Below are 57,671 nucleotides of genomic sequence, written 5' to 3' on the forward strand. Positions count from 1 at the left end.
TGCTGGCGCTGCCGGTGTCGCCGAACGCCGACAGCGGCGCGGGACCGGCCGACGCGCTCTCCGGGCTGGTGGTGCTGTACTGCGCCGTCCGGCTGCTGCGCGAGCGGCGGCGCCCGCTGTCGCGCACGGCGGCCGTGGCGCTCGGGCTGCCGGTGGCGGGGCTGGCCGTCGCCGCGATGGGCGCGTCCTCGCCGGCGGCCGGGCTCGCCGGTCTGGGCCGCTACCTGCAGATCTTCGTGCTCGTCCCGGCGGCCGTGCTGCTGCTCGTCCGGGACCGGCGCGACCTGCGGCTGCTGGCCTGGTCCCTGGTGGGCCTCGCCGCCTGGCAGGGCGCGCTCGGGGTGCACCAGTACCTGACCGGGACCGGCGCCTCCTACCAGGGCCGGGACATCCGGGCCGTCGGCACCTTCGGGGCATCGGACGTGATGGGGATGGCGACCGTGGTCTCCTTCGGGCTGGTGTGCGCGCTCGGGCTGGCGCTCGGGCGGACGCCGGTACGGCAGCGGGCGGTCGCCGCCGGGTGCGCGCTGGCGCTGCTCGTGCCGCTCGCCCTGTCCTTCAGCCGGGGCGCCTGGATCGCCACGGCCGTGACCTGCTCGGCGCAGCTGCTGCTGGCCGGGGCCCGGCGGGCGCTGACCGTGGGGGCGGCCGCGGCGGCCGCCGGCGTGATCCTGGTGGGCGGCTTCGGGGTCGGCTCCGCGCAGTTGCAGGAGCGGGTCGACAGCATCACGCAGGTCACCGACGCCCCCGACCAGTCCGTGACCGACCGGTACACCATGTGGGCGGCGGCCGTCGCCATGTGGCGGGAACGGCCGCTGACCGGCGTGGGGTTGAAGGGCTTCCCCGAGCACCGGGACGCGCACGCCTCGCTGGCCCTGTCGGCGGGCAGCGACACGGAGGGCGCGGGCGCCGCCTTCCGCAGGCAGCCGCTGCTGTCCCCGCACAACATGTACTTCCTCGTCCTCGCCGAACAGGGCCTGCTCGGCCTGCTCGCTCTGCTGGGCAGCTGGCTGACGCTGCTGGTGTGCGGGGTGCGGGGGCTGGCGCGGGCGCGGGGGGCGCAACACGGTGCGGGGTCCGGGCTGGACTGCGCGCTCGTCGGGTGCGGGCTGCTGGTGTGGCAGTTGACCGACTTCGCCTACGCCGACATCGGCGGGCCCTCGACCGTGCTGACCGCGGTGTGCTTCGGGGTGGTGGCCTGGTGGGCGCTGGTCGGTTCCCGCGAGGTGTCCGGCGTATGACCGTGACGCCCTCCCCGGGGCCCGGGACCTCCGACGGCACGGACGCGGTGACCGTTCCCGCGGCGCGGCCCCGGCCCGCGGGGCCCGGCGAACCGGCTCCCGTCTCCCGTCGCTTCCTGGCCAGGGCCACCGCCCTCACCGCCGCGCTGTCCGTCGCCGGGTCGGTGCTCGGGCTGGTCCGCGACCAGTCGCTGGCCCGCCTGTTCGGGGCCGGCAGCGGGACCGACGCCTTCCTGGTGGCGTGGACCGTGCCGGAGTTCGCGGCCACGCTGCTCATCGAGGACGGGCTCGCCTTCGTGCTGATCCCGGCGTTCAGCCTGGCCCTGTCCCGGCGGGCGCGGGGCGCTGCCGGGGACCCGGTCCGGGCCCTGGTCGCGGCCACCCTGCCGCGGCTGGCGCTCGCCTTCGCCGCCGTCTGCGCGCTGATCGTCGCCACCGCCCCCTGGCTGGTCGAGGCGCTGGCGCCGGGCCTGCCCGACCGCGCCCTCGCCGTGGACTGCACCCGGCTCACCGCGACCTGCGTGCTGAGCTTCGGGCTCGCCGGGTACTGCAGCGCGGTGCTGCGGGCGCACCGGCGGTTCGTGACGCCGGCCGCGATCTACGTGGCGTACAACCTGACCATCGTCTCTGCGATGGTCGCGCTGGGCGGCCACTGGGGCGTGCGGTCGGCCGCGGTGGGGGTCGCGGCGGGCGGCGCCGTGATGGTGGCGGTCCAACTGCCCGCCGTGGCCCGGCAGGTGCGGCGCAGGGCGGCACACCGGGAGGAGCCCGCCGAGAACCCGGAGCGGGCGGTGACCCTGACGCTGGTCGCCACCGTGCTGCTGTTCGCGCTGTGCCGGCAGTCCCAGGTCCTCGTCGAGCGCTTCCTCGCCTCCACCCTGCCCGCGGGGGCCATCTCGCACCTGAACTACGCGCAGAAGGTCGCCCAGATCCCGATGACGCTGTCGCTGATGGTGTGCACGGTCACCTTCCCGGTGGTCTCGCGGGCCCTGGCCGACGGCGACACCGAGCGGGCCCGCAACCGCGTGGAACGGGACCTGGCGCTCGCCGCGTGCATGGTCCTGCTCGGCGCGGCCACGGTGATCGCCTGCGCCCCGCAGATCATCGACATCCTCTTCCAGCGGGGCGCGTTCACCGCCCGGGACACGGCGGCCACCGCCGACGTCATGCGCGTGTACGCCCTCGGGCTGCTCGGCCAGACCCTGGTCGGCGTGCTGATCCGCTCCTACTTCTCGGCGGGCCGCCCCACCTGGTACCCGGTCTGCGCGATGACCGGCGGCATCGTCGTCACCTCGTGGCTCGGCGCCTGGGCGGTGGGCCCCTGGGGCGTGTCCGGGATCGCCGCGGCCAACGCGGCCGGCATCACCGTGACGGCCGCGCTGCTGCTGGCCGGCATGGGGACGACGTACCGGGGCGTCGCGCGCGGCATCCCGCTGCGCGGCGGGCAGGTGCTCGCCGAGATCGGCCGGCCCGTGCGCGCGGCCGCGGTCGCGACGGCGGCCGGCTGGTTCGCGGCGAGCCGGGTGGCGGCGCCGCTGCCCGGGCTCCTGGCCGGGGCGTCGACCGTGGCCGTCGTGTTCGTCCTGCTCGCTCTCGCCCTGGGCGCCCAGGGCCGCACCCCAGCACTCCGTTCCGTACGGGCCGCCGCCCGTGCCGTCACCCGAAGGCTCCCGTATGGCCGTTGACTCCACCGGCACCCGCAGCGCATCCCGCCCCGGGCCCGTTCCCTGGGTGGCGATGTACCACTCGGTGGGCGACTGCTCGGACGACCCCTACCGCGTCACGGTCACCCCCGAACGGTTCGAACGGCAGCTGGCCTGGCTGGCCCGGCGCGGCCTCCGGGGCGTGTCCGTGGCCGGTCTGCTGACCGCCCGCGCCCGCGGCGAGGGCCGTGGCCTGGTCGGGCTCACCTTCGACGACGGCTACGCCGACTTCGTCACCGAGGCACTGCCGGTGCTCGGCCGGCTGGGCTTCGGCGCCACCTTGTTCGTGCTGCCGGGCCGGCTCGGCGGCGACAACGCCTGGGACCCGCTCGGCCCCCGCAAGCCGCTGCTGACGGCCGACGGCATCCGGCGGGCGGCCGAGGCGGGTGTCGAGATCGGCTCCCACGGGCTGACGCACCTCGACCTGACCGAGGTGGACGACGTCACGCTGAAGGCGGAGACCGTCGAGAGCCGGACCGCGCTGGAGGACCTGCTCGGCACCCCCGTCGACGGCTTCTGCTACCCCTACGGCTCGGTCGACGCACGTGCCGTGGCCGCCGTGCGGGACGCCGGATACCGCTACGCCTGCGCCATCGACCCGGGCCCGCTCACCGGCCCGCTGGCCCTGCCCCGCGTCCACGTCGGGCAACGCGACGACTCCGTACGGCTCTTCCTCAAGCACCGGCTGCACCGGCTGCGCCGCCGTCCCGTCGAGGGGCTGTGACATGCGGGCCCTGCACGTCATCACCGGCCTCGGCGTGGGCGGAGCCGAGCAGCAACTGCGGCTGCTGCTGCGCCACTTGCCGGTGGACTGCGACGTCGTGACGCTGACCAACCCGGGCCCGGTCGCCGACGGGCTGGTCGCGGACGGCGTGCGGGTCACCCACCTCGGCATGGCCGGCAACCGGGACCTGGGCGCCCTGCCCCGCCTGGTCCGGCTGATCCGCCGGGGCCGCTACGACCTCGTGCACACCCACCTCTACCGGGCCTGCGTCTACGGGCGGCTGGCCGCGCGGCTCGCGGGGGTGCGGGCGGTCGTCGCCACCGAACACTCCCTCGGCGACTCGCAGATGGAGGGGCGCCGGCTCACCGCGGGCGTCCGTGCGCTGTACCTGGCCAGCGAGCGGCTCGGCCGGGCCACCGTCGCCGTCTCCCCCACGGTCGCCGACCGGCTCGCGCGCTGGGGGGTGCCCGCCCCGCGCATCGAGGTCGTCCCCAACGGCATCGACCTGGACCGCTTCCGCTTCGACCCGGTCCGGCGGCTGCGCACCCGGCAGCGGCTGGGCCTGCCCGAGGACGCCTACGTCGTCGGCGGCATCGGCCGGCTCACCGGCGGCAAGCGGTTCGACGTCCTCGTCCGCGCCCTCGCCCGGCTGCCCTCGGACTACTGGCTGCTGCTGGTCGGCGGCGGACCCGAGGAGCACGTGCTGCGACGCACCGCGCACGAGGCCGGGGTCGCCGACCGCGTCCTGTTCGCCGGCGAGCGCCCCTACGTCCCCGACGGCTCCGCCGGCCCCGACCTGCCGTCGCTCACCTTCGCGATGGACCTGCTCGCCTCGCCGTCCCCGGAGGAGGCCTTCGGCCTGGCCGTCGTGGAGGCCCTCGCCTCCGGGCTGCCCGTCCGCTACGCCTGCTGCCCGGCGGTCGAGGACCTCCCCGCGCGCACCGCGCCGGACGCGCGCCGGGTGCCGGGTGACGTCGGGGCGTTCGCCGCGGCCCTGGCCGCGGCCCGGGCCGAGGGGCCGCGTCCGCGCACGGCGTCCGAGGCCGCCCGCCACTACAGCATCACCCGCAGCGCCGCGCGGCTCATGGACGTCTACGCGGCGGCCCACTCCTCGTCCCCGTCACCTCACGGAGTCAGTTCCTCATGACCGACAACCCCAGCGGCGCCCGCCGCACGTCCCCCGCCCGCAGCCGGGTCCGGTCGCTGCCGGCCTGGTCCCTGCTGGCGGCCGGCGTCGTCGCCGGCGGCCTGATCGGCGGCACGTACGGCCTGGTCAGGACGCCGACGTACACGGCCACGAGCTATGTCGTCGCGGTGCCGACCGCGAAGTCCGACGCGGCGACCGCGCTCGGTTTCGCGCAGGCCTACGGCCGGGTGGCCACGCAGCTCGCGGTGCTCGGGGACGCCCAGGTGTGGGCGGGGGTGCCGGTGCGGACGCTGAAGTCGAGCGTGCAGGCGGCGACGTCGCCGGACGCGCCGATGGTGGCGATCACGGCGACCTCCTCGCGCCCCGACCTCGCCGCCGACATGGCCGACGCCGTCTCCCGGGCGCTGACCCGGCACGCCAACGACGCCAAGGCCGACACCGACGTCGAGCTGCGCCAGTTCGCCCGCGCCGTGCCGCCCACCGAGCCGTCCTCGGCGTCGGCGGCGGTGACGGGGCTGGTGGGCGCGAGCGCGGGCGGCCTGCTGGGCGGCCTGGCCCTGCTGGTGCGGCCCCGGCGGGCCACGGAGGCGCCCGGGCGGCCGGCCTCGGTGCCGGGCCCGGCCACCGCCGCCGATGTGCACGGACAGCTGTGAAGTACTCCGTGGAGGTCGTCACCGAGGAGAGCGCCTTCGGGCAACTGGCCCCGGAATGGGGGAGGCTGTACCGCAGGTGCGCGGCGGCGACCCCGTTCCAGAGCCACGCCTGGCTGCACTCGTGGTGGCTGTCCTACGGCCGGCCCGGCCGGCTGCGCCTGCTGCTGGTCCGCGACGGCCGCGACCTCGTCGCCGCCGCTCCGCTGATGCGGGTACGGCGACCGGTGCCGGCGCTGGTGCCGCTCGGGGGGGCGATCTCCGACTACGGGGACGTCCTGCTGGACGACGAGCGCGGCGAGGCGGCGGTGAGCGCGCTGACCGAAGGGCTCTACGCGGCGGCCCGCACCGCGCTGATCGACCTGCGCGAGGTGCGGCCCGGGGGCGCCGCCGAAGAGGTCTACGACCACTGGTGCGGCCCGCGGCGCCGGGTGAGCGACTCGCTGTGCCTGGAGCTGCCCGCCGTACCGATGGACGACCTGGTCGCCCGCCTGCCGTCGGCGAAGGCCCAGCGGGTGCGCGCCAAGCTGCGCAAGCTGGCCGCGCTCGGCGTGGAGCGGCACGTCGTCGCGCCGGACGAGGTGGACAAGGCGCTGCACCGGCTCGTCGAACTGCACCGGCTGCAGTGGGAGGGACGGAAGGTGACGGGCGAGCACCTGCGCCCCCGCTTCCGCGAGCACCTGGTGCGGTCGGTGGGGTCGATGGTGCGCTCCGGGGACGCGGTGGTCACCGAGTTCCGGCTGGCGGACGACGTGGTGGCCGTCGACCTGACCCTGCTGTCCCGGCGGCTGGCCGGCGGCTACCTCTACGGTGCCCATCCGTGCCTGCGCCAGCGCAAGGCGGACGTGGCGGTCATGCTGCTCGACGCGTGCGCCGAGCACGCCCGCGCGGGCGAACGCGAGACGCTGAGCCTGCTGCGCGGCGACGAGCCGTACAAGCACCACTGGCGGCCCCAGCCGGTGGGCAACCAGCGGCTGCTGCTGGCCCGGCGGCGCACCGCCCCGCTGCTGTCGGCGGCCCTGTGCGACGTGGCCGCCCGGCGGCGGGGCAAGGAACTGGTGCGACGGTGGAGGGAGCGCGGTGGCGACGGGCCGTGACCGACCCGCCGCCGGCCCGGGGTCACCGGGAGCGCGACCACCAGTCGAGGCGCACGCACAGCTTCCCGCCGAGCCAGTACTCGACCCAGTCGCCGAGGTCCAGCGGCGAACAGCCCGGCGCGGGAGTGGGCGTGGGCATGGGCACCGGTGTGGGCGTGGGCCTGGGCGTCGGGGTGGGGGTCGGCGTGGTGGGCGCGGGCGGCTCCTCGGTGCGGCCGAAGAGCACGGACCGGTAGACCTGCGACGACCGGGGGTTGTCGGCGCACTGCCAGACGCCGTGCGGGCAGTAGTCGGTCAGCGTGTTGTACAGCGGCTTGTGCGCGTCCATCCACGCGAGCATGCCCTGCATGTACGCGGAATTGTCGCCGTTGCGGAAGAGCCCCCATTCCGGATAGGAAACGGGCTTTCCGTGCGCCTTGGCGAAGTCCACCTGTTCCTGGAGCCCGTACGGCTCTTTCACCTGCTGCTCGAACGACAGTCCGCGCGGCTGGTCGTACGCGTCCATTCCGATGATGTCGACGGTGTCGTCACCGGGATAGCAGCGGGTCCAGGGAACGGCGTCCCGGCCGCGGCTCGGCGCGAAGTCGAAACGGAACTTCTGGCCCGGCACCGCGCGCATGGTGGTGACGATCCTGTTCCAGTACGCCTTCCAGGCCTCCGGGTCGGGACCGCAGCGATGGGTGTAGGTGGTGCCGTTCATCTCCCAGCCGAGCACGATGACGGTGTCCGGCACCTTCAGCGCCACCAGCCGCTCGGCGAGCGCGCGGAAGTGGTGGTCGAACTGGCCGGCGGTGCCCCGGCGCAGCAGCAGGCGCACCTCCTCGTCGGAGACGTTGTCCTCGTTGCGCTCCATCATCGGCACGTTGAGGACGAGCATCCGGTCGGCCCGCTGCCGGCGCCAGTCGGCCCACGGGTCGAGGAAGCCGTGCGCGCCCTCGATGTCGGACCAGCGCTCGCCCGGCAGGTAGGTGTGGCCGACGCGCAGCTCGGCGCCGCCCAGCCAGCGGCTGAGGTCGGCGATCCGGGCCACGCCGAGGGCACCGGAGTCGAGGAAGGCGCCGAAGGAGGAGGCGTACGTCTCGGACGGGACGGCGGGACCCGGCGGTTGCGGGGCGGCCGGCGTGGCGGGGGTGCTGGGCGTGGCCGGGACGGTCGGTGTCGTCGGTGTCGTCGGTGTGGCCGGGGCGGTCGGGGTGGCCTGGCCGGTCGTGGCGGTCGGAGCGGGAGGGTCGACGACCCGCGCCGTCCCCGCGGCGAATCCCGGACCCGCCGCCAGGGCGGCCGACGCGGCCGCCGTCACCGCGATGACCGCCGGCCGTCGCAGACGGGCCCGTCGCTGCTGTGCGGACATGCCTGCTCCTTTCTCTCCGATACCTGACACTCAGTCACATCAATATGAAGTCCGCCACCTCATTACGGCTTTCGAGTGCTCCGATCGCCCGCCCGAGTGAAACCACCGCGTGAAACCACCGAGTGAAACCACCCGAAGGAAAATGCCCGTGTCGCTGCTCGACACCCGTGTCCCCGCCGTTCTGCTGCGGATCGACCGGAATCCCTTTCACCACGGCACGCTGGGAGCCGTACGCTCGCTCGGCAGAGCGGGAGTCGAGGTCCACCTGGTCGCGGACGCCACCGGAAGTCCCGTACCGACATCCCGTTTCGTACGGCAGATGCATCCCCCGCCGCCGCCCGGCGCGTCCCTGGGTGAGATCGCCGTCGCGCTGCGCTGGGTCGCCGCCCGGGTCGCGCGTCCCGCCGTCCTGGTCCCGATGGACGACGCGAGCGCCCTCGCGGTGACCCGGATGCGCGCGGAGCTGGCCCCCGCCTACCTGCTGCCGCAGCAGCCGGACACCGTGCCCGAACGCGTCGCCGACAAGGCCGAACTGGCCGCGGTGTGCGCCTCGGTGGGCGTTCCGCACCCGCGGACGGTGATCCCGGAGAGCGCCGCGCACGCGATGAGCGCGGCCCGGGGGCTCGGCCTGCCGGTGGTGGCCAAGTGGAGCCGGCCCTGGCTGGTGCCCCCGGGCAGCGGGCTGCGCAGCACGGTCGTGCTGGGCTCGGCGCGGGAGGCGCGGGAGCTGTACCTGCGCACCGAGGAGGCGGGCAGCCGGCTGCTGCTCCAGGCGTTCCTGCCGCCGGGCGAGGACCGGGACTGGTTCTTCCACGGGTACGCCGACCGGTCCGGGGCCGTACGCGCCGGCGGCCCCGGCGTGAAGTCGCTGGCGTGGCCGCGCGGCGCCGGACTGACGGCGGTCGGCCGCTGGGCGCCCAACCCGAGGGTGCAGGTGCTCGCCGAGCGGCTGATCGGCGCACTGGGCTACCGCGGCATTCTCGACCTCGACTTCCGCCGCTGCGGTGTCACCGGGCACTACCACCTGCTCGACTTCAACCCGCGCCCCGGAGCGCAGTTCCGGCTCTTCACCGACACGGCCGGGCTGGACGTCGTACGCGCCCTGCACCTCGACCTGACCCACCGTCCGCTGCCGGACGGCTCCCCGCTGCCGGGGCGGGAGTTCGTGGTGGAGAACTACGCGCCGCTGACCGCGCTGCGCCCCTGCGCCGCCGGGCGCGAACTGGCCTGGCACGCCCCGGACGACCGCGGGCCCGGGCGGACGATGTGGAGCCTGTGGACGCGCCATGTGGCCCGCCGGCTGCTGGACCGCGTACGCGGGGTGCCACCGGCCGCACCCGCCGATACGTCCGCCGAGATGCCTGCCGACGCGCCCGCAGAGGTGCCCTCCGGCGTTTCCGCCGACGTTTCCGACCTTTCCGACGACGTTTCCGACGACGTTTCCGACGGCGTCTCTGACGACGTCTCTGACGATGAGAAAGCGAGCAGTTGCTGATGTACGACCTGCTGGTGGTGGGCGCCGGTCCCTACGGCCTGTCCATCGCGGCCCACGCCGCGGCCGCCGGGCTGCGGCTGCGCGTCCTGGGCCGGCCCATGGCGTCCTGGCGCGACCACATGCCGCGCGGCATGTTCCTCAAGTCGGAGCCGTGGGCGTCCAACCTCTCCGATCCGTCCGGCCGCCTGCGCCTGGACGCGTACTGCGCGGGCCAGGGGGTGGCGGCGCGGCACGGGGAGCCCATCCCGGTGGAGATGTTCGCCGCGTACGGCCTGTGGTTCGCCCGGCGCGCCGTGCCCGAGGTCGACGAACGCACGGTCACCCGGATGAGCGCCTGTCCCGGCGGCTTCGAGGCGGTCACCGGGGACGGACAGGTCCTGGCCGCCCGTACGGTCGCCCTGGCGGTCGGCGTGACGCCCTTCGCCGAGATCCCGCCGGCCCTGCGCGACCTCCCCCCGTCCCTCGTCTCGCACAGCGTCCACCACCACGACCTCTCCCGCTTCCGCGACCGGGACGTCACGGTCGTCGGCGGCGGCCAGGCGGCGCTGGAGACGGCGGCCCTGCTCGCGGAACAGGGCACCCGCGTACGGGTGTTGGCGCGCGCCGACCGGCTGTCCTGGAACGACGTGCCGCCGCCCTGGCGACGCCCCTGCTGGCAGTCGGCGCGCGCCCCGCACAGCGGGCTGGGCTGCGGCTGGCGCAACTGGTTCTACGCCGAACGCCCCGGGCTGCTGTACCGCCTCCCGGAGCCGACGCGCCTGCGCATCGCCGCGACGGCCCTGAGTCCGGCGGGCGCGTGGTGGGTGCGGGAGCGGGTGGAGCGCGGGGTGGAGGTGCTGCCGGGCCACGAGATCGCGGCGGCGCGGGCGGTGCGCGACGGGGGCGGGAGCGGGGGCGGGGTGCGGCTGGAGGTGGTGCACCGGGCCGGGGGCGTGCGCCGGACCCTGGAGACGGACCACGTCATCGCGGCCACGGGGTTCACGGCCACGCGGGACCGTCTGACCGTCCTCGCCCCCGATCTGCGTGCCGCGCTCACCACGACGGCCTGCGGCTCGCCCCGGGTGACCTCGGCCTTCGAGTCCTCACGACCCGGGCTCTTCCTCGCCGGCCTGATCACCGCACCGGACTTCGGCCCGGCGATGCGCTTCGTGCACGGAGCGGCGTACACGGCGGAGACGCTCGTACGGGGTGTACGGCACCGGCTGCACACCGGCGGGATGGGGGCGGCGATCCCGGCACCGGGGAGGGGCGGGCGCAAGGGGGCGCCGACGGGGACGCGCGGTTGACGTGCGGTGGACCGGGCCGCGGGGTGCCGGACGCTCCCTGTCCGGCACCCTGCGCGCTACCGGCGGGAAGCGGCTCGGCCCCGGCGGTACAGGACGACCCCGCCCACGATCATCGCGGCACTGGCCCCCGAGGTGGCCAGCATGGCCTGGGCACCGGTGTGGGGCAGCTGGGGCGGAGGCGTGTGGCCGCCGCCACCGCCGGGAGGCGGGGTGTGGTCCCCACCGGGAGGCGGGGTGTGGTCCCCACCGGGCGGGGGCGTGTGGTCCCCACCGGGCGGGGGCGTGTGGTCGCCGCCGCCGGGAGGCGGCGTGTGATCCCCACCGGGCGGGGTGCTTCCGCCACCGCCGGGGGGTGGGGTGTGGTCTCCACCGGGAGGCGTGCTCCCGCCACCGCCGGGAGGCGGCGTGTGGTCGCCGCCGCCGGGAGGCGGCGTGTGATCCCCGCCGGGCGGGGGCGTGTGGTCGCCGCCGCCGGGAGGCGGCGTGTGGTCGCCGCCGGGAGGCGTGTGGTCGCCGCTCGGAGGAGGCGTGTGGTCGCCGTATCCGCCGCCGCCGTAGCCGGAGTCGTCGTTGTCCGAGTCGTCGCCGTGGCCCGAGTCGTCGTCGCGCGGTGTGCCGTGCTTGCCGGCATGCGTGTCGCCGGCGCAGGAGTTGCCGAAGGCCGGGTTGAGGGCGGCGGCCACGTCGACGGAGTCACCGCAGGCGTTGAGCGGCACCTCGATCGGCGCCGAGACGCTGTTGCCGGCCGCGACGCCGGGCGAATCCTTGGTTGCCCCGCCCGCCTGCGTGTCGGCGAGGACAGGGCTGCTGCACAGGGACAGAATGCTTGTCGCGGCAGCGGCCGCGACCATTCCCCTGCTCAGGGTCTGTCGCAATCTCGTTGTCCTCCTGCTTGAAGAAGTGGGAAAAGCCGGCCTCGGAACGGAGTGAAGCGGTCCAAGGCCGGCCATGACACAGCCAGTACGGCTGCGGCGTTATGCGGTCAGTCGTTCTCGCACTGGTTGCCGAACGCCGGGTTCAGCGCGCCGATGACGTCGACCGTGTTGCCGCACACGTTGATGGGCACGTGGACCGGAATCTGGATCAGGTTGCCGGAGAGAACACCCGGGGAACCGATCGCGGCGCCCTGGGCACCCGCGTCCGCGAAGGCCGGAGCGGCCACGCCGAAGGCCATGATCACGCCCGCGACGACGGCGGCGGTCTTCTTCATGAGATTTCCCTTCTCTGCGGTCATGCCCCTTTGTCGGCCGATGACCGAGCGAGCACAGCCGGAACGGCTCGCGCCATGACCTGCAGGCTGTAAAACGACAGATAGCCGACGGAGAAACTACGGAACGCGTGGCGCGGCGAAATTCACTCCATTGCCCCGCGCCCTCACACTTTTCCCCGTCGATCGCAATGGAGAGTGGTGTGTTCAAAAACCCCGGGCGGCCCGCGGCGAGAACCGCGGGCCGCCCGGTCAGCCGGAGTCGACTTACTCCTCGCCGTTGGCCGAGAGAACCGAGAGGTCCTCCAGGACGTGCGAGAGCGCACCGTCCCGCTTGGACTGAGTGGAGTTGTCGTCGCACTGCTGGGTCAGCTGGTCCGACAGGATCGGCACGTCCTGGACGTTGACGATCTGCAGAACGCCGACGTTGGTGTCGCTCAGGCCGACGCACGGCTTGTTGAGCGTGCCCTGGACCAGCGAGAGCTGCGGGCTCATGTCACCCTTGGTCGCCGAATTGCCGAACGACGACGTGGCGCCGTTACCGTTTGCGACGGTCGGTCCGTTGTCGTTGCCGATGGCAAGCGCCGTCGGAGCTGCCGCCACCGACATTCCGACGACAGAAGCGGCGGCCGCCGCGGCGGCCATTGCCTTCTTGAGCACTTCGCGTTCCTTTCCTCGTAGCGACGCAATGCCCTACGGCCACATCAACCCGGCTCACGAGGAATGGTTGCGGGGATTCACTCCATTGGCCCTGTCTCAGTCGCTCGGGCCCGGCGAACACCGGCCTTCCGGCGGGCTCGCGGCCGCCGCCGGGTGTCGGCCGTCGGAGTGAATGGGAGAAACCCCTACGGGGCCGGAGAGTTGACCAGAACGCTCCGGTCCCCGGGGCTTCCTCAGAAAGGACTGGCCAGTGATCAAGAAGATTGTTGCCACCGCGGCCATCGCCGCGTCCGCCGTGGGTGCCTCCGCCGCCGCGGCTCCGCAGGCACTCGCGATCGGCAACGACAAGGGCCCGACCGCGGCGAACGGCAACGGCTCCTGGCAGAGCTACGGCAACTCCAGCACCTACGGGAACATGAGCCCGCAGATGGCGCTGATCCAGGGCTCCTTCAACAAGCCCTGCATCGCTGTCAGCGACCTGCCCGTCGGCGTGCTCCAGGTCGTCAACATCCAGGACGTGCCGATCCTGTCCGACCAGCAGACCCAGCAGTGCAACGAGAACTCGACCCAGGCCAAGCGGGACGGCGCGCTGGCGCACCTGCTGGAGGACGTGTCGATCCTGTCGACCAGCGAGGAGTCCTCGGGCCACTGACACCTGTCCTGGCCGAGGCCGGAGGGGCCGCCGACATCTCGGCGGCCCCTTCGGCGTGTCAGCGCTTGTACAGCTCCTCGATCTCGTCCGCGTACGCCGTGAACACCGCGTGCCGTTTGACCTTCAGGGACGGGGTCAGCATCCCGTTCTCCTCGGTGAAGTCCCCCTCGACCAGCGTGAACGCCCGGATGGACTCGGCGCGGGAGACGGCCTCGTTGGCGTAGTCGACGGCCTTCTGGACCTCGGCGCGCATCCGCGGGTCCCGGATCACCTCGGCCATCGGGGTGTCGGCGGGCAGCTTGCGGACCGCCAGCCAGTGGGCGACAGCGTCGGGGTCGAGGGCGATCAGGGCGGCGACGAAGGGCCGGTTGTCGCCGACGACGACGCACTGGCCGACGGGCGGGCGGCTGCGCATCCGGTCCTCCAGGACCGCCGGGGAGACGTTCTTGCCGCCGGAGGTGACGAGGATGTCCTTCTTGCGGCCGGTGATGCTGAGATAGCCGTCCTCGTCGAGGGCGCCGAGGTCGCCGGTGGCGAACCACCCGTCCCGCAGCACGGCGTCGCTGGCGGCCGGGTTGTTCCAGTACGACCCGAAGACGACCCCGCCCTTGACGAGCACCTCCCCGTCGTCGGCGATACGGACCGCGGTGCCCGGCACCGGGAGGCCGACGGTGCCGGGGCGGGGCCGGAGCGGGGGCACGATGGTGGCGGCGGCGCTGGTCTCGGTCAGGCCGTAGCCCTCGTAGACGATGATCCCGGCGGCGTAGAAGAACAGGTTGAGGTTGCGGTCGAGCGGGGAGCCGCCGCTGATGGCGTAGCGCATCCGGCCGCCGAGCTCCTTGCGGACGCGGCGGTAGACCAGCAGGTCGTACAGGGCCCAGGCGGCGTAGAGGCCGGGGCCGGGGCCCTTGCCGGTGCCGAGGAACTTGTTCAGGTACGCCTGCCCGAAGCGCACCCCGATGCGGTCCGCGCGGTCGAACGAGGCGCCGCGGCCGATCTTCTCGGCGGTCGCGCGGCCCGTGTCGTGGATCTTCTCGAAGAGGTAGGGGACGCCGACCAGGAAGGTCGGGCGGAACTCCTTGAGCGCGGGGCGGAGTTCGTCGGGCTTGATGCTCGGGCAGTGGCCGATCTCGATGCGGGCCATCAGACAGGCGATCTGCAGGGTGCGGCCGAGGATGTGGGCGAGCGGGAGGAAGAGCAGGGTCGAGGCGACCTGCCCGGTGACCTCCTTGAAGATGGGGTGCAGCAGCTCGACCGTGTTGGCGGCCTCGGCGTGCAGGTTGGCGTGGGTGAGGACACAGCCCTTGGGCCGGCCGGTGGTGCCGGAGGTGTAGCAGATGGTCGCGACGGTGCCGGGGGTGAGGGCGCTGCGACGCTTGGCGACCTCCTCGTCGGGCAGGTCGCGGCCGAGGAGGGTGAGGTCGGCGAGCGCGTCCGCGTCCAACTGCCAGACTCTGGGCGCGGGTTGGTGGCCGGCGGTGGCCGTCGTCACCGTGGCCGCGTGCTCGGCGGTCTCCACGACGACGTGCCGGGCGCCCGAGTCGCGGACGATCCACTCGACCTGGTCGGCCGAGGAGGTGGCGTAGACGGGGACGACCTGGCCGCCGGCCGCCCAGATCGCGAAGTCCAGGACGGTCCACTCGTAGCGGGTCCGGGACATCACCGCGACCCGGCCGCCCGGTTCGAGGCCGGCCGCGATCAACCCCTTGGCCACGGCGGTGACTTCACGGGCGAAGGCGGCCGCGGTGACCGGGCGCCAGGCGCCGTTCTCCCTGCGGCGCAGGATCACCGCGTCGGGGGCCTCGGCCGCGTTGGTGTAGGGCAGGTCGGCGGTGCTGCCCGTGGTGGGGGCGGCCGCCAGCGGGGCGGTGCGGGCCTCGCGCACCGTGCCGTGCTCGTCCCGCACGAGCTCGACGCGGGTGCGGGAGGCCAGGTCGGTGCGTTGCCTGGCCCGCTTCAGATCCTTGCGTACGCCCATGGCGGCTCCCCGGCTCGTTCTGACTGGGCAGTCAACTTACTCGGGAGTAAGGAAAGGTCAAGGGGGCCGGTTCATTTCCCCGCGGCTTCCTCACGAGGTCACTTCATGAGGCTCGCCTCGTCGATGCCGGCGGCGAGCTGCCGTACGGCCGCGTCCTCGGTCCGGTCGGCCAGCCGGTGCGTGTGGTCGCCGAGTTCGTCGAGGCCGCAGTTGCCGGGGAGGGTGCCGGAACGCTCCGGCGTGCGCAGGCTGTCGGCGAAGTAGGCGGCCACCGCGTCGACCTGGAGGCTGGTCGGCGCGCTCCACAGGTCGTCGTGCAGGGCGCCGGTCTCCAGCTGGCCGGACTCCTCGTGCGGGGCGCGGCTGTCCGGGTCCAGCCAGCGCACGCTGGCCGTGGCGAGGTGGCCGTCGGCGCCGGGCCGGGTGCGCACCGCGTACAGCGCGGTGACGGTGTGGCCGGGGCCGACCTCGCCGCCGTCGACGTCGTCGTCACGGAAGTCCTCGTCGGCGACCTTGCGGTCGTCGTAGCCGACGAGGTGGAACTCGGCGACCGTCTCGGGGTCGAAGGCGACCTGGGCCTTGGCGTCGCGGGCGCTGAGGTCGATGTTCTGCGGGAGCTGGTCGACGAACACCGTGCGGGCGTCGGCCTCGTCGCCCACGTACGCCGTGTGGCCGTCGCCCTTGTCGGCGAGGCGTTCCATGAGGGCGTCGCCGTAGTCGCTGCCGACGCCGACGCCGAAGAGGGTGATGCCGTGGTCGCGCCGCTCGCGCGCGACGCGTTCGAGGATGGAGTCGGCGTCGGTGTCACCGGTGTTGGCGAGGCCGTCGGAGACCAGCACGACCCGGTTGGTGGCGCCCTCGCGCAGGCCCTCGGCGGCGGTGGCGTACCCGGTCTCCACGCCCGCGCCGAGGTTGGTGGAGGCGTCGGTGTCCAGGCCGTCGACGGCGTGGTGGACCGTGCCGCGGTGGCCGCCGAGGCGGGTCATCGGCAGGACGGTCCTGGCCTTGTCGCTGAAGGTGACGAGGGCCACCGAGTCGTCGTCGCGCAGCCGGTCGGTCATCTCGCCGAGGGACTGGCGGGCCAGGTCCAGGCGGCCCGGTTCGCTCATGGAGCCCGAGACGTCGATGACGAAGGTGAGGGCGGCCGGCGGGCGGTCCTCGGTGTCCGCGGCGCGGGTGGCGAGGCCGACGCGGACCAGGGACCAGCCGGCCCGGTCGGTGCGGGCGCCGTCGACGGTGACCGTGAAGCCGTTGCCGTCGGGGCGCGGGTAGTCCTGGCGGAAGCTGTTGACGAACTCCTCGGGGCGGACCTCGGAGGGGCTGGGCAGCCGGCCTTCGTCGAGGACGCGGCGGGTGTAGCCGTAGGAGGCGGTGTCGACGTCGAGGGCGAAGGTGGAGAGGTAGTCGGTGCCGGGGGTGCGTTCGGTCCCGTCCAGGGTCGCCCCGGTCCGGTCGGGGGCGGGGGCGGGGAGGCCGGCGGACTTGTTCGCGCCGTCCGAGGCGCCGTTGCCGCTCTCGCCCGCGCTGCACGCCGTCAGCAGCAGGCCGCCCGCCGCGGTGAGCGCGAGCAGGGCGGCGGGCAGCCGTCGCGCGGGCGGGCGCGGTGTGCGCCGACGCGGCCCGCGCGGGCGCGGCGTGCCCGGCCGTGGTGTTGGATACCGCTCCATCTTCCGTGCCCCCTCGGTCAGTTGACCGGCCCGTTGACCGGCCCGTCGACGTCGTCCGTCTGCGACTGTGACGGCGCCGGGCGCCGGAACGTGCGGCACGGGGAGTTGCGGATGGATATCGACCCGGCCACGATCATGGCCGGCCGTAACCGGTGGGTGATCCTCCGTTGACCTAGGAGACGACGTCTTTGCCCGCGAAACCGCGGAAGGCCAGGGCGAACAGCACGAGCGCGTACGTTATGGACAGGGCCGTGCCCTGGATCATGCCGGACCACTCGGCGTGCGGCTGGACGGCGTCCACCCAGGAGAACTGCCAGTGCGCGGGCAGGAAGTCGCGCCAGTGGCCGAGGGCCGTCACGGCGTCCAGGACGTTGCCGACGATGGTCAGGCCGACGGCGCCGCCGACCGCGCCGAGCGGGGCGTCGGTCTTCGTCGACAGCCAGAACGCCAGGGCCGCGGTGACCAGTTGGGACACGAAGATGTACGCCACCGCCACGGCCAGCCGCTGGGCCGCCGTCCCGGTCGCCAGCGTGCCGCCGGTGGGGATCTGCAGCGGGCCCCAGCCGTAGGCGGCCGTGCCGACGGCCAGCGCGACCAGCGGCAGCAGGATCATCGCCGCCAGGCTGAGACCCAGCCCGACGACGAGCTTGGACCACAGCAGGCGGGCGCGTGGCACGGGCGCCGCCAGCAGATAGCGCAGCGAGGACCAGCTCGCCTCCGAGGCGACGGTGTCCCCGCAGAACAGGGCGACCGGGATGACGAGCAGGAAGCCGGCGGAGACGAAGAGGTTGACGGCGGCGAAGTTGGCGCCGGACGCGGTGGCCGTGTCCATCAGCGTCACCTGGTTGCCGCGGCCGCCCGGGTCGCCGCCGATCGCGAACGCGATCAGCAGCACGAAGGGCAGGGCGGCGAGGATGCCGCCCATGACCAGCGTCCGGCGCCGCTTGAGCTGACGCACGAGCTCGACCCGCAGGGGCAGGGTGTGGCCCGCCTTGTATCCGGAGGCGGTCTCGGTGCGCTCGGCGAGCGTGCTCATGCGGAACCCCCGATCAGGGTGAGGAAGGCGTCCTCCAGGCGGCGGTGGGGGCCGAGGGAGGTGACGGGGACTTCCAGACGGACCAGTTCGACGAGGAGACGGGCGGCAGGGGCGGTGTCGCCGGGCGAGGGTGCGACGGCAGGTGTGGTGCCGGCCGGCGCGCCGTCCCGGCCGGTCGCGCGGTTCCCCGCGTCCCTGAGCGGCGCGGCCGCCAGCCGCACCAGGAGGCCGCCGTCGGCGCGGGTCGCCGTCTCGACGCCTGGCAGGGCCGCCACCTTCTCCAGCATCGGGTCCGTGATCTCCGCCGCGAGGCCGACCAGGAGCGTGTCGCCGGAGCCGGTGATCTCGCCCACCGGGCCCGCCTGGACCAGCCGGCCGCGGTCCATGACCACCAGGTGGGTGCAGGACTGTTCGACCTCGGCGAGGAGGTGGCTGGAGACGATGACCGTGCGGCCCGCGGCGGCGTAGCGGATCATCACCTCGCGCATCTCGCGGATCTGGGGCGGGTCGAGGCCGTTGGTCGGTTCGTCGAGGATGAGCAGGTCGGGCAGGCCCAGCATGGCCTGGGCGATGGCCAGGCGCTGGCGCATGCCCTGGGAGTAGGTGCGCACGGCACGGGCGAGCGCGTCGCCGAGTCCGGCGATCTCCAGGGCCTCGTCCAGGTGCGCGTCCTCGGGCGGGCGGCCGGTCGCCTGCCAGTACAGCTCCAGGTTCTCGCGCCCGGAGAGGTGCGGGAGGAAGCCCGCGCCCTCCACGAAGGCGCCGACGCGGGAGAGGACCGGCGCGCCGGGGCGGACGGCGTGGCCGAAGACGCGGATCTCGCCGCCGTCCGGCTTGATCAGGCCCATCAGCATGCGCAGGGTGGTCGTCTTGCCCGCGCCGTTGGGCCCGAGGAGGCCGAGCACCTGGCCCTTCTCGACGCGGAAGGACACGTCCCGGACCGCGTACCGGTCGGCCGAGCCGGCGTACCGCTTGCTCAGGCCGGTGATCTGGAGCGGGACGTCGGCGAGTTCGGGGTCGGGTGGCGGGGCGGCGGTGGTGCGGCGGCGACTGGTCAGCAGCAGGGCCAGGGCGATCACGGCGCCGGCCGCCGGCAGCCACCACACCCAGGACGGCAGCGGGGCCGCCGCGGTGGTCACGCCCGGTGCCGTCGGCACCTCCAGGTCGCCCTTGAGGGAGACGGTGTACGTCGCCGGGGCGGTCGGCGAGGCGTAGCCGAGGTCGGTGGAGGCGAGGACCAGGCGCAGGCGGTGGCCCTGCTCGATCTCGTGGTCGATCGCCGGGAGGGTGAGGGTGACGTCCTTGCCCGCCCTGGCGCCCTCGACCCGGACGGGCGTGACGAGCTGGGAGGGCAGGACGGGTGTGCCGCCGCCCGGTGCGACGTCGTACACCTTGGCGAACAGCACGGCGTCGTCGCTGGTGGAGCGCACGTGGACGGTGACCGTCGGCGATCCGGTGATGCGCAGGCCGCTGCGCACCGGCGCCGACTCGAACTGCGCGTACTGGCCGGGGAAGTCCAGCGACACGCCGACGCCGAGCGAGGACAGCTGGGCGAGGCCGCCGGAGCCGCCGAGGCCGGGCAGGGCGGAGACGCCGGGCGGGGTGGCGCCGGGCGGGTTGGCGAAGCTCTGCTCGGTGCCGGTCAGGGCGATCGGCTTCCGGCCGCTCGCCAGGCCCGGGTAGGTGTCGTCGCTCGCGCCGCGCAGCTGGGCGGCGCCGTCCGTGGAGTCCACTCCCCCGGTGCGGGTGACGCGGAAGGCGGGGCCGGTGTCGGTGCCCTTGTCGTCCTTGAGGTAGCGGTCGAACCACGCGCGCGTGCGGGCCTCGACGCGGCTGGTCTCCAGGTCGCCGCCGTCGTGCCCGCCGGCGATCCAGTCGACGTCGACGGGGGCGCCGTTGGCCTTGATCGCCTTCGCGGCGGCGTCCGCCTGGCCGAGGGGGAAGAGGGAGTCCGTCTGGCCCTGCGTCAGGAGCGTGGGCACCTTGATGCGGTCGGCGACGGCGGACGGCGAGCGGGCCTCCAGGAGGGCGCGGGCCTCGGCGTCCGGCGTGCCCGACTCCGCGACCCGCTCGTACATCCGGCACAGCCGCGGCTCGAACTTGGCGCAGCCGCCGCCGGTGTTGACGAAGATGCCGGCCCACAGCTTCTTGAAGACGCCGTCGGGGAAGAGGGCGTCGGCGAGGTTCCAGTACGTGATGGAGGGGGCGATGGCGTCCACGCGGTGGTCGTAGGCGGCCGCGAGGAGGGAGATCGCGCCGCCGTAGGAGGCGCCCGCGACGCCCACGCGCGGGTCGCCGGCCTTGTCGAGCCGGACCTGGGGCTGCCGGGCCAGCCAGTCGATGAGGTGGGAGACGTCGGCGACCTCGCCCTTGGGGTCGTTCAGCCCGATCCGGCCGGTGGAGTGGCCGAAGCCGCGGGCGGACCAGGTCAGGACCGCGTAGCCGTCTCTGGCCAGGTCCTCGGCCTCCTGGCGGACGTCGTCCTTGCTGCCGCCGAAGCCGTGGGCGAGCAGGACCGCGGGACGGCGGCCCGCCGCGCCCGAGGTGAAGTACGAGGTGTCGATGCGCACGCCGTCCATCGCCATGACCCGGTCGGTCCGGCGCACCGCGGCCTTCTCGTCCGAGGCGACGGCCGTCCACGTTCCCGCGCCCGCGAGTACGACGACGGCGGCCCCGGCGGCCAGGAGCCGTCGGGGCCGCCGCAGCAGCCCTCGCAGTGCGGGCAGTCGAAGATCCATGCCTCCCACGGTACGGGGCGGCTGTGACACCCGGAGCAGCCCCGGGGCTGAACGTTCCGCCCTACCAGGGGCGTAGGGGTTCACCCCGCGTACCGCAGGTGCGGTACCGGCTACGCCCGGGCGTCCTCCGGGAGCGACACCAGCCAGCGGGTGTCGCGGCGCGGGCGCAGGTACAGCGCCCAGTACAGGGTCGCCGCCGCGGTGATGCCGCCCGTCCACAGCAGGTAACCGGTCTCCTGCTGGGTCAGGATGTACGCCAGGACCGCGATCAGCAGGACCGGCACCGCGGGCCACAGGGGCATGCGCCAGGCCGGGGTGTGCTGGTGGTGGCCCCGGCGGGAGAGCAGGGCGGCGACGGCGACCAGGAGGTACATGCCCGTCACCGAGACGCCCGTCACGCCGTACAGGGTGTCGAGGTTGACGAAGCAGAGCAGGGCGCCGGGGACGCCGACGGCGAGGGTGGCGACCCAGGGGGAGCCGAAGCGGCCGAGCTTGGAGAAGACGGTGTTGACCGGCTCGGGCCACGCCTTGTCGCGGGCCGAGGCGAACAGGACACGGGAGTTCTGGATGACCATGACGATGCCCGCGTTGACGATCGCGAGGGCCACGCAGAGGCTGACGAAGGTGCCGACCGCCGAGTTGGACCAGGCGGTGACCATGCTGCTGATGTCGCCGCCGGTCAGGGCGGACAGGTCGGAGGCGCCCAGGGTGATCGCGACGACCGGGACCAGGATGATCACGGAGGAGATGGCGAGGGTGGCCAGGACCGTGCGGGCCACGTTGCGCCGCGGGTGCTCCAGTTCCTCGGAGAGGTAGACGGCGGTCGAGAAGCCCTGGGTGACGAAGAGGGCGATCGCGAGGCCGGAGACGACCAGCATGGCCGTCACGGTGTCGGTGTGCCCGTCGGCGCCCGCGACCCGCATCGACAGCAGGCTGCCGGCGCCGCGCTCGCTGTGGGCGAAGCCCAGGACGGCCACCACGGCCGCCGCGATGACCTCCAGGACCAGGAAGACGCCGGTGATCCAGGCGTTGGCGCGCAGGTCGAGCAGGCCCGCGAGGGTGGCGAGCAGCATGACGCCGGCGCCGGTCATGGCGGGGTCGAGGTGGACGATCGGGGCGAGGTAGTCGGCCGTGCCCATGGCGATCACCGGCGGCACGATCATCACGACCAGCAGGGACAGCACGAAGACCAGCCAGCCCGCGAGGCGGCCCGCCAGCGTCGAGACCATGGCGTACTCGCCGCCGGCGCTGGGGATGAGGGTGCCCAGCTCGGAGTAGCAGAACGCCACGGCGATACAGAGGAGGGAGCCGATGGCGATCGTCAGGGCGGTGGCGGTGCCCAGCGAGCCGAACAGGTCCGGGACGACCACGAAGAGCGTGGAGGCCGGGGTGACGCAGGAGAGGGTGAGGAGGGTCCCGCCGACGACCCCGATGGAACGCTTGAGCGTCTGGGGGCCGCTGGCCGATGCCTCTGGGACGGCGGTGTCGGCAGGGCGGAGCGTGTCGGTCATGAAGCGGTTTCCGATCGACTGGTGCGGGTGCCTCCGGCGGCTGGGGAGTGGCTGCATGGAACCCCGACGAAAACCGGCACGTCAATACCTGTTTACCTACGGAATCCGTAGATCCGAAGGGCTCTGAGCCCCGAAACCAGCACTCCGCTCCGGTGGTTGTCCGGCATTGGGCCATACGGGAATCGCAGCGCCGGCGTCAAAAAAACGTCAGGACGCCCGGAATCCGGACTGTCAGTATGTGCCGCTAGAGTCTTCGATCACGGAACTCACAGTCGAATCACAGCATCACAGCTATGGGTGGGGACACATGAAGCTGAGGTACACCGCTGCCTGGGTGGGGCTGACGACGGCGGCGATGATGACGGCCTCCGCGTGCGGCGCGGACGGCGCGAAGACGGCCGCCAAGGCCGTGGACAACGCCGACCGGATCATGGCGGCGCTGGCGAAGGCGACCGACCGGACCGAGCAGGTCGGTTCGGCCGAGGTCAGGATGAACACCGACATGGGCACGGGCACGCCGATCGCCATGAACGGCACCTACTCCTGGGGCCACGGACTGGCCTTCGACGTCGACATGGACACCAAGGCCGCGCAGATGCAGCAACTGCACGCCTCCCCGACGACCCGGGTGCTGTTCGTGGACGGCGCCTACTACTACGACGTCGACCCCCAGGCATCCGGCCCGCTCAAGGGCAAGGAGTGGATGCGGATCGACGCCTCCGCGATCTTCGGCGACAAGGGCGCGCAGGCGTTCAGCGGCACCAGCGGCGGGGGCAACCCGGCGGACTCCATGAAGGCGCTGAAGTACGCGAACGACGTCGACGACCTCGGCAAGGAGACCGTCGACGGCAAGAGCACCACCCACTACCGGGCCGTCCTCGACAAGGCGCACATGGGCAGGTTCAAGGACGCCTACACCGGCCAGGACAGCGTCATGAACTCGGTCACCGGCGGTGCCGACTCGATGACCATGGACATCTGGGTCGGTCCCGGCAACCTGCCGGTCCGCCTGAAGGAGCAGCTCGGCACGGTGACCGTGACCATGGACTTCGAGAAGTTCGGCCAGACGGCCACCGTCACGGCCCCGCCCGCCGGCCAGACCGCCGACCTCACCGAGGAGATCAGGCAGTCCCGCGAGCAGCAGGGCTGACTCCGCACGGACACGGCGGTGCCCCGCCTCCGCGGTCGCGGCTGCGGGGCACCGGCCCGGGCGCGTCAGTGGTTGCGCGGGAAGCCCAGGTCGACGCCCGCCGGGGCCTCGGACGGGTCCGGCCAGCGGGTGGTGACGACCTTGCCGCGGGTGTAGAAGTGCGTGCCGTCGTTGCCGTAGATGTGGTGGTCGCCGAAGAGCGAGTCCTTCCAGCCGCCGAAGCTGTGGTAGCCGACGGGGACCGGGATCGGCACGTTGACGCCGACCATCCCGGCCTCGATCTCCAGCTGGAAGCGGCGGGCGGCGCCGCCGTCCCGGGTGAAGATCGCGGTGCCGTTGCCGAAGGGCGAGGCGTTGATGAGCGCGACGCCCTCCTCGTACGTCTCGGCGCGCAGCACGCACAGGACGGGGCCGAAGATCTCGTCCCGGTACGCCTTGGCGCTGGTCGGCACCTTGTCGAGCAGCGAGATGCCGATCCAGTGGCCGTTCTCGTAGCCGTCGACCGTGTAGCCGGTGCCGTCGAGCACGACCTCGGCGCCCTCGGCGGCGGCGCCGGCGACGTAGGAGGCCACCTTGTCGCGGTGGGCGGCGGTGATCAGCGGGCCCATCTCGCTGGCCGGGTCGTTGCCCGGACCGATCTTGATCTTCTCGGCGCGCTCGCGGATCTTCTCCACCAGCGTGTCGCCGACCGAGCCGACCGCGACGACCGCGGAGATCGCCATGCAGCGCTCGCCGGCCGAGCCGTAGGCGGCGGAGACGGCGGCGTCGGCCGCCGCGTCCAGGTCGGCGTCCGGCAGCACCAGCATGTGGTTCTTGGCGCCGCCCAGGGCCTGCACGCGCTTGCCGTGGGCGGAGGCGGTGGTGTGGATGTAGCGGGCGATGGGGGTGGAGCCGACGAAGGAGACCGCCTTGACGTCCGGGTGCTCCAGCAGGCGGTCGACGGCCACCTTGTCGCCGTGCACGACGTTGAAGACGCCGTCCGGCAGACCGGCCTCGGCCAGCAGCTCGGCCAGCTTGACCGAGGCGGACGGGTCCTTCTCGCTCGGCTTGAGCACGAAGGTGTTGCCGCAGGCGATGGCGATCGGGAACATCCACATCGGGACCATCGCCGGGAAGTTGAACGGCGTGATGCCGGCGACCACACCGAGCGGCTGGCGGATGGAGGAGACGTCCACACGGCTCGCGACCTGCGTGGACAGCTCGCCCTTGAGCTGCACGTTGATGCCGCACGCGAGGTCGACGATCTCCAGGCCGCGGGCCACCTCGCCGAGGGCGTCGGAGTGCACCTTGCCGTGCTCGGCGGTGATCAGCTCGGCGATCGCGTCCCGGTTGGCGTCCAGCAGCGCGCGGAAGCGGAAGAGGATCTCCGTGCGCTTGGCCAGCGAGGACTGGCCCCAGCTCAGGTACGCCTCCTTGGCGGCGGCGACCGCCGCGTCCACCTCGTCGACCGTGGCGAACGCGACCTTCGTGGTGACCTCGCCGGTCGCCGGATCCGTGACCGGTCCGTACGTGCCCGAGGCGCCCTCGGCGGTCTTGCCGCCGATCCAGTGGTTGACGATCTTCGTCATGACCGGTTACTCCTTCACAGATGGCGGCGTCGGGTCGAGACGTGCCGTTCGTACAGCTCACGTGCCTTGACCGCGGACGCTCGGGTCGCGGTCTCGGCCACAGGAACATCCCACCAGGCCTGCGCCGGAGGCGCGCCCGACACTGTGTCTGCCGTTTCGGTCTCCACGTAGACACATGTGGGAGTGTCGGCGGCCCGCGCCTCGGCGAGCGCCGCGCGCAGGTCCCGTACCGTCTTGGCGCGCAGCACCCGCATGCCCAGGCTGGCCGCGTTGGCGGCGAGGTCCACGGGCAGCGGCGCCCCCGTGAACGTGCCGTCGTCCGACGGGAACCGGTACGCCGTGCCGAACCGCTCGCCGCCCACCGACTCCGACAGACCGCCGATGGACGCGTACCCGTGGTTCTGCACCAGCACGACCTTGATCGCGACGCCCTCCTGCACCGCGGTCACGATCTCCGTCGGCATCATCAGGTAGGTGCCGTCGCCGACCAGCGCCCACACCGGCCGGTCGGGGGCGGCCAGCTTCACGCCGATCGCGGCCGGGATCTCGTAGCCCATGCAGGAGTAGCCGTACTCCAGGTGGTACTGGTCCCGGGAGCGCGCCCGCCACAGCTTGTGCAGGTCGCCGGGGAGGGAGCCGGCCGCGTTGATCACGATGTCCGACTCGTCGACGAGGGCGTCCAGCGCGCCCAGCACCTGCGGCTGGGTCGGCCGTACGTCCGGCTCGTCGGCCTCGTAGCAGGCGTCGACGCGCTGCTCCCAGCGCTCCTTGTCCTCGGTGTACTCGGTGACGTAGGAGGCGGCGACCCGGTGGTCGTGGACCTCCAGGGCCTCGGTGAGTTCCTCCAGGCCGGAGCGGGCGTCCGCGATCAGCGGCAGACCGGCCATCTTGTGGCCGTCGAAGGGCGCGATGTTGAGGTTGAGGAAGCGGACGCCCTCGCCGGTGAAGAGGGTGCCGGAGGCGGTGGTGAAGTCGGTGTAGCGGGTGCCGACGCCGATCACCAGGTCGGCGGTGCGGGCGAGTTCGTCCGCGGTGGCCGTGCCGGTGTGGCCGATGCCGCCGACGTCCTGGGGATGGTCGAAGCGCAGGGAGCCCTTGCCGGCCTGGGTGGAGGCGACCGGGATGCGGGTGACCGAGGCGAACTCGGCGAGGGCCTCCTCGGCGCGGCTGTGGTGGACGCCGCCGCCGGCGATCACCAGCGGCCGGCGCGCGGTCCTGATCGCCCGTACCGCTTCGGCGAGTTCGGTCGGGTCGGCGCCCGGACGCCGTACCACCCAGGTGCGTTCGGCAAAGAACTCCTCCGGCCAGTCGTACGCCTCCGCCTGGACGTCCTGCGGCAGGGCGAGGGTCACCGCGCCCGTCTCCACCGGGTCCGTCAGCACGCGCATGGCCGCCAGGGCCGAGGGGACGAGGGCCTCGGGGCGGGTGATCCGGTCGAAGTACCGCGACACCGGGCGCAGGCAGTCGTTGACCGACACGTCGCCGGCGTACGGCACTTCGAGCTGCTGCAGGACCGGGTCGGCGGGGCGGGCGGCGAAGACGTCGCCCGGCAGGAGGAGGACCGGGAGGTGGTTGACGGTGGCGAGGGCGGCGCCGGTGACGAGGTTGGTCGCGCCGGGCCCGATCGAGGTCGTCACGGCGTGCGTGGCCAGCCGGTTGGACTGCCGGGCGTAGCCGACGGCCGCGTGCACCATGGCCTGTTCGTTGCGTCCCTGGTGGTACGGCATGACATCGCCGTACTCGATGAGCGCCTGGCCGATCCCGGCCACGTTGCCGTGGCCGAAGATGCCCCAGGTCGCGCCGATGAGCCGACGCCGTACGCCGTCCCGCTCCGTGTACTGGGCGGACAGAAAGCGAACGAGCGCCTGCGCGACCGTGAGCCTCGTCGTCGAGGTCATCGACATCCCTCCTTATGGACGGTCACGGGTACGCAACCGCCGCCACCGGTGTTCACACGGCGGGGACCTCCGGCGCGGGGCCGTAGCGGGCGGGGAGTCGTCGCTCGCACTTCGCTCCTGCCAGGGCGAAGAGGGCTCCCGCGCCGGAGGCGATCGGGGCCTGGGCGTGGCGCGGACCATACGCGCACTCGGTGACCGACGCGAAAACGCCGCTCGTGCCCAGGAGTTGGAACTGTTCATCCGCTCTTTGCACGGTACATCCGGCTTGCGGGGCAAGCACGGACCGCCGGCCGGTACCCGTCTGTCCGCTCATCGGGGCCTCACAGCAGTCCCACGGCGGTGTCGACCGCGCCGGCCACGTCCCCGTCCGCCGGGTACAGCAGCGAACGGCCCACCACCAGCCCGCGCACGGTGGGGAGTTGCAGGGCGCCGCGCCACTTCTCGTACGCTCCGTCCTGGTCATCCCCCACTTCGCCGCCGAGCAGCACGGCCGGGAGTGTGGAGGTCTCCATGACCTCGGCCATGTCGTCGGGGTTCTCGGTGACCGGCAGCTTCAGCCAGGTGTAGGCCGAGGTGCCGCCCAGGCCGGAGGCGATGGCGATGGACTTGGTGACGGCCTCGGCGGACAGGTCGTTGCGCAGCCGGCCGTCCTCGGTGCGGCGGCTGAGGAACGGTTCGACGAACACCGGCAGCCGGCGGGCCGCCATGGCGTCGATGGCGCGCGCGGTGGACTCCAGGGTGGTCAGCGAGCCCGGGTCGTCGTAGTCGATGCGCAGCAGCAGCTTTCCGGCGTCGAACCCGAGGCGTTCGATGTCCTCGGGGCGGTGGCCGGTGAAGCGGTCGTCGAGCTCGAAGCGGGCGCCCTGCAGGCCGCCGCGGTTCATGGAGCCCATCACGACCTTGCCCTCCAGGGCGCCGAGCAGCAGCAGGTCGTCGAGGATGTCGGCGGTGGCGAGCACGCCGTCCACGCCGGGCCGGGAGAGCGCCAGGCAGAGGCGTTCGAGCAGGTCGGCGCGGTTGGCCATGGCGAACCTGCGGTCGCCGACGCCGAGGGCGCCGCGGGCGGGGTGGTCGGCGGCGACGATCATCAGCCGGCCCGACCCGCCGAGCAGCGGACGCCGGGTGCGGCGGGCGGCGGCCTCGGCGACGGCCTCGGGGTGGTGGGCGCGCAGACGGACGAGTTCGGCGACGTCCACGCGCGTCGGCCCGGGCCCGTCACCGCCGCCGTGGTGGGCGCCCGCGACCCGGCCGGCCCTCACAGCACCGCTCCGGCCTGGAGCGCGGCCTCGATCTCGTCGAGGGTCGGCATGGCGGAGGAGCACTCCAGACGGGAGGCGACGATGGCACCGGCCGCGTTGGCGTGCCGCATGACCGTCTCCAGGTCCCAGCCCTCCAGCAGGCCGTGGCAGAGGGAGCCGCCGAAGGCGTCGCCGGCGCCGAGCCCGTTGAGGACGTTCACCGGAAGGGGTGGCACCTCGGCCGACTCGCCCTTGCCGTTGACGGCGAGGACGCCCTTGGGGCCCTGCTTGACGACCGCGAGCTCGACACCGGCGTCCAGCAGCGCCTCGGCGGCGGCCCGCGGTTCGCGCACGCCGGTGGCGACCTCCACCTCGTCGAGGTTGCCGACGGCGACGGTGGTGTGGCGCAGGGCCTCGGCGTAGAAGGGGCGGGCGGAGTCGGGGTCGCGCCAGAACATGGGGCGCCAGTCGAGGTCGAAGACGGTGATGCCGGCCCTGGCGCGGTGGGCGAGGGCGGCGAGGGTCGCCGTGCGGCTGGGCTCCTCGCTCAGGCCGGTGCCGGTGATCCAGAAGACGCGGGCGTCGCGGACGGCGTCGAGGTCGAGTTCGTGGGCGTCGATCTCCAGGTCCGGGGCCTTGGGCTGCCGGTAGAAGTAGAGCGGGAAGTCGTCCGGCGGGAAGACCTCACAGAAGGTGACCGGGGTGGGCAGGCCCGCGACCGGGGTGACCCAGCGGTCGTCGACGCCGAAGCCCTTGAGGGCCTCGTGCAGATAGGTGCCGAAGGGGTCGTCGCCGGTGCGGGTGATCACCGCGGTGGACCGGCCGAGGCGGGCCGCGGCCACCGCGACGTTGGTCGCCGACCCGCCGAGGAACTTGCCGAAGCTCGTCACCTGCGGCAGCGGCACACCGGTCTGCAGTGGATACAGGTCCACGCCGATCCGCCCCATGGTGATCAGGTCGTACGCCATCGGCTTCCCTTCGTCACGGCTCTCCCGCGTTTGTAGCCCCGCGGACGCAGCCCTGTCAATGTTTTGTCCAGACATACGGACGAGACCTTGACAGCGCTTTCCCCCTGACCGGAGGCTGACCGGCATGACCTCCTTGTCACCCCCGTCCTCACTGTCCCGCATCCGGATCGGTTCGGCGCCCGACTCCTGGGGCGTCTGGTTTCCCGACGACCCGCGGCAGGTGCCCTGGCAGCGCTTCCTCGACGAGGTCGCCGCGTCCGGCTACGAGTGGATCGAACTCGGTCCGTACGGCTATCTGCCGACCGACCCCGCCGTGCTCACCGAGGAGACCTCGCGACGTGGCCTGAAGGTGTCGGCGGGCACGGTGTTCACGGGGCTGCACCACGGTGAGGCCGTATGGGAGAAGACGTGGGCGCATGTCGCGGACAACGCCGTGCTCGCCCAGGCGATGGGGGCGTCCCACCTGGTGGTCATCCCGTCCTTCTGGCGGGACGACAAGACGGGCGAGGTGCTGGAGCCCTCCGAGCTGACGCCGGAGCAGTGGCGGAACCTGACCTCGCTGACCGAGCGGCTGGGGCAGCGGGTGCGGGAGGAGTACGGGCTGCGGATCGTCGTCCACCCGCACGCGGACACCCACATCGACAGCGAGGAGAACGTCGTCCGCTTCCTGGACGGGACGGACTCCTCGCGGGTGTCGCTGTGCCTGGACACCGGGCACTACGCCTACTGCGGCGGGGACAGCGTCAAGCTGATCGAGACGTACGGGGAGCGGATCGGCTATCTGCACCTGAAGCAGGTGGACCCGGAGATCCTGGCGGACGTACGGGCCAAGGGCACGCCGTTCGGGCCCGCCGTCGCACAGGGCGTGATGTGCGAGCCGCCGAGCGGGGTGCCGGCGCTCGGTCCCGTCCTGGAGGCGGCGCAGAAGCTGGACGTGGACCTGTTCGCGATCGTCGAGCAGGACATGTACCCGTGCGAACCGGACGCTCCGCTGCCCATCGCGCGGCGGACACGGGCGTTCCTGAGGTCGTGCGGGGCGTAGGCACGGCCGCCGGTGTCAACGCGCCACGCCCGTGAGCCCGCGTACGCCTTTGCGGCACTTCTGTCACAAGCGCCCCCGTCGTGTCACACATGTCGCGTGTACACGGGTCCTGCGTCACACCCGGCGCACAGGCCCTGCCCCCTCCCGACTCCGCGTCGTTCACGGGGCACAGGCTTTGTCGCCGGCGCAGCGCCCGGTACCCCCGACGGCCGTCCCCGGCCGCCGCCGCGGTGCGCGCAGGGAGGTGCAACTCATGACCGACCGAAGGCTCTGGTCGTACAAGGAGATCGCGGCGCACATCAAAGTGCAGCCGGACACCGTGCGCTCGTACCGCAAACACGGGCTGCTGCCGCCGCCCGACCACGTCGAGGGCGGCAAGCCCTTCTGGTACGCCGACACCGTCCGCGCCTGGGTGGCCTCCCGGCCCGGCAACCGCGGCCGCAGAGAGAGCTGACGCCCTGGAAATCGAGCTGTGCCCCACCCGGCCCGTGGGGCACAGTCGTGCCATGTCCTTCTCCGTCAAACCCGTCCTGACCGGCGAGAAGACCGTGCTGCGGCCGTTCACCGCGGCCGACGCGGACGCGATCTGGGAGATCGTCCGGGACCCCGAGGTCGTCCGCTTCACCTTCGAGCCGTCCACCGAGCTGACCCGGGAACGGCTGCGTTCCTGGTACGGCTCCCGGGCCACCGCCCCCGACCGCCTCGACCTCGCCGTCACCGACCCGGCCACCGGCGAGGTGCTGGGCGAGGTCGTGCTGTACGACTGGGACCCGGTGGCCCGCGGCTGCACGTTCCGCACGCTCATCGGCCCCCGCGGCCGCGGCCGGGGCGTCGGCACGGAGGCCACCCGGCTCATCGTCGGCCACGCCTTCGAGCAACTCGGCGTCCACCGGATCGAGTTGGAGGTCTACGGCCACAACCACCGGGCCCGGCGCGTCTACGAGAAGGTCGGCTTCGTCGTCGAGGGCGTGCGCCGGGAGGCGCGGTGGCGGGACGGCGAGTGGGTGGACGAGGTGCTCATGGCGCTGCTGGACCGGGAGTGGTCCGGCGCCGTCAGCTCCACGGCTCGATGACCGTGACCCCGGCTCCGGGCGCGGTGCCGAGGGCCGCGAGGGCGGCCGGGGTCTCGGCCAGGGTGATCGTGGAGGTGACGAGCAGATCGGGGCGCAGGACGTCGGCGCGGACCAGTTCGAGCATCGCCGGGTAGGTGTGGGCGGCCATGCCGTGGCTGCCGAGGAGTTCCAGTTCCAGGGCGATCGCGCGGGCCATCGGGACGGGGGTGGTGCCGTCGGGTGACGGGAGCAGGCCCACCTGCACGTGCCGGCCGCGGCGGCGCAGGCCGTTGACCGAGGCGGCACAGGTGACCGGCGAGCCGAGGGCGTCCAGGGAGAGGTGGGCGCCCCCGCCCGTCAGCTCGCGGACCGCGGCGGCCGTGTCCGGCGTGCGCGAGGCGTCCACGCACCGGGCCGCGCCGAACGTCCGCGCCAGGTCCAGCGCCCCCGGCGAGACGTCCACGGCGACGACCCTGGCCCCCGACGCCGCCGCGATCATCACCGCGGACAGGCCCACTCCCCCGCAGCCGTGCACCGCGACCCACTCCCCCGCGGCCACCCGGCCCTGCTGCACCACCGCCCGGAACGCCGTCGCGAACCGGCAGCCCAGCGCGGCGGCCGTGGCGCAGGACAGTTCCTCCGGCACGGCGACGAGGTTGACGTCCGCGTGGTCCAGCGCCACGTACTGGGCGAAGGAGCCCCAGTGGGTGAAGCCGGGCTGCGTCTGGCGCTCGCACACCTGCTGGTCACCGGCCGCGCATGCGGCGCAGGTCCCGCAGGCGCAGACGAAGGGGACGGTGACGCGGGCGCCGGGTGCCCAGCGGGTGACGTCGGGGCCGACCGCCTGGACCACGCCGGCGAGTTCGTGACCGGGGACGTGGGGCAGGGTGATGTCGGGGTCGTGGCCCTGCCAGCCGTGCCAGTCGCTGCGGCAGAGGCCGGTGGCCTCCACCCGGACGACCACTCCGTGCGCGGCGGGCGTGGGGTCGGGTACGTCCCGAACCCCGGCGGGTTCACCGAACCGCTCGAACATCACCGCTCGCATGCGCGCTCCCATCGCCGCTTTCGTCTGCGGGTCCATCGTCGCTGGTCGCGTCCGCGTGGCGGAGCGGCATGCCGACACCGCCCGCGCCCTCGTGGGGGCGCTCTCCGTCGCCCTCGCTCAGTCCGAACCGCTGGTGCAGCCTGCGCAGCGGGGCCGGGGCCCACCAGGTCGCCCTGCCCGTCAGCCTCATCACCGCCGGGACCAGGAGGCTGCGGACGATCATCGCGTCCATCAGGACCGCCAGCGCTATGCCCAGGCCCAGCATCTTGGTGTTCGTCACCCGGGAGGTGCCGATGGCGACCATCACCACCGCCAGGATCACCGCCGCCGCCGTGATCAGACCGCCCGTGCGCTGGAGTCCGTGGCGGACCGCCCGGTCGTGGTCGCCCGTCCTGTCGTACTCCTCCTTGATGCGGGAGAGGAGGAAGACGCCGTAGTCCATGGAGAGGCCGAAGGCCACGCAGAACATCAGGACGGGGAGGGTGGTCTCGATGGAGCCGGTGCTGGTGAAGCCCAGGAGGCCGGAGAGGTGGCCGTCCTGGAAGACCCAGACGACCGCGCCGAACATGGCCGTCAGGCTGAGCGCGTTGAGCACCACCGCCTGGAGGGGGATCAGGACGCTGCCCGTCAGCAGGAACACCAGCAGCAGGGTGACGACCGCGATGAAGGCGGCCGCCCAGGGCAGGCGCTCGGCTATCGCGTGCCTGGAGTCGACCAGGACGGCCGCCGTGCCGGTCACCTTGGTGTCGAAGGGGGCGGGCGTGGCCCGCAGGTCGCCGACCAGGCGCTGGGCGGGCTCGTCGACGGCCTCCCCCTTGGGCAGGACCGTGAAGTACGCCGAGTCGCCCTTGACCAGCGGTCCGTCGACCCGCGCGACCTCGGGCAGGGCGGCGACGCGGTCCTTGTAGGCGGCGTACTGCGCCCGGGTCGCCCGGCCCTCGGCGAGCACCTCCAGGCCGCCGCCGGGGCTGCCCGGGAAGCCGTCGCGGATGTGCTGCTGCACGACGTGGGACTCGGCGGTGGCGGGCAGCTGGCGGTCGTCCGCGGTGCCGAACCTCACCCCGGCGAAGGGCAGTCCGAGCAGGACCAGGACGGCCGCCGTGGCGAGGGCGAAGAAAGGGGCCCGGCGCATGACGAGCGTCGCCCCGCGCGCCCAGGCCGTGCCCTCCTCACCGGCGGTCCCGGACGCCCTGCCCCGGCGGAAGAGTCGGCGCAGGTCGAGGGCGTTGACGCGGTGGCCGAGCAGGACCAGGGCCGCCGGAAGCAGGACCAGGGCGGCCGCCGCGGCCAGCAGGACGACCGCGACGCCGGCGTAGGCGAAGGAGCGCAGGAAGTACATCGGGAAGACGAGCATCGCCGCCAGCGAGACCGCGACCGTCAGGGCGGAGAACAGGACCGTGCGGCCGGCCGTGCGCAGGGTGGTGCCGACGGCCGTCACGGGGTCGGCTCCGGTGGCGAGCTCCTCCCGGAAGCGGCGGACGATGAACAGGGCGTAGTCGATGGCGAGGCCGAGGCCCAGGGCGGTGGTGAGGTTGAGCGCGAAGACGGAGACGTCGGTGAACTCCGTCAGGCCGCGCAGCACCGCGTTGGTGCCGAGGATGGCGACGATGCCGATGCCCAGCGGCAGCAGGGCGGCGATCGCGCTGCCGAAGACCATCACCAGCAGCACGAGCGTGATCGGCAGGGCGATCATCTCGGCGCGGGTCAGGTCCTCCTTGATGATCGTCTGCATCTCGTGCCGCACGGCCACGATGCCGCCGACCTTCACCCGCACCGGGCCGTGCGCGCCGCGGTAGTGCGGGGCGATGCGGTCCAGGGTGTCGGCCATCGCGCTGTCGTCGCCCGTGATGCGGGCCGCTATCAGCGCCTCGTGGCCGTCCTCGGCGCGCAAGGAGGGCGACTTCGTCTGCCAGTAGGAGCCGACGCCCGTCACGCCCTTCTCGGCGGACAGGCGGGCGGTGAGGCGGTTCGCCTCGGCGGCGACCGCGGGGGCGTCGACCGAGGAGCGGCCGGCGTCGACGAGCAGGAGCAGGTTGGGCTGGGAGCCGGGGAACTCCCGCTCCAGCGCCTTGGTGGCGTACGTCGACTGGGCGGCCGGATCCTCCCAGCCGCCGCTGCCGAGCCGGTCGGCGACCCCGCTGCCGGCGACCACGGCCAGGGCGGTGACCACCAGGGCGAGCAGGAGGGACAGTCCGGGGCGCGCGGCGACGAAACGCGTCCAGCCTCCCGGCTGCCGGGCGGCCTGCGGTGGCGAGTTGACTTCGGTCATCGCGCGATGTCCCCTTCATCGTGGCACCATGAAGAATGGAAACACGAGAGGTCACTCGCATTTCGCTGGATCCAGAATGCGAGCGACCACTCGTGTTTGTCAATGACGTTCGGAGAGCTGGGGATCACACGTGCCCGACAACGCACAGAAGGAGCAGGCCGAGCAGACCGAGCCGCAGCCGCAGCCGCGCCGCCGCCAGGCCCGCGGCGAGCGCCGGGTCGCCCAGTTGCTGGAAGCCGCCGCCACCGTCTTCTGCACCACCGGCTACACGGCCGCCAGCACCAACGCCATCGCCCGCGAGGCCGGCGTCTCCCCGGGCACGCTCTACCAGTTCTTCCCGAACAAGGAGGCCATCGCGATCGAGCTGGGCGACCGGCTCGTCCACGAGATGCGCGCGACGTTCGGGGAGGCGCTCGCGCCGATCGACTCCGCCACGCCGCTGGAGCAGGCCGTCGGCGCCGCCGTCGACCGGTTCATCGCCTTCAACTGCGACCACCCCGTGTTCTTCGCGCTCACGCACGGCCCCGACGCCCCCGGCCGGATGGCCGAGCAGCACGACGCCCTGCACGCGACCTTGATCTCCCGCCTGGAGGAACTGCTGGCCGCGCGGCTGACGGGCCTGTCCCCGGCCGAGGTCGGCCGCACCGCGCACGTCTGCCTCGGCCTGTACAAGGCGGGACTGGAGCTGGTCCTCGCCCACGAGGGCGCCGAACGCGAGGCGTACGTACAGGAGATCAAGAACGTCCTGGTGCGCTACCTGGCGCCACTGGCCGGCCCGTGAGCGCAGACAGGTACGGGTGGGGGGTATGCGCGCACTGCCGCTCCACGCACGCCCGAGGCCCAGCACAGTCGCCCTCGCCGATTGCCGGGGAGGTCTCTTGGAGAAATACCCCCTAGGGGTATAGGGTACGTGGTACGGGCCCCACCGTGGGTCACGCAGGACACACACGCCTCGACGAGGAGAACGACATGAGCGCCCAGACCGGCACCCCTGGTTCCGTCACCGCCGTCTACAAGGTGAGCGGGATGAGCTGCGGACACTGCGAGGGCTCCGTCTCCGGTGAGATCTCCGAGATCCCCGGTGTCAGCTCGGTGAAGGCCGTCGCCTCCACCGGCGAGGTCACCGTCGTCTCCGAAGCCCCGCTCGACGAGGCCGCGGTGCGCGCCGCGGTGGACGAGGCGGGCTTCGAGCTCGTCGGCCTGGCCTGAGCGCCGCCACGGGAGGGCAGGCCATGACCGCCAGTACCGAGACACGCATAGCCGACACCTCCGAGGTCGAGCTACTCATCGGCGGGATGACCTGCGCCTCCTGCGCGGCCCGCGTCGAGAAGAAGCTCAACCGCATGGACGGCGTCACGGCCACGGTGAACTTCGCGACGGAGAAGGCGAAGGTCACCTACCCCGCGGGCATCCAGGTCGCCGACCTGATCGCCACCGTGGTGAAGACCGGCTACACGGCCGAGGAACCCGCGCCGCCGGTCCGCGAGGAGACGCCCGCCGCCGAGGAGGACCCCGAACTCGCCTCCCACCGGCAGCGCTTCACCGTCTCCGCGCTGCTCGCCCTGCCGGTGGTGCTGCTGTCCATGATCCCGGCGCTGCAGTTCGACAACTGGCAGTGGCTGGCCCTCACCCTCGCCGCCCCCGTGGTCGTCTGGGGCGGCCTGCCCTTCCACCGGGCCGCCTGGACGAACGCCCGGCACGGCGCCGCGACCATGGACACCCTGGTCTCGGTCGGCACGCTGGCCGCGTTCGGCTGGTCGCTGTGGGCGCTGTTCTTCGGGGACGCGGGCATGACCGGGATGCACGACGAGTTCCGGTTCACCGTCTCGCGCGCGGACGGCGCCTCCACGATCTATCTGGAGGTGGCCGCCGGCGTCGTCGCGCTGATCCTGCTCGGCCGCTATCTGGAGGCCCGCTCCAAGCGGCGCGCGGGAGCGGCGCTCAGGGCACTGATGGAGCTCGGCGCCAGGGACGTCTCCGTCCTGCGGGGCGGGCGCGAGGTGCGGGTCCCGGTGTCGCAGCTGGCCGTGGGGGACCGTTTCGTCGTACGACCCGGGGAGAAGATCGCCACCGACGGCACCGTCGTCGAGGGCGCCTCCGCGGTCGACGCGTCCATGCTGACCGGCGAGTCGGTGCCGGTGGACGTGGGCGTGGGCTCCTCCGTCACGGGCGCGACGGTGAACGCCGGCGGGCGGCTGGTCGTCGAGGCCACCCGGGTCGGCGCCGACACCCAGCTCGCGCGCATGGCGAAGCTGGTGGAGGACGCGCAGAACGGCAAGGCGGAGGTGCAGCGCCTCGCCGACCGCGTCTCCGCGGTCTTCGTCCCCGCCGTCATGCTCATCGCGCTCGGCACCTTCGGCGTCTGGCTCGGCGTCACCGGCGACACCGCCGCCGCGTTCACCGCGGCCGTCGCGGTGCTGATCATCGCCTGCCCGTGCGCGCTGGGCCTGGCCACGCCGACCGCGCTGATGGTCGGCACGGGGCGCGGCGCGCAGCTCGGCATCCTCATCAAGGGCCCCGAGGTGCTGGAGTCCACGCGCCGCGTCGACACCGTCGTCCTGGACAAGACCGGCACGGTCACCACCGGCCGGATGACCCTCCAGGAGGTGTACGCCGCCGACGGCACCGACGAGAAGGAGCTGCTGCGGCTCGCGGGCGCCGTCGAGCACGCCTCCGAGCACCCGGTGGCCCGGGCGGTCGCCGCGGGCGCCGAGGAACGCGTCGGGCGGCTCCCGGCGGTCGAGGACTTCGAAAACGTGCCCGGGCGGGGCGTGCGCGGGCGCGTGGAGGGCCGTGAGGTGGCCGTGGGGCGGCTCTTCGAGGAGCTGCCGGCCGAGCTGGCCCGGGTCCGGGACGAGGCCGAGCGGGGCGGTCGTACGGCCGTCGTGGTCGGCTGGGACGGGGCGGCACGGGGTGTCGTGGCCGTCGCGGACGCCGTGAAGGACACCAGCGCCGAGGCCGTGCGCGAGCTGCGCGCGCTGGGGCTGACGCCGGTGCTGCTGACCGGGGACAACCGGGCGGTGGCCGAGGCGGTGGCCCGCGAGGTCGGCATCGAGCAGGTGATCGCGGAGGTGCTGCCCGAGGACAAGGTCGACGCCGTGCGGCGGCTGCGGGGCGAGGGCCGGGTGGTGGCCATGGTGGGCGACGGCGTCAACGACGCGGCGGCGCTCGCCACGGCCGATCTGGGGCTGGCGATGGGCACCGGGACCGACGCGGCCATCGAGGCGGGCGACCTGACGCTGGTGCGCGGGGACCTGCGGGGGGCGGCGGACGCGATCCGGCTGGCGCGCAGGACGCTGGCGACCATCAAGGGCAACCTGGTGTGGGCCTTCGGATACAACGTGGCCGCGCTGCCGCTGGCCGCGGCGGGGCTGCTGAACCCGATGATCGCGGGGGCCGCGATGGCCTTCTCGTCGGTCTTCGTGGTGACCAACAGTCTGCGGTTGCGGACATTCCGCTGAACTCCGGGGAAGTTACCGGCGGTTATCCGAAGCGGAGTCAAAAGTCCCTCTAGAGTCCTGCGCCCGGCTCACATAAGCTCTTCACAAGGCTCGCGCATCATCCTTACGCTGGGGTCCCGATCGCGGTATCGGGGCTCTTGCGCATCAAAGGGACACATGCAAGAGACGCAGATCACAGTGATGTGAACGTAACCATCGAAGGGGTTCGAAGGTCTAAGTTGGCGATGTCAGGAAGCGTCTTGGGGGGCGCGGACTGGCATCTGGGGATGTCTTGGGGGACTTCTCCAGAGATGCGTTGCCGGGGCACGTACTTCGGGAAGCTTTGAGCGGCCCTCCCGAGCGTGCGCTGTCCCGGCAGATGCACACCCATGAGTACGACGAGTTCTGCTCGTTGTGCTCAACAGCGATTCAGGCGCTGTCCTCACAAGCGCCCGGCCGGATCCCGTGGGGGGAATCCGCACCGGGACATGGGAAGGCGCCCTGGACGTCGGCCCGTGGGGGGACCGGCGCCGGGGCGCCTTCCGCTTTTCGTACCTCGGCTTGCACGGCGTTGGGCGCCGGGCCGCGTCAGGCGGCCCAGCGCTCGCCGGTGCCGGTCAGCGGGCCTCGACGGGGACGAAGTCGCGCTCGACGACGCCCGTGTAGATCTGGCGCGGGCGGCCGATGCGGGAGCCCGGCTCCTTGATCATCTCGTGCCACTGGGCGATCCAGCCCGGCAGCCGGCCGAGGGCGAACAGGACCGTGAACATCTCGGTCGGGAAGCCCATGGCGCGGTAGATCAGGCCGGTGTAGAAGTCGACGTTCGGGTAGAGGCTGCGCGAGACGAAGTAGTCGTCGGAGAGCGCGTGCTCCTCCAGCTTCAGCGCGATGTCCAGCAGCTCGTCGGACTTGCCGAGCGCCGACAGGACGTCGTGCGCGGCCGCCTTGATGATCTTCGCGCGCGGGTCGAAGTTCTTGTAGACGCGGTGGCCGAAGCCCATCAGCCGGACGCCGTCCTCCTTGTTCTTCACCTTGCGGATGAAGGAGTCGACGTCACCGCCGGAGTCCCGGATGCCCTCCAGCATCTCCAGCACGGACTGGTTGGCGCCGCCGTGCAGCGGGCCCCACAGCGCGTTGATGCCGGCCGAGATCGACGCGAACATGTTGGCCTGCGAGGAGCCGACCAGGCGGACCGTGGAGGTGGAGCAGTTCTGCTCGTGGTCCGCGTGCAGGATCAGCAGCTTGTCCAGGGCCGAGACCACGATCGGGTCGAGGTCGTACTCCTGCGCCGGCACCGAGAAGGTCATGCGCAGGAAGTTCTCGACGTACCCGAGGTCGTTGCGCGGGTAGACGAACGGGTGGCCGATCGACTTCTTGTACGCGTAGGCGGCGATCGTCGGCAGCTTGGCGAGCAGGCGGATCGTCGAGAGGTTGCGCTGCTTCTCGTCGAAGGGGTTGTGGCTGTCCTGGTAGAACGTGGACAGCGCGGACACCACCGAGGACAGCATGGCCATCGGGTGGGCGTCGCGCGGGAAGCCCCGGTAGAAGTTCTTGACGTCCTCGTGCAGCAGGGTGTGCTGCGTGATGTCGTTCTTGAACGAGGTGAGCTCGTCGACGGTCGGCAGCTCGCCGTTGATCAGCAGGTAGGCCACCTCCAGGAAGGTGGAGCGCTCGGCCAGCTGCTCGATCGGGTAGCCGCGGTACCGGAGGATGCCCGCCTCACCGTCGAGGTAGGTGATCGCGGATTTATAGGCGGCGGTGTTGCCGTAACCGCTGTCCAGAGTCACCAGACCGGTCTGGGCGCGGAGCTTCCCGATGTCGAAGCCCTTGTCGCCGACGGTGCTGTCGATCACCGGGTAGGTGTACTCGCCGTCGCCGTACCGCAGTACTACAGAGTTGTCGCTCACGTCTTCCCTCACCGACGTAGTGCCTCATCTTCGAGGTTGCCCTGACTGTCTCTACCATCCCCCAATTGGCTCAGGAGAGTGCACTCGGGGTCGACCATCGGGCCTATTGACGGCACTGAGTGCCGCCAACTTGCTCATCCTGCCCCCTTGATTCCCCATCCGGAAGGGATGTGTGACCTTCATGACTCATTTGATCGATCATTTTTTGAGATGAGTCTGTGGTCGAGTGCCGTACAGCGCCGTCCGGCCGACACCGTGCGCACCGCCTGGCCGATCGCCTTGCGCGAACCGACGAGGACGACCAGCTTCCTGGCCCGGGTGACCGCCGTGTACAGCAGGTTGCGCTGGAGCATCATCCAGGCGCCGGTGGTGACCGGGATCACCACGGCCGGGTACTCGCTCCCCTGGGAGCGGTGGATGGTCACCGCGTACGCGTGCGCCAGTTCGTCCAGCTCGTCGAAGTCGTACGGCACCTCCTCGTCCTCATCCGTCAGCACCGTCAGGCGCTGGTCGACCGGGTCGAGCGAGGTGACAACGCCCACGGTGCCGTTGAAGACACCGTTCTTGCCCTTCTCGTAATTGTTGCGAATCTGGGTGACCTTGTCGCCGACCCGGAAGACCCGGCCGCCGAACCGCTTCTCCGGCAGGTCCGGCCGGCCCGGGGTGACGGCCTGCTGGAGCAGGCCGTTGAGCGTGCCCGCGCCCGCGGGCCCCCGGTGCATGGGCGCGAGCACCTGCACGTCCCGGCGCGGGTCGAGCCCGAACTTGGCCGGAATCCGACGGGCCGCCACGTCCACCGTGAGCCGGCCGGCCTCCTCCGTGTCGTCCTCGACGAAGAGGAAGAAGTCCTTCATGCCGTCGGTGACCGGGTGCTGCCCGGCGTTGATCCGGTGCGCGTTGGTCACCACGCCCGACTGCTGGGCCTGCCGGAAGACGCGCGTGAGGCGGACGGCGGGGATGGGACTGCCGTCGGCGAGCAGGTCGCGCAGCACCTCGCCGGCGCCGACGCTGGGCAACTGGTCGACGTCCCCGACGAAGAGCAGGTGCGCGCCGGGCGGTACGGCCTTCACCAGCTTGTTGGCGAGCAGCAGGTCCAGCATGGACGCCTCGTCGACCACCACCAGGTCGGCCTCCAGCGGCCGGTCCCGGTCGTACGCCGCGTCGCCGCCGGGCTTGAGCTCCAGCAGCCGGTGGACGGTGGACGCCTCGGCCCCGGTGAGCTCGGCCAGGCGCTTGGCGGCGCGGCCGGTGGGGGCGGCGAGGACGACCCGCGCCTTCTTCGCCCGGGCCAGCTCCACGATCGAGCGGACCGTGAAGGACTTGCCGCAACCCGGGCCGCCGGTCAGCACGGCGACCTTCTTCGTCAGCGCCAGCTTGACGGCGGCCTCCTGCTCGGGGGCGAGGTCGGTGCCGGTACGGGTCTTCAGCCAGCCGAGCGCCTTGTCCCAGGCCACCTCGCGGAAGCCGGGCATCCGGTCCTCGTCCGTCCGCAGCAGGCGCAACAGCTGGGAGGCGAGGGCGACTTCGGCGCGGTGGAAGGGGACGAGGTAGACGGCGGTGATCTCCTCGCCGTGTTCGCCGGGCACCTTCTCCCGTACGACACCGGGGTCCTCACCCTCCTCCGGGGGCCGGGCCAGCTCGGCGAGGCACTCGATGACGAGGCCGGTGTCGACCTGGAGCAGCTTCACGGCGTCGGCGATCAGCCGCTCCTCCGGAAGGAAGCAGTTGCCCTGGTCGGTGGCCTGCGAAAGGGCGTACTGGAGGCCGGCCTTGACGCGCTCCGGGCTGTCGTGCGGGATGCCGACGCTCTGGGCGATCTTGTCGGCGGTGAGGAAGCCGATGCCCCAGACGTCGGCCGCGAGCCGGTAGGGCTGGTTCTTCACCACCGAGATCGACGCGTCGCCGTACTTCTTGTAGATCCGCACGGCGATGGACGTCGACACCTCCACCGTCTGGAGGAAGAGCATGACCTCCTTGATCGCCTTCTGCTCCTCCCAGGCGTCGGCGATCTTCTTGGTGCGCTTGGGGCCGAGGCCGGGCACCTCGATCAGCCGCTTCGGCTCCTCCTCGATGATCCGGAGGGTGTCCAGCCCGAAGTGCCGGGTGATGCGGTCGGCGAAGACCGGGCCGATGCCCTTGACCAGGCCGGAGCCGAGGTAGCGGCGGATGCCCTGGACGGTCGCCGGCAGGACCGTCGTGTAGTTCTCCACCAGGAACTGCTTGCCGTACTGGGGATGGGAGCCCCAGCGGCCCTCCATGCGCAGGGACTCCCCCACCTGGGCGCCGAGCAGCGCGCCCACCACCGTCAGCAGGTCGCCGCCGCCGCGGCCGGTGTCCACCCGGGCGACCGTGTAGCCGTTCTCCTCGTTGGCATACGTGATCCGCTCCAGGACCCCTTCGAGCACCGCCTGATTGGACATGATCCGACGCTACCTCCGAGCGCTGACATCACGATCCGGTCTCGGGGTATTGCCTCGGGCCGTGTAATCGATTCCAATCCTCTCTACACGTCGATGTAATCGATTCCACGCGATGCCGCGCGGAGCGAGCTGTCCACGAGGAGGTGGAGCGGCGATGGCGAGCATCAAGGACGTCGCCGCCGAGGCGGGGGTCTCCGTCGCCACGGTGTCGCGGGTGCTGAACGACCATCCGTCGGTCAGCGACGAGGCACGCGCGCGCGTGCTGGCCGCCGTGGAGGCCCTGGGCTACCGCCCGAACGCCGTCGCCCGCTCCCTGCGCACCGACCAGACCCGCACCCTCGGGCTGGTCATCAGCGACGTGATGAACCCCTACTTCACCGAGCTGGCCCGCTCCGTCGAGGAGGAGGCCCGCGCGCTCGGGTACAGCGTCATCATCGGCAACGCCGACGAGCGGCCCGAGCTCCAGGACCACCACGTGCGCACGCTGCTGGACCGGCGGATCGACGGTCTGCTCGTCTCCCCCACCGACGGCGGCTCGCCGCTCATGCTGGACGCCGCCCGGAGCGGGACGCCCATGGTGTTCGTCGACCGGTGGATCCCGGGCGTCGACGTGCCCGTGGTGCGGGCCGACGGGCGGACGGCGGTACGGGACCTCGTCGCGCATCTGCACCGGCTGGGGCACCGGCGGCTGGCCATCATCGCCGGCCCCGCCGCCACCACGACCGGACGGGAACGCGTCGAGGCCTTCCGGGAGGCACTCGGCGCCTACGGGCTGGACCTGCCCGACGCCTACACCGGGCAGGGCGACTTCCAGGCCGAGAGCGGGCGGCGGGTCACCGAGGGGTTCCTGGACCTGCCGGAGCCGCCCGAGGTCGTCTTCGCCGCCGACAACCTGATGGCGCTCGGCGCGCTGGACGCCGTACGCGCGCGCGGGCTGCGCGTTCCCGAGGACATCGCGCTCGCCGCCTTCGACGACATCCCGTGGTTCGTCCACACCGATCCGCCGATCACCGCGATCGCCCAGCCCACGGGCGAGCTGGGCCGGGCCGCCGTACGCGCGCTCGTGGACCGCATCGAGGGACGGCCCCCGCAGTCCGTCACCCTCCCCGCCCGGCTCGTCGTACGCCGCTCGTGCGGCGAGCACCCCACCCCAGTGCAAAGGAGCACGTCGTGAGCAACCAGGACGAGTTGCTGCGCATCGAGGGCATACGGAAGACCTTCCCCGGCGTGGTCGCGCTCGACGGCGTCGACTTCGACCTGCGCCGGGGCGAGGTGCACGTGCTGCTCGGCGAGAACGGCGCCGGCAAGAGCACGCTGATCAAGATGCTCTCGGGCGCCTACCACCCCGACGAGGGCCGCGTCCTGGTGGACGGCGAGGAGGTGCACATCCGCGGGGCGCAGGACGCCGAGCGGCTGGGCATCGCCACCATCTACCAGGAGTTCAACCTCGTGCCCGACCTCACCGTCGCCGAGAACATCTTCCTGGGGCGGCAGCCGCGCCGGTTCGGGATGATCGACCGGAAGCGGATGGAGGCCGACGCCGAGGAGCTGCTCCAGCGCGTCGGGGTCGACGTCCCGCCCGGCGCGCGGGTGCGTGAACTCGGCATCGCGCGGCTGCAGATGGTGGAGATCGCCAAGGCGCTCAGCCTCCACGCGCGCGTGCTCGTCATGGACGAGCCGACCGCGGTGCTCACCTCGGAGGAGGTCGACAGGCTCTTCGCCATCGTCCGCTCGCTGCGCGCGGACGGCGTCGGGATCGTCTTCATCACCCACCACCTGGAGGAGATCGCCGCCCTGGGCGACCGGGTGACCGTCATCCGCGACGGGAAGTCCGTCGGGCAGGTCCCCGCCACCACCCCCGAGGACGAGCTGGTACGGCTCATGGTGGGCCGTTCCATCGAGCAGCAGTACCCGCGTGAAGTGCCCGAGAAGGGCGCCGCGTTGCTCACCGTCGAGGGGCTGACCCGCAACGGCGTCTTCCACGACGTCAGCTTCGAGGTGCACGCCGGCGAGGTCGTCGGCATCGCGGGGCTGGTCGGGGCCGGCCGTACGGAGGTCGTACGGGCCGTGTTCGGGGCGGACCCGTACGACAAGGGGGCCGTGAAGGTCTCCGGGACGGACTTGAAGGCGCACGACGTCAACGCGGCCCTGGCGGCCGGGATCGGGCTCGTGCCCGAGGACCGCAAGGGCCAGGGGCTCGTCCTGGACGCGTCCGTGGCGGAGAACCTGGGGCTGGTGACCATGCGGGCCGCCACGCGCGCGGGGCTCGTCGACCTCAAGGGGCAGCACGCGGCGGCCGAGCGGATCGCCGGGCAGCTCGGCGTGCGGATGGCCGGCCTGGGCCAGCAGGTGCGGACGTTGTCCGGCGGCAACCAGCAGAAGGTCGTCATCGGCAAGTGGCTGCTCGCCGACACCAGGGTGCTCATCCTCGACGAGCCGACGCGCGGCATCGACGTCGGCGCCAAGGTCGAGATCTACCAGCTGATCAACGAACTCACGGCCGCCGGGGCCGCCGTACTGATGATCTCCAGCGATCTGCCCGAGGTGCTCGGCATGAGCGACCGGGTGCTGGTCATGGCCCAGGGCCGGATCGCGGGCGAACTCGCGGCCGGCGAGGCCACCCAGGACGCCGTGATGGCCCTCGCGGTCAGCAACCCCACGAACCAGAAGACCGGAACGGAGGCCAGCCGTGGCCACTGACACGCTCAAGAGCAGCACGGGCGCCGGTGGCGCCACCGGCGGCCTGCGCCGCCTGCTCCTCGACAACGGCGCGCTCACCGCGCTGATCGTCCTCGTCATCGCCCTGTCGGTGCTGTCCGGGGACTTCCTGACCACCGACAACCTCCTCAACGTCGGCGTGCAGGCGGCCGTGACCGCCGTCCTCGCCTTCGGCGTCACCTTCGTCATCGTCTCGGCCGGCATCGACCTCTCGGTCGGCTCGGTGGCCGCCCTGTCGGCCACCGTCCTCGCCTGGAGCGCCACGTCGCACGGCGTGCCGGTGTTCCTGGCGGTCGTGCTGTCCGTCGCCACCGGCATAGCGGCCGGCCTGGTCAACGGCTTCCTGATCGCGTACGGCAAGCTGCCGCCGTTCATCGCCACGCTCGCCATGCTCTCGGTGGCCCGCGGTCTGGCGCTGGTCGTCTCCGACGGCTCCCCGATCCCCTTCCCCGGCTCCGTCTCCCACCTCGGCGACACGCTGGGCGGCTGGCTGCCGGTGCCGGTGCTGGTCATGGTGGTCATGGGGCTCGTCGCGGCCTTCGTGCTGGGACGGACGTACATCGGCCGCTCCATGTACGCGATCGGCGGCAACGAGGAGGCGGCCCGTCTGTCCGGGCTGCGCGTGCCGCGGCAGAAGCTCGCCATCTACGCCTTCTCCGGCCTGTTCGCCGCCGTCGCCGGCATCGTGCTCGCCGCCCGGCTGTCGTCCGCGCAGCCGCAGGCCGCCGACGGCTACGAACTCGACGCGATCGCCGCGGTCGTCATCGGCGGCGCCTCGCTCGCCGGCGGCACCGGCAAGGCGTCCGGCACGCTGATCGGCGCGCTGATCCTGGCGGTGCTGCGCAACGGCCTCAACCTGCTGAACGTCTCCGCCTTCTGGCAGCAGGTCGTCATCGGCGTCGTGATCGCGCTGGCGGTGCTGCTGGACACGCTGCGGCGCAAGGCGGGGGCGACGCCGGTGACCGGCGCCTCCCAGGGCGGCAGGGGCCGGCAGGCGGGCACGTACGCCCTCGCGGCCGTCGTCACGGTGGCCGTCGTCGGCGCGACCTCCTTCCTGCACAACGGCTCCTCGTCCTCGGCCACCCCGAAGATGGGCCTGTCCCTGTCCACCCTCAACAACCCCTTCTTCGTGCAGATCCGGGCGGGCGCCCAGGCCGAGGCGAAGAAGCTGGGCGTGGACCTGACCGTCACGGACGCCCAGAACGACGCCTCCCAGCAGGCCAACCAGCTGCAGAACTTCACCAGTTCCAGCCTCGGCGCGATCATTGTCAACCCGGTGGACTCGGACGCGGCGAGCAACTCCGTCAAGGCCGCCGACCGGGCGAAGATCCCGGTGATCGCGGTCGACCGGGGCGTCAACAAGGCGACCGTGGACGCCCTCGTGGCCTCCGACAACGTCAAGGGCGGCGAGCTGGCCGCGCGGACCATCGCCGAGAAGCTCGGCGGCGAGGGGAAGATCGTGATCCTCCAGGGCCAGGCGGGCACCTCCGCGGCCCGGGAGCGCGCGGCCGGCTTCGCGGCCGGTCTGAAGGCCTACCCCGGCATCCAGGTCGTCGCCCAGCAGCCCGCCGACTTCGACCGCACCAAGGGGCTCGACGTGATGTCGAACCTGCTCCAGGCCCACCCCGACGTGCAGGGCGTCATCGCCGCCAACGACGAGATGGCCCTCGGTGCCGTCAAGGCGCTGGGCTCCAAGGCCGGCAAGTCCGTGCAGGTCGTCGGGTTCGACGGCACGCCCGACGGTCTCAAGGCCGTCGAACAGGGCACTCTGTACGCGTCCGTGGCCCAGCAGCCGACCCAGCTCGGCCGGATCGCCGTGGACAACGCGCTCAGGGCCCTGCAGGGCAAGAAGGTCCAGGAGACGGTGAAGGTGCCGGTGAAGGTGGTCACCCGGCAGAACGTGGCAGGCTTCAGCGGCTGACGGTGCAACTCACCCGACAGGGAGTCACTTCATGTACGACTACGACCTTCTGGTCGTGGGCTCGGCCAACGCCGACCTGGTGATCGGAGTCGAGCGCAGACCGGGCGCCGGCGAGACCGTGCTCGGCTCCGACCTGGCCGTCCACCCGGGCGGCAAGGGAGCCAACCAGGCGGTCGCGGCCGCGCGTCTGGGCGCCAGGACGGTCCTGCTCGCCCGGGTCGGCGACGACGCCTACGGCCGGCTGCTGCTCGACTCGCAGCGGGCGGCCGGGGTGGACACGGTGGGCGTGCTGGTGGGCGGGGCGCCGACCGGCGTCGCGCTGATCACCGTGGACCCCTCCGGGGACAACAGCATCGTGGTCTCGCCGGGCGCGAACGGGAAGCTCGCGCCCGGGGACGTACGGGCCGCCGCGAGCCTCTTCCAGGCCGCGCGGGTGGTCTCCACGCAGCTGGAGATCCCGTTGGAGACGGTCGTGGAGGTGGTCCGCAGCCTGACGCCGGACAGCCGCTTCGTGCTGAACCCGTCGCCGCCGCGGCCGCTGCCCACCGAGGTGCTCGCCGCGTGCGACCCGCTGATCGTCAACGAGCACGAGGCGAAGGTCATCCTGGGCGAGGCGTGCGTGAGCGACCGCCCGGAGGACTGGGCCCGGCTGCTGCTCGCCAAGGGCCCCCGGTCGGTCGTGGTCACCCTGGGCGCCCAGGGGGCGCTGGTGGCCTCCTCGGCGGGGGTCGCCCGGGTGCCGTCGGTGACGGTGGAGGCGGTCGACACGACGGGCGCGGGCGACGCGTTCACGGCGGCGCTGGCGTTCCGGCTGGGCACGGGCGCGGCGCTGGCCGAGGCCGCGGCGTACGCGGCCCGGGTCGGGGCGGCGGCGGTGACCAGGCGAGGGGCGCAGGAGTCCTTCCCCACGGCCGCGCAGGTCGAGGCGCTGTGCCAGGCCGGCCCGGGGGACACCCCCCGGACCCCCGGCAGAGGCTCGGGCAGCGGGTCCGGCACGGGCCTGGGCGGTGGGTCCAGGTGAAGAAGGCGGGCATCCTCAACCGGCATCTCTCCGGGGCGCTGGCCGAGTTGGGGCACGGGGACGGGGTGCTGGTGTGCGACGCGGGCATGCCGATACCGGACGGTCCCCGGGTGGTGGACCTCGCCTTCCGGGCCGGTGTGCCGTCCTTCTCCACGGTGCTGGACGGCCTGCTGGCCGAGCTGGTCGTGGAGGGCGCCACGGCGGCGGAGGAGATCCAGGGGGCCAACCCCGGGGCGGCCGCCCTGCTCAAGGGCGAGTTCCCGGAGCTGGAGCTGGTGTCCCACGAGCGGCTGAAGCAGCTGTCGGCGGGCGCGCGGCTGGTCGTGCGGACCGGGGAGGCGCGGCCGTACGCGAACGTGCTGCTGCGGTGCGGGGTGTTCTTCTGACCGACGCGACCGGGTGCCGTACCTGCCCGGATGTCTCCCGGATGCTTCGAGGGGCCCGGTCCGTCGACCGGGCCCCTCGGCTTTCCCCTCCAACATCAGAACCCCCGCGATCCCCCCAGATCCCCCTCCGAGAAGCCCTGATGCCCAGTACGACCCGCGAGGCGCGGGGAGGGTTGCACGGCGTCGCGAGATTTTTGCCGTGCGGGGATTCCTCACATCGCGTGCCGCACGAACCGCCGGGCCGTCTCGGCGAGCACCTCGCGGCCGTCCCGCGCCCACAGCCCGTCGTTGAACAGCTCGACCTCGATCGGACCGGTGTAGCCGGCGGCCTCCACGTAGCCCTTCCACTCCCGCATGTCGATCGCGCCGTCGCCGATCTGGCCGCGGCCGTTGAGGACGCCCGCCGGCAGCGGGGTGGTCCAGTCGGCGAGCTGGAAGGTGTGGATGCGGCCGCCCGCGCCCGCCCGGGCGATCTGCGCCGGCGCGTCGTCGTCCCACCAGATGTGGTACGTGTCGACCGTCACGCCGACCTGGTGGGCCGGGAAGCGTTCGGCGAGGTCGAGGGCCTGGGCGAGGGTGGAGACCACGCAGCGGTCGGAGGCGAACATGGGGTGCAGGGGCTCGATGGCCAGCCTCACGCCGTGCTCCTCGGCGTAGGGGCCGAGGACCGCCAGCGCGTCGGCGATCCGCTCCCGCGCCCCGCGCAGGTCCCTGGAGCCGGCCGGCAGGCCGCCGGAGACCAGGACCAGCACGTCGGTGCCGAGGGCCGCCGCCTCGTCGACGGCGCGCCGGTTGTCGTCGAGGGCCCTGGCCCGCTCGGCGGGGTCGATCGCCGTGAAGAAGCCGCCGCGGCACAGGGTCGTCACCGTCAGACCGGCGTCGCGGACCAGCTTGGCCGTCTCCTGCACGCCGTACGCCTGCACGGGCTCGCGCCACAGGCCGACGTTGCCGACGCCGAACTCGCGGCAGGCGTCGACCAGTTCGGGCATCGACAGCTGCTTGACCGTCATCTGGTTGACGGAGAAGCGGGAGAGGTCGGGATCGCTCACTGGTTCACCCCGTACAGGGACAGAAGGGTCTTCATGCGCTCCTCGGCCAGCTTGGGGTCCGGGAACAGGCCGAGGCCGTCGGCGAGTTCGTAGGCGCGGGCGAAGTGCGGCAGGGAGCGGGCCGACTGCAGGCCGCCGACCATCGTGAAGTGGGACTGGTGGCCCGCGAGCCAGGCCAGGAAGACGACGCCGGTCTTGTAGAACCGGGTCGGTGCCTGGAAGAGGTGGCGGGACAACTCGACGGTGGGGTCGAGCAGTTCGCGGAAGCCGGCCACGTTCCCGGTGTCCAGCACCCGCACCGCCTCCGCGGCCAGCGGTCCCAGCGGGTCGAAGATGCCGAGCAGGGCGTGGCTGAAGCCCTGCTCGTCGCCGGCGATCAGCTCAGGGTAGTTGAAGTCGTCGCCGGTGTAGCAGCGGACGCCGTCGGGCAGCCGGCGGCGCAGGTCGATCTCGCGCCGCGCGTCCAGCAGGGAGACCTTGATGCCGTCCACCTTGTCGGGGTGGGCGGCGATGACCTCCAGGAAGGTGTCGGTGGCCCGGTCCAGGTCGGCCGACCCCCAGTAGCCCTCCAGCGCCGGGTCGAACATCGGGCCCAGCCAGTGCAGGATCACCGGCTCGGCGGACTGGCGCAGCAGGTGACCGTAGACGTCGAGGTAGTCCTCGGGGCCCGCGGCGGCGGCGCACAGGGCGCGCGAGGCCATCAGGATCGCCTGCGCGCCCGCCTCCTCGACGACCGCGAGCTGCTCCTCGTAGGCGGCCCGCACCCCGGCGAGCGAGCCGGCGGCGATCTGGTCGGTGCCGACGCCGCAGGCGATGCGGCCGCCCACGGCACGCGCCTCGGCCGCCGAACGGCGGATCAGCTCGGCCGCGCCCGCCCAGTCCAGGCCCATGCCCCGCTGGGCGGTGTCCATGGCCTCGGCCACCCCGAGGCCGTGCGACCACAGGTGCCGGCGGAAGGCGAGGGTGGCGTCCCAGTCGACGGCGGCGGGCGAATCGGGGGAGACGTCGGCGTACGGGTCGGCGACGACGTGCGCCGCCGAGAAGACCGTACGGGAGGTGAAGGGGGAGCCCGCGGCGAGGGCGAGGGGCTCGGGACGGGGCTCGTAGGTGCGCAGCGCACCGTCCGCGGCAGGCAGTCGGATGGTCACAGGGCGATCTCCGGTACGTCGATGCGGACGCCCTGCGCCGAGGACTTCAGGCCCAGTTCGGCGAGCTGGACACCGCGGGCGCCGGCCAGGAGGTCCCAGTGGTAGGGCGCGTCGGCGTAGACGTGCCGCAGGAAGAGCTCCCACTGGGCCTTGAAGCCGTTGTCGAACTCCTCGTTGTCCGGTACCTCCTGCCACTGGTCGCGGAAGGAGTAGGCGGCCGGCAGGTCGGGGTTCCAGACCGGCATGGGGGTCGTGGAGCGGTGCTGGACCCGGCAGTTGCGCAGGCCCGCGACGGCCGAGCCCTCCGTGCCGTCGACCTGGAACTCCACGAGTTCGTCGCGGTTGACGCGGACGGCCCAGGAGGAGTTGATCTGGGCGATGGCGCCGCCGTCGAGCTCGAAGATGCCGTAGGCGGCGTCGTCGGCGGTGGCGTCGTAGGGCTTGCCGTTCTCGTCCCAGCGCTGGGGGATGTGCGTGGTGGCGATGGCCTGGACGGACTTCACCCGCCCGAAGAGCTCGTGCAGCACGTACTCCCAGTGCGGGAACATGTCGACAACGATGCCACCGCCGTCCTCGGCACGGTAGTTCCACGACGGGCGCTGGGCCGCCTGCCAGTCGCCCTCGAAGACCCAGTAGCCGAACTCGCCGCGCACGGACAGGATGCGGCCGAAGAAGCCGCCGTCGACCAGGCGCTTGAGCTTGAGCAGGCCCGGCAGGAACAGCTTGTCCTGGACGACGCCGTGCTTGACGCCCTTGGCGTGCGCGAGCCGGGCGAGCTCCAGGGCGCCCTCCAGGCCGGTGGCCGTCGGCTTCTCGGTGTAGACGTGCTTGCCCGCGGCGATCGCCTTCTTGATCGCCTCCTCGCGGGCGGAGGTCACCTGGGCGTCGAAGTAGATGTCGACGCTCGGGTCGGCGAGGACCGCGTCGAGGTCGGTGGAGACGTGCTCCAGGCCGTGCCGCTCGGCGAGCGCGCGCAGGGCGTGCTCGCGGCGGCCGACCAGGACCGGCTCCGGCCACAGCACCGTGCCGTCGCCGAGGTCGAGGCCGCCCTGTTCGCGCAGGGCCAGGATGGAGCGGACGAGGTGCTGGCGGTAGCCCATGCGCCCGGTCACGCCGTTCATGGCGATTCGCACCGTCTTGCGTGTCACGTCGGTCCCTTCGTAGGAGTCGCACGCGGTCGTGCGCGCCGCGTACGCCCCCGGGAGAGCCATCGCACCCTGTTGAGCGTTACAGCAAGCGCTTTCTATCTAGGAAGAAGCTAGCCTCTGTGCAGCGGTCTGGACAAGACCGTGACGGGGTCGAGTTGTTCGAGGGGGCGAACAACCGGGGGGTGGGGCCTTAAGGTGCGGCTCGGAACCGGGCCGTGGGTGCCCGCGTGTACGACGGAGTACGACTCAGATGCGCTGACGGCGCGCTACCGGAGGACGACGAGATGACGGTGACCCTGGCGGACGTGGCGGCCCGCGCCCAGGTCTCCCCCGCGACGGTGTCGCGCGTGCTGAACGGGAACTATCCCGTGGCCGCCTCCACCCGCGAGCGGGTGCTGAAGGCGGTCGACGAGCTGGACTACGTGCTCAACGGCCCGGCCAGCGCGCTGGCGGCGGCCACCTCCGATCTCGTCGGCATCCTGGTCAACGACATCGCCGACCCCTTCTTCGGGATCATGGCGAGCGCGATCCAGTCGGAGATCGGCGGGCCGGGGGGCCGGGCGGGCGGCGAGCGGCTGGCGGTGGTGTGCAACACCGGCGGCTCGCCGGAGCGGGAGCTGACGTATCTGACCCTGCTGCAGCGGCAGCGGGCGGCGGCCGTGGTGCTGACCGGCGGCGCCGTGGAGAACGAGCCGCACGCGGCGGCCGTCGCGGCGAAGCTGCGCAAGCTGACGGACGCGGGGACGCGGGTGGTGCTGTGCGGGCGGCCGCCGGCGCCGGACACCGGGGCGATCGCGCTGACCTTCGACAACCGCGGGGGCGGACAGCGGCTGACCGAGCATCTCATCGGGCTCGGGCACCGGCGGCTGGGCTACATCGCGGGCCCGGAGGAGCGGACGACGACCCGGCACCGGCTGGAGGGCCACCGGGCGGCACTGCGGGCCGCGGGCATCGAGGAGGACCCGCGCTGGGCGGTGTGGGGGCGCTACGACCGGCGCTCCGGTTACGAGGCCACGCTGGAACTGCTGCGCCGCGATCCCTCCCTGACGGCGGTGGTCGCCGCGAACGACTCCGTCGCGCTGGGGGCGTGCGCGGCGCTGCGGGAGTCGGGGCTGCGGATTCCCGAGGACGTCTCGGTGGCCGGCTTCGACGACCTGCCGTTCAGCATCGACGCGGTGCCCTCGCTCACGACGGTGCGGCTGCCGCTGGCCGAGGCGGGAGCCCGGGCGGGCCGCATCGCGATGGGCCGCGAGGAGCCACCGCCCGGGGGGATCGCGACGGTACGGGGCGAACTGATGGTCCGGGGGTCGACGGGGGCACCGCGCCCCTGAACGACCGGACCCGGAGGCGGCTGCCCTCCCGCCCCGCCGCCGGCGAGCCCCGCGACGCGTCGCGCCACGGCCGAAGAGCTGCAAGAGGGCAGCGCGGCCCTGGACGACCGAACCCGGGGACGCCGCCCATGAGAGTCGGACCGGGCCCGCCGACCGGGAAGGAGAAGCAGCGGGCCTGAACGCCCGAGCCCGAGAGCTGGTCGCGCGCGCCGACGGCCATGAAGCCCGGGATGCGTCGCGGTCTACGGACGGGAAAAGGGCGCCGCGGGCCTGAACGCCCGAGCCCGAGGGGTGGTCGCGCGCGTCGGCGTCCATCAAGCCCGGGTGCGTCGCCGTCTACGGCGCGAGAGAGAGGGCGTCGCGGACCTCAACGGCCGAGCCCAGAGGAGCCTGCCCACCCACGCCGGAACTCATGAAGCCCGAGACGCGTCGCGGTCTACGGGCGGGAAAAGGGCGTCGCGGGCCTGAGCGCCCGAGCCCGAGGGGTGGTCGCGCGCGTCGGCGTCCATCAAGCCCGGGTGCGTCGCGGTCTACGGCGCAAGGAAGAGGGCGCAGCGCCCTGAGCGGCCGGTCCCGAGGGCTGGTAGCGCGCCAGCGGCCATGAAGCCCGAGACGCGTCGCGGTCTACGGACAGGAAAAGGGCGCCGCGGACCTCAACGGCCGAGCCCAGAGGAGCCTGCCCTCCCACACCGGCGCTCATGAAGCCCGAGACGCGTCGCGGTCTACGGACAGGAAAAGGGCGCCGCGGACCTCAACGGCCGAGCCCAGAGGGGCCTGCCCTCCCACGCCGGCGCTCATGAAGCCCGGGATGCGTCGCGGTCTACGGACGGGAAGGGGGCGTCGCGGGCCTGAACGCCCGAGCCCGAGGGGTGGTCTCGCGCATCCGCGGCCATGAAGCCCGAGACGCGTCGCGGTCTACGGGCGGGAAGAGGGCGTCGCGGACCTCAACGGCCGAGCCCAGAGGGGCCTGCCCTCCCACGCCGGCGTCCATCAAGGCCGGGTGCGTCGTGGTCTGCGGCGGAGAAGCCGGCGTGGCTGGGGCTGGGTGGTCGGGCTTTGGAGGGATGGCCTCGCGCGTCGGCCAGCCCATGAAGCCCGACTTGCGTTGCGGTTTGCGGGTGGGCAGAGGGGTGGCTGTGCGGGTGGGGGTGGCCTAGGCTCGGTCCGACGGTTTTCTCTGACTCAGTCAAGCATCGGGGGTCGACGCCATGACCGTCCAGGACATCCGTGCCTTCAACCGCTTCTACACGAACGTCATCGGCGCCCTCGACTACAGCCGCCGCCTGTACACCCCGTACACCCTCACCGAGGCCCGCGTGCTGTACGAACTCGCGCACTCCCCCCGTACGGACGCCGCCGACCTGCGCACCGAGCTCTCCCTGGACGCCGGGTACCTCAGCCGCATCCTCAACAAGTTCGAGCAGGACGGCCTGATCGAGCGCACCGCCTCCCGGAGCGACCCCCGCCGCCGGCGCGTCACGCTCACCGCACGCGGTCGCGAGGCCGCCGCGCTGCTCGCCGAGCGGGCCGACGAGTCCGTCGGCGCCCTGCTGTCCACCGTGCCCGCCGACGACCGCCCCCGCCTGGCGCAGGCGATGCTCACCGTCCGCGAGATCCTCTCCGACGGCCGCCCGCCCCGCCGCGAGGACGTCGTGCTGCGCGAGCCCTGCCCCGGCGACCTCGGCTGGATCGTGCAGCGCAACGCGGCCGTGTACGCCTCCGAGTACGGCTGGAACACGGACTACGAGGGGCTGGTGGCCCGGATCGTCGCCGACTTCGCCGAGGACCACGACCCGCACCTGGAGCGGGTGTGGATCGCCGAGCTGGACGGCCGTCCGGTGGGGTGCGTGATGTGCGTACGGGACGAGGCGCCCGCCACCGCCCGGCTGCGGCTGCTGCTCGTCGAACCGGAGGCGCGCGGCCTCGGCATCGGAGACCGCCTGGTCGGGGCCGTCATCGACTTCGCGCGCGGGGTCGGCTACCGCGAACTGGTGCTGTGGACCAACGACGTCCTCGCCTCCGCCCGCCGCATCTACCAGCGCCACGGCTTCGTCCTGGTCGCCGAGAAACCGCACCGCTCCTTCGGCAAGGACCTGGTGGGACAGGACTGGCGGCTGGACCTGCACGGCACGGGCGAGTGAGAGTGGGGGGATGCGACTGGCGTTCTCCACCCTCGGTGTCCCCGGCCTGCCGATCCCGGACGTGGTCCGGCTCGCGGCCACCCACGGCTACCACGGCGTGGAGCTGCGCGCCCACCCGGAGGAACCGGTGCATCCGGGCCTCGGGCCCGGCGAACGGGCCGACGTGGCCGCCGAGTTCAAGGCGGGCGGCATCGAGGTGCTGGGGCTCGCCGGGTACGCGAAGGTGGCCGCGCCCGGAGACGACGGTCCCGTCATCGAGGAGATCCGCGCCCTCCTCGGCCTCGCCCACGACCTCGGCGCCCCCTACGTCCGCGTCTTCCCCGGCGCCGACCACGAGCAGACCCGTGAGCGCGCCGACGCCGTCGCCGCCCGGCGGCTCGGTACGGCCGCGGAGCACGCCGCCGATCTCGGCGTACGCGTCCTGCTGGAGACCCACGACTCGCACCGCACCGGCGCCGACGCGATGCGCGTCCTGGGCCGGGTCGGTCACCGGCACGTCGGCGCGCTGTGGGACGTCATGCACACCTGGCTCGGCGGCGAGCAGCCCGCAGAGACGTACGCGGCCCTCGCGCCGTACCTCGGCTACGTCCAGGTGAAGGACATCGCCTCCGCCGACGACACGACCCCGCTGCCGCTCGGCGCCGGTGTGCTGCCGCTGGGCGAGTGCGTGGAGGTGCTGTCCCGGCACGGCTGGGACGGCTGGCTGTGCTGGGAGTACGAGAAGCGGTGGTACGAGGAGGCCGCCCCGCTGCCGGAGCTGCTCGCCGCCGGGAGCACGCACCTGGGGCGGCTGCTCAACGACTCGGCGTGAGGCGCCGTGGGCTCGTGTACCGGCGTGGCGGGCGGCGGCGTGGGCTCGTGGCCGGGGTGTCGTAATTCGCTGGCGGGGGCGGGTGGCCGGGGCCTAGGGTCCCGGGGTGATCCCTGAGCCCGCTCCTCGCCCCGCCATGCCCTCATGAGCCCGGGCGGTCTCGGCCGTACGCTCGTCGACGTACGGCCGCTGCGCACCTCCCCCGTCTTCCGGCGGCTGCTGATCGGGCGCACGGTCTCCACACTGGGCAGCTTCATGACCCTGGTGACCGTCATGTACCAGGTCTGGGACATGACCCACAGCTCGGTCTGGAGCGGCGCGGTGGGACTGGCGCAGGCGCTGCCGATGATCGGGGTCGGCCTGTTCGCCGGGTCCTGGGTGGACCGCGTCGACCGGCGCCGCGTCTACCTCCTCGGCAACGCCGGGCAGGCGTCCTGCTCCTTGCTGCTGGCCGTACAGGGCTTCACCGGACATGTGCCGGTGGCGGTGGTGCTGGCGCTGGTCGCCGCGCAGTCGTCGTTCGGGGCCGTCGGCGCGCCCGCGTCCGGGGTGTTCGTGCCGCGGCTGCTGCCCCGGGACCAGGTGGCCGCGGGCCTCGCCCTGAACCAGGTCACCGGCCAGGCGATGATGCTGGTCGGCCCGGCGCTCGGTGGTCTGGTGCTCGGCTGGTGGGGCATCGGCGTGTGCTATCTGCTGGACGCGCTCAGCTTCGGCGTCTCCTTCCGCGCCGCCCTCGGTCTGCCCGCGCTGCCGCCCGAGGGCGAGAAGTCCCGGCCCGGCGTCCACGGCGTCCTGGACGGGCTGCGCTTCCTGACCGGCCACCGCGCGGTGCGCGGCGCGCTGCTGACGGATCTGGCCGCGACCCTGCTGTCCATGCCGGTCAGCCTGTTCCCGCTGGTCAACGCGGAACGCTTCGACGACGACCCGCGCACGCTCGGCCTGTTCGTGTCCGCGCTCGCCGTGGGCGGGGTCGCCGCGACCACGTTCTCCGGGCCGATCACCCGGCTGGCGCGGCCCGGCCCCGTCATGCTGTGCACCTCGGCCACCTGGGGCGCGGCCCTGGCCTTGTTCGGCCTGACCACCAGCGCCTGGGCGGGACTGACCCTGCTGGCGGTGGCCGGGGCGGCGGACTCGGTGGCCGTGCTCTCCCGCACCACCCTCGTGCAGACCCGCACCCCGGACGCCCTGCTCGGCCGGGTCACCGCCGCCGAGACGATCGTCGGTCAGGCGGGCCCCAACCTCGGCAACCTGCGCGCGGGCCTGGTCGCCGGCTGGACGTCCGGCGCGACCGCCCTGGTGACGGGCGGTCTGCTGTGCGTGCTGGCGGTGGCGGGGGTGGCCGGAACGACACCGGAACTGAGAGACGGAAGACTCACACCGAACGATCACTGACACGCGCGGTCCGGCTCACACCGGGCAAGCCGTCCCACCGGTCACAGGTCACCCCGGGCAAGCGATGACACCCACGCCCTCGACTCACACCGGGCAAGCCGTCCCCACCGGTCACAGGTCACCCCGGGCAAGCGGTGACACGCGCGCTCGCGGGCCACACCAGGCAAGCGGCCCCCGGCGGTCGCGGGTTACCCCGGGCAAAAGGCCCCCGGCACCCTCGGGCCGCACCAGGCAAGCGGCCCCGGCGCTCGCGGGTCACGCCAGGCAAGGATCGCGTCCCGCGACGTGGCGTACGGACGCGGAGTTCACGGCTCCGCAGCTCAACGGGGCGGTGTAGTAGCTTCCGCGCTGGATGGCGGTGATGACGCCCGTGAGCGGCGCCGAGAACCGGAGAGGCGGGCCGGCCGGCGCTTGCGCCACGGCGCCGAACGGAGCCGCACGGTCCGGATGGCTACACCCCTCTGC

45 protein-coding genes and 1 pseudogene (1 of these 46 cut by a window edge) are annotated in these 57,671 nt (G+C 72.9%); 25 read left to right on the forward strand and 21 right to left on the reverse strand.

The window, feature by feature from the left end:
- The 6 genes in view from ACYF6T_RS16785 to ACYF6T_RS16810 are tightly spaced (at most 1 nt apart) and all read left to right on the forward strand, a layout consistent with a single transcriptional unit that may run on beyond the window.
- Positions 1-1,241, forward strand: partial view of an O-antigen ligase family protein gene (locus tag ACYF6T_RS16785; protein ID WP_461697192.1) — the 3' portion only. Its footprint begins 73 nt before the window's first position; the window shows 1,241 of its 1,314 coding nt (coding positions 74-1,314); its start codon lies off the left edge, out of view; it ends in the stop codon at positions 1,239-1,241.
- Entirely contained in the window at positions 1,238-2,926 is a 1,689-nt protein-coding gene (murJ, locus tag ACYF6T_RS16790) for a murein biosynthesis integral membrane protein MurJ (protein WP_461697194.1), read from the forward strand. The genes ACYF6T_RS16785 and murJ overlap by 4 nt, the downstream gene beginning before the upstream one ends.
- A complete protein-coding gene (locus ACYF6T_RS16795; RefSeq protein ID WP_461697196.1) occupies positions 2,916-3,668 on the forward strand; it encodes a polysaccharide deacetylase family protein in 753 nt (250 codons plus the stop codon). Before murJ ends, ACYF6T_RS16795 begins: the two co-directional genes overlap by 11 nt.
- A 1-nt stretch (position 3,669) precedes the next feature.
- Positions 3,670-4,815 carry a glycosyltransferase gene (locus tag ACYF6T_RS16800; RefSeq protein ID WP_461697198.1) on the forward strand — a complete coding sequence of 382 codons (1,146 nt, stop codon included), beginning with the start codon at positions 3,670-3,672 and terminating at the stop codon, positions 4,813-4,815.
- Positions 4,812-5,468 carry a YveK family protein gene (locus ACYF6T_RS16805; protein WP_461697199.1) on the forward strand — a complete coding sequence of 219 codons (657 nt, stop codon included), beginning with the start codon at positions 4,812-4,814 and terminating at the stop codon, positions 5,466-5,468. The genes ACYF6T_RS16800 and ACYF6T_RS16805 overlap by 4 nt, the downstream gene beginning before the upstream one ends.
- On the forward strand, positions 5,465-6,562 hold the full coding sequence (locus ACYF6T_RS16810; protein WP_461697201.1) for a GNAT family N-acetyltransferase: 1,098 nt from the start codon (positions 5,465-5,467) through the stop codon (positions 6,560-6,562). The genes ACYF6T_RS16805 and ACYF6T_RS16810 overlap by 4 nt, the downstream gene beginning before the upstream one ends.
- Positions 6,563-6,584: 22 nt before the next feature.
- Here ACYF6T_RS16810 and ACYF6T_RS16815 read toward each other — a convergent pair whose 3' ends face one another.
- Entirely contained in the window at positions 6,585-7,913 is a 1,329-nt protein-coding gene (locus ACYF6T_RS16815; protein ID WP_461697203.1) for a glycoside hydrolase family 26 protein, read from the reverse strand.
- Between the two features lie 142 nt (positions 7,914-8,055).
- Between ACYF6T_RS16815 and ACYF6T_RS16820 the strand changes: the two genes are divergently transcribed.
- Positions 8,056-9,408 carry a carboxylate--amine ligase gene (locus tag ACYF6T_RS16820; protein WP_461697205.1) on the forward strand — a complete coding sequence of 451 codons (1,353 nt, stop codon included), beginning with the start codon at positions 8,056-8,058 and terminating at the stop codon, positions 9,406-9,408.
- Positions 9,408-10,694, forward strand: coding sequence for an FAD-dependent oxidoreductase (locus ACYF6T_RS16825; protein ID WP_461697207.1), 1,287 nt, complete (start codon positions 9,408-9,410; stop codon positions 10,692-10,694). Before ACYF6T_RS16820 ends, ACYF6T_RS16825 begins: the two co-directional genes overlap by 1 nt.
- 56 nt (positions 10,695-10,750) lie before the next feature.
- Here ACYF6T_RS16825 and ACYF6T_RS16830 read toward each other — a convergent pair whose 3' ends face one another.
- From ACYF6T_RS16830 to ACYF6T_RS16840, 3 genes are all read right to left on the reverse strand, one after another.
- Positions 10,751-11,569 carry a chaplin family protein gene (locus tag ACYF6T_RS16830; protein WP_461697209.1) on the reverse strand — a complete coding sequence of 273 codons (819 nt, stop codon included), beginning with the start codon at positions 11,567-11,569 and terminating at the stop codon, positions 10,751-10,753.
- A gap of 107 nt (positions 11,570-11,676) precedes the next feature.
- Positions 11,677-11,904 carry a chaplin gene (locus ACYF6T_RS16835; protein ID WP_461697211.1) on the reverse strand — a complete coding sequence of 76 codons (228 nt, stop codon included), beginning with the start codon at positions 11,902-11,904 and terminating at the stop codon, positions 11,677-11,679.
- Positions 11,905-12,168: 264 nt separating this feature from the next.
- A complete protein-coding gene (locus tag ACYF6T_RS16840; protein WP_461697213.1) occupies positions 12,169-12,561 on the reverse strand; it encodes a rodlin in 393 nt (130 codons plus the stop codon).
- Between the two features lie 250 nt (positions 12,562-12,811).
- Here ACYF6T_RS16840 and ACYF6T_RS16845 point away from each other — a divergent pair, with 250 nt between their 5' ends.
- Entirely contained in the window at positions 12,812-13,213 is a 402-nt protein-coding gene (locus ACYF6T_RS16845) for a rodlin (protein ID WP_461697214.1), read from the forward strand.
- A gap of 58 nt (positions 13,214-13,271) precedes the next feature.
- Here ACYF6T_RS16845 and ACYF6T_RS16850 read toward each other — a convergent pair whose 3' ends face one another.
- From ACYF6T_RS16850 to ACYF6T_RS16870, 5 genes are all read right to left on the reverse strand, one after another.
- Entirely contained in the window at positions 13,272-15,191 is a 1,920-nt protein-coding gene (locus ACYF6T_RS16850) for an AMP-dependent synthetase/ligase (protein WP_461697216.1), read from the reverse strand.
- A gap of 98 nt (positions 15,192-15,289) precedes the next feature.
- Positions 15,290-16,858, reverse strand: a complete 1,569-nt coding sequence (locus tag ACYF6T_RS16855) for a vWA domain-containing protein (RefSeq protein ID WP_461697217.1) — start codon at positions 16,856-16,858, stop codon at positions 15,290-15,292.
- A 172-nt stretch (positions 16,859-17,030) separates the two neighbouring features.
- Complete coding sequence (locus tag ACYF6T_RS16860; RefSeq protein ID WP_461697218.1) at positions 17,031-17,894, reverse strand: ABC transporter permease; 864 nt, start codon at positions 17,892-17,894, stop codon at positions 17,031-17,033.
- Positions 17,891-20,632 carry a CocE/NonD family hydrolase gene (locus ACYF6T_RS16865; RefSeq protein ID WP_461697220.1) on the reverse strand — a complete coding sequence of 914 codons (2,742 nt, stop codon included), beginning with the start codon at positions 20,630-20,632 and terminating at the stop codon, positions 17,891-17,893. Before ACYF6T_RS16865 ends, ACYF6T_RS16860 begins: the two co-directional genes overlap by 4 nt.
- 110 nt (positions 20,633-20,742) lie before the next feature.
- Positions 20,743-22,143, reverse strand: a complete 1,401-nt coding sequence (locus tag ACYF6T_RS16870; protein WP_461697221.1) for an APC family permease — start codon at positions 22,141-22,143, stop codon at positions 20,743-20,745.
- Positions 22,144-22,450: 307 nt separating this feature from the next.
- Between ACYF6T_RS16870 and ACYF6T_RS16875 the strand changes: the two genes are divergently transcribed.
- Complete coding sequence (locus ACYF6T_RS16875; protein ID WP_461697222.1) at positions 22,451-23,293, forward strand: hypothetical protein; 843 nt, start codon at positions 22,451-22,453, stop codon at positions 23,291-23,293.
- A gap of 65 nt (positions 23,294-23,358) precedes the next feature.
- Here ACYF6T_RS16875 and mmsA read toward each other — a convergent pair whose 3' ends face one another.
- The 5 genes and pseudogenes from mmsA to iolC all read right to left on the reverse strand — a co-directional run bounded on the left by mmsA (position 23,359) and on the right by iolC (position 28,965).
- Complete coding sequence (gene mmsA / locus ACYF6T_RS16880; protein WP_461697224.1) at positions 23,359-24,861, reverse strand: CoA-acylating methylmalonate-semialdehyde dehydrogenase; 1,503 nt, start codon at positions 24,859-24,861, stop codon at positions 23,359-23,361.
- Positions 24,862-24,875: 14 nt separating this feature from the next.
- Positions 24,876-26,759, reverse strand: coding sequence for a 3D-(3,5/4)-trihydroxycyclohexane-1,2-dione acylhydrolase (decyclizing) (iolD, locus tag ACYF6T_RS16885; protein ID WP_461697226.1), 1,884 nt, complete (start codon positions 26,757-26,759; stop codon positions 24,876-24,878).
- Between the two features lie 61 nt (positions 26,760-26,820).
- A pseudogene (locus tag ACYF6T_RS16890) lies at positions 26,821-27,030 on the reverse strand (5-deoxy-glucuronate isomerase); the annotation flags it as partial.
- Positions 27,031-27,079: 49 nt separating this feature from the next.
- Positions 27,080-27,955, reverse strand: a complete 876-nt coding sequence (locus ACYF6T_RS16895) for a Cgl0159 family (beta/alpha)8-fold protein (RefSeq protein WP_461697435.1) — start codon at positions 27,953-27,955, stop codon at positions 27,080-27,082.
- A 59-nt stretch (positions 27,956-28,014) separates the two neighbouring features.
- Positions 28,015-28,965: a 5-dehydro-2-deoxygluconokinase gene (iolC, locus tag ACYF6T_RS16900; RefSeq protein WP_461697227.1), complete on the reverse strand. Its 951-nt coding sequence runs from the start codon at positions 28,963-28,965 to the stop codon at positions 28,015-28,017.
- Positions 28,966-29,089: 124 nt separating this feature from the next.
- Here iolC and ACYF6T_RS16905 point away from each other — a divergent pair, with 124 nt between their 5' ends.
- From ACYF6T_RS16905 to ACYF6T_RS16915, 3 genes are all read left to right on the forward strand, one after another.
- A complete protein-coding gene (locus ACYF6T_RS16905) occupies positions 29,090-30,007 on the forward strand; it encodes a sugar phosphate isomerase/epimerase family protein (RefSeq protein ID WP_461697229.1) in 918 nt (305 codons plus the stop codon).
- Between the two features lie 253 nt (positions 30,008-30,260).
- A complete protein-coding gene (locus ACYF6T_RS16910) occupies positions 30,261-30,461 on the forward strand; it encodes a helix-turn-helix transcriptional regulator (RefSeq protein ID WP_461697231.1) in 201 nt (66 codons plus the stop codon).
- A gap of 52 nt (positions 30,462-30,513) precedes the next feature.
- The gene (locus ACYF6T_RS16915) at positions 30,514-31,080 is read left to right on the forward strand and encodes a GNAT family N-acetyltransferase (RefSeq protein ID WP_461697233.1); all 567 of its coding nucleotides are present in this window, start codon (positions 30,514-30,516) and stop codon (positions 31,078-31,080) included.
- On the opposite strand, the gene ACYF6T_RS16920 is transcribed toward ACYF6T_RS16915, so the two are convergent.
- Together ACYF6T_RS16920 and ACYF6T_RS16925 are read right to left on the reverse strand one after the other, a co-directional pair.
- Entirely contained in the window at positions 31,061-32,104 is a 1,044-nt protein-coding gene (locus ACYF6T_RS16920) for a zinc-dependent alcohol dehydrogenase family protein (protein ID WP_461697235.1), read from the reverse strand. The genes ACYF6T_RS16915 and ACYF6T_RS16920 overlap by 20 nt on opposite strands.
- Positions 32,073-34,373 carry an MMPL family transporter gene (locus tag ACYF6T_RS16925; RefSeq protein WP_461697237.1) on the reverse strand — a complete coding sequence of 767 codons (2,301 nt, stop codon included), beginning with the start codon at positions 34,371-34,373 and terminating at the stop codon, positions 32,073-32,075. Before ACYF6T_RS16925 ends, ACYF6T_RS16920 begins: the two co-directional genes overlap by 32 nt.
- Positions 34,374-34,503: 130 nt before the next feature.
- Between ACYF6T_RS16925 and ACYF6T_RS16930 the strand changes: the two genes are divergently transcribed.
- The 3 genes from ACYF6T_RS16930 to ACYF6T_RS16940 all read left to right on the forward strand — a co-directional run bounded on the left by ACYF6T_RS16930 (position 34,504) and on the right by ACYF6T_RS16940 (position 37,834).
- Positions 34,504-35,154: a TetR/AcrR family transcriptional regulator gene (locus ACYF6T_RS16930; protein WP_461697238.1), complete on the forward strand. Its 651-nt coding sequence runs from the start codon at positions 34,504-34,506 to the stop codon at positions 35,152-35,154.
- A gap of 188 nt (positions 35,155-35,342) precedes the next feature.
- Positions 35,343-35,582 carry a heavy-metal-associated domain-containing protein gene (locus ACYF6T_RS16935; protein WP_461697239.1) on the forward strand — a complete coding sequence of 80 codons (240 nt, stop codon included), beginning with the start codon at positions 35,343-35,345 and terminating at the stop codon, positions 35,580-35,582.
- Positions 35,583-35,605: 23 nt separating this feature from the next.
- Positions 35,606-37,834, forward strand: a complete 2,229-nt coding sequence (locus ACYF6T_RS16940) for a heavy metal translocating P-type ATPase (protein WP_461697240.1) — start codon at positions 35,606-35,608, stop codon at positions 37,832-37,834.
- 596 nt (positions 37,835-38,430) lie between these two features.
- On the opposite strand, the gene ACYF6T_RS16945 is transcribed toward ACYF6T_RS16940, so the two are convergent.
- Positions 38,431-39,720, reverse strand: a complete 1,290-nt coding sequence (locus ACYF6T_RS16945; RefSeq protein ID WP_461697242.1) for a citrate synthase — start codon at positions 39,718-39,720, stop codon at positions 38,431-38,433.
- A 179-nt stretch (positions 39,721-39,899) separates the two neighbouring features.
- Complete coding sequence (gene recD2, locus ACYF6T_RS16950) at positions 39,900-42,140, reverse strand: SF1B family DNA helicase RecD2 (RefSeq protein ID WP_461697244.1); 2,241 nt, start codon at positions 42,138-42,140, stop codon at positions 39,900-39,902.
- A 154-nt stretch (positions 42,141-42,294) separates the two neighbouring features.
- On the opposite strand from recD2, the gene ACYF6T_RS16955 reads away from it, so the two are divergent.
- From ACYF6T_RS16955 to rbsD, 5 genes are read left to right on the forward strand one after another with little or no spacing between them, the layout of a single operon-like run.
- Complete coding sequence (locus tag ACYF6T_RS16955) at positions 42,295-43,314, forward strand: LacI family DNA-binding transcriptional regulator (RefSeq protein WP_461697245.1); 1,020 nt, start codon at positions 42,295-42,297, stop codon at positions 43,312-43,314.
- Positions 43,311-44,840 (forward strand): sugar ABC transporter ATP-binding protein, encoded by a 1,530-nt coding sequence (locus ACYF6T_RS16960; protein WP_461697247.1) that lies wholly within the window; start codon positions 43,311-43,313, stop codon positions 44,838-44,840. Before ACYF6T_RS16955 ends, ACYF6T_RS16960 begins: the two co-directional genes overlap by 4 nt.
- Positions 44,830-46,779: an ABC transporter permease/substrate-binding protein gene (locus ACYF6T_RS16965; protein WP_461697249.1), complete on the forward strand. Its 1,950-nt coding sequence runs from the start codon at positions 44,830-44,832 to the stop codon at positions 46,777-46,779. Before ACYF6T_RS16960 ends, ACYF6T_RS16965 begins: the two co-directional genes overlap by 11 nt.
- Before the next feature lie 31 nt (positions 46,780-46,810).
- The gene (locus ACYF6T_RS16970; RefSeq protein WP_461697251.1) at positions 46,811-47,800 is read left to right on the forward strand and encodes a ribokinase; all 990 of its coding nucleotides are present in this window, start codon (positions 46,811-46,813) and stop codon (positions 47,798-47,800) included.
- A complete protein-coding gene (rbsD, locus tag ACYF6T_RS16975; RefSeq protein WP_461697253.1) occupies positions 47,797-48,186 on the forward strand; it encodes a D-ribose pyranase in 390 nt (129 codons plus the stop codon). The genes ACYF6T_RS16970 and rbsD overlap by 4 nt, the downstream gene beginning before the upstream one ends.
- Before the next feature lie 212 nt (positions 48,187-48,398).
- Here the strand turns inward: rbsD and ACYF6T_RS16980 are convergent, their stop codons facing one another.
- Genes ACYF6T_RS16980 through ACYF6T_RS16990 form a run of 3 tightly spaced genes read right to left on the reverse strand, consistent with a single transcriptional unit; the run spans position 48,399 to position 51,531 of the window.
- Positions 48,399-49,235, reverse strand: a complete 837-nt coding sequence (locus tag ACYF6T_RS16980; protein WP_461697254.1) for a sugar phosphate isomerase/epimerase family protein — start codon at positions 49,233-49,235, stop codon at positions 48,399-48,401.
- Entirely contained in the window at positions 49,232-50,383 is a 1,152-nt protein-coding gene (locus ACYF6T_RS16985) for a dihydrodipicolinate synthase family protein (RefSeq protein ID WP_461697255.1), read from the reverse strand. Before ACYF6T_RS16985 ends, ACYF6T_RS16980 begins: the two co-directional genes overlap by 4 nt.
- On the reverse strand, positions 50,380-51,531 hold the full coding sequence (locus tag ACYF6T_RS16990) for a Gfo/Idh/MocA family protein (RefSeq protein WP_461697257.1): 1,152 nt from the start codon (positions 51,529-51,531) through the stop codon (positions 50,380-50,382). Before ACYF6T_RS16990 ends, ACYF6T_RS16985 begins: the two co-directional genes overlap by 4 nt.
- Before the next feature lie 284 nt (positions 51,532-51,815).
- On the opposite strand from ACYF6T_RS16990, the gene ACYF6T_RS16995 reads away from it, so the two are divergent.
- The 4 genes from ACYF6T_RS16995 to ACYF6T_RS17010 all read left to right on the forward strand — a co-directional run bounded on the left by ACYF6T_RS16995 (position 51,816) and on the right by ACYF6T_RS17010 (position 57,206).
- The gene (locus ACYF6T_RS16995) at positions 51,816-52,862 is read left to right on the forward strand and encodes a LacI family DNA-binding transcriptional regulator (RefSeq protein ID WP_461697258.1); all 1,047 of its coding nucleotides are present in this window, start codon (positions 51,816-51,818) and stop codon (positions 52,860-52,862) included.
- Between the two features lie 1,208 nt (positions 52,863-54,070).
- Positions 54,071-55,003, forward strand: a complete 933-nt coding sequence (locus tag ACYF6T_RS17000; protein WP_461697259.1) for a bifunctional helix-turn-helix transcriptional regulator/GNAT family N-acetyltransferase — start codon at positions 54,071-54,073, stop codon at positions 55,001-55,003.
- Between the two features lie 10 nt (positions 55,004-55,013).
- Complete coding sequence (locus ACYF6T_RS17005) at positions 55,014-55,814, forward strand: sugar phosphate isomerase/epimerase family protein (protein WP_461697261.1); 801 nt, start codon at positions 55,014-55,016, stop codon at positions 55,812-55,814.
- A 144-nt stretch (positions 55,815-55,958) separates the two neighbouring features.
- Complete coding sequence (locus ACYF6T_RS17010; RefSeq protein ID WP_461697262.1) at positions 55,959-57,206, forward strand: MFS transporter; 1,248 nt, start codon at positions 55,959-55,961, stop codon at positions 57,204-57,206.
- The last annotated feature ends 465 nt before the right edge of the window (positions 57,207-57,671 follow it).

The sequence above is a fragment of the Streptomyces sp. 7R007 genome (genome assembly GCF_054850255.1).

Coding starts and splice junctions, on each gene's coding strand:
- ACYF6T_RS16805 (WP_461697199.1), top strand. CDS start 4,812: ATGACCGACAACCCCAGCGGCGCCCGCCGCACGTCCCCCGCCCGCAGC.
- ACYF6T_RS16855 (WP_461697217.1), bottom strand. CDS start 16,858: ATGGAGCGGTATCCAACACCACGGCCGGGCACGCCGCGCCCGCGCGGG.
- ACYF6T_RS16915 (WP_461697233.1), top strand. CDS start 30,514: ATGTCCTTCTCCGTCAAACCCGTCCTGACCGGCGAGAAGACCGTGCTG.
- mmsA (WP_461697224.1), bottom strand. CDS start 24,861: ATGACGAAGATCGTCAACCACTGGATCGGCGGCAAGACCGCCGAGGGC.
- ACYF6T_RS16925 (WP_461697237.1), bottom strand. CDS start 34,373: ATGACCGAAGTCAACTCGCCACCGCAGGCCGCCCGGCAGCCGGGAGGC.
- ACYF6T_RS16865 (WP_461697220.1), bottom strand. CDS start 20,632: ATGGATCTTCGACTGCCCGCACTGCGAGGGCTGCTGCGGCGGCCCCGA.
- ACYF6T_RS16935 (WP_461697239.1), top strand. CDS start 35,343: ATGAGCGCCCAGACCGGCACCCCTGGTTCCGTCACCGCCGTCTACAAG.
- ACYF6T_RS16905 (WP_461697229.1), top strand. CDS start 29,090: ATGACCTCCTTGTCACCCCCGTCCTCACTGTCCCGCATCCGGATCGGT.
- ACYF6T_RS17010 (WP_461697262.1), top strand. CDS start 55,959: ATGAGCCCGGGCGGTCTCGGCCGTACGCTCGTCGACGTACGGCCGCTG.
- iolC (WP_461697227.1), bottom strand. CDS start 28,965: ATGGCGTACGACCTGATCACCATGGGGCGGATCGGCGTGGACCTGTAT.
- ACYF6T_RS16815 (WP_461697203.1), bottom strand. CDS start 7,913: ATGTCCGCACAGCAGCGACGGGCCCGTCTGCGACGGCCGGCGGTCATC.
- ACYF6T_RS16825 (WP_461697207.1), top strand. CDS start 9,408: ATGTACGACCTGCTGGTGGTGGGCGCCGGTCCCTACGGCCTGTCCATC.
- ACYF6T_RS16910 (WP_461697231.1), top strand. CDS start 30,261: ATGACCGACCGAAGGCTCTGGTCGTACAAGGAGATCGCGGCGCACATC.
- ACYF6T_RS17000 (WP_461697259.1), top strand. CDS start 54,071: ATGACCGTCCAGGACATCCGTGCCTTCAACCGCTTCTACACGAACGTC.
- ACYF6T_RS16800 (WP_461697198.1), top strand. CDS start 3,670: ATGCGGGCCCTGCACGTCATCACCGGCCTCGGCGTGGGCGGAGCCGAG.
- ACYF6T_RS17005 (WP_461697261.1), top strand. CDS start 55,014: ATGCGACTGGCGTTCTCCACCCTCGGTGTCCCCGGCCTGCCGATCCCG.
- ACYF6T_RS16860 (WP_461697218.1), bottom strand. CDS start 17,894: ATGAGCACGCTCGCCGAGCGCACCGAGACCGCCTCCGGATACAAGGCG.
- ACYF6T_RS16875 (WP_461697222.1), top strand. CDS start 22,451: ATGAAGCTGAGGTACACCGCTGCCTGGGTGGGGCTGACGACGGCGGCG.
- ACYF6T_RS16920 (WP_461697235.1), bottom strand. CDS start 32,104: ATGCGAGCGGTGATGTTCGAGCGGTTCGGTGAACCCGCCGGGGTTCGG.
- ACYF6T_RS16970 (WP_461697251.1), top strand. CDS start 46,811: ATGTACGACTACGACCTTCTGGTCGTGGGCTCGGCCAACGCCGACCTG.
- ACYF6T_RS16940 (WP_461697240.1), top strand. CDS start 35,606: ATGACCGCCAGTACCGAGACACGCATAGCCGACACCTCCGAGGTCGAG.
- recD2 (WP_461697244.1), bottom strand. CDS start 42,140: ATGTCCAATCAGGCGGTGCTCGAAGGGGTCCTGGAGCGGATCACGTAT.
- ACYF6T_RS16795 (WP_461697196.1), top strand. CDS start 2,916: ATGGCCGTTGACTCCACCGGCACCCGCAGCGCATCCCGCCCCGGGCCC.
- ACYF6T_RS16955 (WP_461697245.1), top strand. CDS start 42,295: ATGGCGAGCATCAAGGACGTCGCCGCCGAGGCGGGGGTCTCCGTCGCC.
- iolD (WP_461697226.1), bottom strand. CDS start 26,759: ATGACCTCGACGACGAGGCTCACGGTCGCGCAGGCGCTCGTTCGCTTT.
- ACYF6T_RS16870 (WP_461697221.1), bottom strand. CDS start 22,143: ATGACCGACACGCTCCGCCCTGCCGACACCGCCGTCCCAGAGGCATCG.
- ACYF6T_RS16850 (WP_461697216.1), bottom strand. CDS start 15,191: ATGGGCGTACGCAAGGATCTGAAGCGGGCCAGGCAACGCACCGACCTG.
- ACYF6T_RS16995 (WP_461697258.1), top strand. CDS start 51,816: ATGACGGTGACCCTGGCGGACGTGGCGGCCCGCGCCCAGGTCTCCCCC.
- murJ (WP_461697194.1), top strand. CDS start 1,238: ATGACCGTGACGCCCTCCCCGGGGCCCGGGACCTCCGACGGCACGGAC.
- ACYF6T_RS16835 (WP_461697211.1), bottom strand. CDS start 11,904: ATGAAGAAGACCGCCGCCGTCGTCGCGGGCGTGATCATGGCCTTCGGC.
- ACYF6T_RS16820 (WP_461697205.1), top strand. CDS start 8,056: ATGCCCGTGTCGCTGCTCGACACCCGTGTCCCCGCCGTTCTGCTGCGG.